This window comes from Brevibacterium sp. NPDC049920, from assembly GCF_040656435.1.
In the GTDB taxonomy this organism is placed as follows: Bacteria; Actinomycetota; Actinomycetes; order Actinomycetales; family Brevibacteriaceae; genus Brevibacterium; species Brevibacterium pityocampae.
In genome coordinates, this window is sequence record NZ_JBFAMF010000001.1 from 112044 (window position 1) to 169714 (window position 57671).

Annotated in this window: 49 protein-coding genes, 3 tRNA genes, 1 pseudogene and 1 riboswitch (2 of these 54 cut by a window edge); of the genes and pseudogenes, 15 read left to right on the plus strand and 38 right to left on the minus strand. The window is 71.3% G+C overall.

The genetic code is table 11. The features are described 5' to 3' along the window. Positions 1-197 carry the 3' portion of an AMP-binding protein gene (locus tag AB0I45_RS00565; protein WP_360315969.1) on the plus strand. Its footprint begins 1420 nt before the window's first position, so the window shows 197 of its 1617 coding nt (coding positions 1421-1617); its start codon lies off the left edge, out of view; its stop codon occupies positions 195-197. 10 nt (positions 198-207) lie between these two features. On the opposite strand, the gene AB0I45_RS00570 is transcribed toward AB0I45_RS00565, so the two are convergent. The 9 genes from AB0I45_RS00570 to AB0I45_RS00610 form a co-directional block, all read right to left on the minus strand. Continuing rightward, positions 208-1476 carry an acyl-CoA dehydrogenase family protein gene (locus tag AB0I45_RS00570; protein ID WP_360315972.1) on the minus strand — a complete coding sequence of 423 codons (1269 nt, stop codon included), beginning with the start codon at positions 1474-1476 and terminating at the stop codon, positions 208-210. Between the two features lies 1 nt (position 1477). After that, positions 1478-2980: a phosphotransferase gene (locus tag AB0I45_RS00575; RefSeq protein ID WP_360315975.1), complete on the minus strand. Its 1503-nt coding sequence runs from the start codon at positions 2978-2980 to the stop codon at positions 1478-1480. 166 nt (positions 2981-3146) lie between these two features. Continuing rightward, a tRNA-Met gene (locus AB0I45_RS00580) sits at positions 3147-3220 on the minus strand. 26 nt (positions 3221-3246) lie between these two features. After that, a tRNA-Thr gene (locus AB0I45_RS00585) sits at positions 3247-3319 on the minus strand. Positions 3320-3423: 104 nt separating this feature from the next. Then, positions 3424-4755 (minus strand): hypothetical protein, encoded by a 1332-nt coding sequence (locus tag AB0I45_RS00590; RefSeq protein WP_247618291.1) that lies wholly within the window; start codon positions 4753-4755, stop codon positions 3424-3426. A 7-nt stretch (positions 4756-4762) separates the two neighbouring features. After that, the gene (locus AB0I45_RS00595; protein WP_247618290.1) at positions 4763-7072 is read right to left on the minus strand and encodes a hypothetical protein; all 2310 of its coding nucleotides are present in this window, start codon (positions 7070-7072) and stop codon (positions 4763-4765) included. A 143-nt stretch (positions 7073-7215) separates the two neighbouring features. Beyond that, positions 7216-8013 carry a glycerophosphodiester phosphodiesterase family protein gene (locus tag AB0I45_RS00600; protein ID WP_137318006.1) on the minus strand — a complete coding sequence of 266 codons (798 nt, stop codon included), beginning with the start codon at positions 8011-8013 and terminating at the stop codon, positions 7216-7218. Beyond that, on the minus strand, positions 8010-9803 hold the full coding sequence (gene glsA, locus AB0I45_RS00605; protein ID WP_345029965.1) for a glutaminase A: 1794 nt from the start codon (positions 9801-9803) through the stop codon (positions 8010-8012). Before glsA ends, AB0I45_RS00600 begins: the two co-directional genes overlap by 4 nt. Positions 9804-9985: 182 nt before the next feature. Beyond that, a tRNA-Tyr gene (locus AB0I45_RS00610) sits at positions 9986-10067 on the minus strand. Positions 10068-10192: 125 nt separating this feature from the next. Between AB0I45_RS00610 and AB0I45_RS00615 the strand changes: the two genes are divergently transcribed. Continuing rightward, positions 10193-10684 (plus strand): YajQ family cyclic di-GMP-binding protein, encoded by a 492-nt coding sequence (locus tag AB0I45_RS00615; RefSeq protein ID WP_247618288.1) that lies wholly within the window; start codon positions 10193-10195, stop codon positions 10682-10684. 109 nt (positions 10685-10793) lie between these two features. On the opposite strand, the gene AB0I45_RS00620 is transcribed toward AB0I45_RS00615, so the two are convergent. Further along, a complete protein-coding gene (locus AB0I45_RS00620) occupies positions 10794-12200 on the minus strand; it encodes an FAD-dependent oxidoreductase (RefSeq protein ID WP_137318009.1) in 1407 nt (468 codons plus the stop codon). Positions 12201-12323: 123 nt separating this feature from the next. Between AB0I45_RS00620 and rarD the strand changes: the two genes are divergently transcribed. Continuing rightward, entirely contained in the window at positions 12324-13247 is a 924-nt protein-coding gene (rarD, locus tag AB0I45_RS00625; protein ID WP_254668840.1) for an EamA family transporter RarD, read from the plus strand. 278 nt (positions 13248-13525) lie between these two features. On the opposite strand, the gene AB0I45_RS00630 is transcribed toward rarD, so the two are convergent. From AB0I45_RS00630 to AB0I45_RS00640, 3 genes and pseudogenes are all read right to left on the minus strand, one after another. Continuing rightward, positions 13526-14587, minus strand: coding sequence for a polyprenyl synthetase family protein (locus AB0I45_RS00630; RefSeq protein ID WP_137320285.1), 1062 nt, complete (start codon positions 14585-14587; stop codon positions 13526-13528). 74 nt (positions 14588-14661) lie between these two features. Then, a complete protein-coding gene (locus AB0I45_RS00635) occupies positions 14662-15969 on the minus strand; it encodes a geranylgeranyl reductase family protein (protein ID WP_360315983.1) in 1308 nt (435 codons plus the stop codon). 197 nt (positions 15970-16166) lie between these two features. Then, positions 16167-16856, minus strand: a pseudogene (locus AB0I45_RS00640) (demethylmenaquinone methyltransferase); the annotation flags it as partial. Between the two features lie 81 nt (positions 16857-16937). On the opposite strand from AB0I45_RS00640, the gene AB0I45_RS00645 reads away from it, so the two are divergent. After that, a complete protein-coding gene (locus AB0I45_RS00645; RefSeq protein ID WP_360315986.1) occupies positions 16938-18395 on the plus strand; it encodes an isochorismate synthase in 1458 nt (485 codons plus the stop codon). A gap of 10 nt (positions 18396-18405) precedes the next feature. Here the strand turns inward: AB0I45_RS00645 and AB0I45_RS00650 are convergent, their stop codons facing one another. Then, positions 18406-20124, minus strand: a complete 1719-nt coding sequence (locus AB0I45_RS00650; protein ID WP_360315989.1) for a thiamine pyrophosphate-binding protein — start codon at positions 20122-20124, stop codon at positions 18406-18408. A 280-nt stretch (positions 20125-20404) separates the two neighbouring features. On the opposite strand from AB0I45_RS00650, the gene AB0I45_RS00655 reads away from it, so the two are divergent. Then, positions 20405-22054, plus strand: a complete 1650-nt coding sequence (locus tag AB0I45_RS00655; RefSeq protein ID WP_360315992.1) for an alpha/beta hydrolase family protein — start codon at positions 20405-20407, stop codon at positions 22052-22054. On the opposite strand, the gene AB0I45_RS00660 is transcribed toward AB0I45_RS00655, so the two are convergent. Then, positions 21963-23108, minus strand: coding sequence for an o-succinylbenzoate synthase (locus AB0I45_RS00660; RefSeq protein WP_360315995.1), 1146 nt, complete (start codon positions 23106-23108; stop codon positions 21963-21965). The two genes, AB0I45_RS00655 and AB0I45_RS00660, sit on opposite strands and share 92 nt — an antisense overlap. A gap of 70 nt (positions 23109-23178) precedes the next feature. On the opposite strand from AB0I45_RS00660, the gene AB0I45_RS00665 reads away from it, so the two are divergent. The 3 genes from AB0I45_RS00665 (at position 23179) to AB0I45_RS00675 (ending at position 26787) form a co-directional block, all read left to right on the plus strand. Then, the gene (locus tag AB0I45_RS00665; RefSeq protein WP_360315998.1) at positions 23179-24108 is read left to right on the plus strand and encodes a 1,4-dihydroxy-2-naphthoyl-CoA synthase; all 930 of its coding nucleotides are present in this window, start codon (positions 23179-23181) and stop codon (positions 24106-24108) included. 182 nt (positions 24109-24290) lie between these two features. Beyond that, on the plus strand, positions 24291-25619 hold the full coding sequence (locus AB0I45_RS00670) for an AMP-binding protein (RefSeq protein WP_360316001.1): 1329 nt from the start codon (positions 24291-24293) through the stop codon (positions 25617-25619). Between the two features lie 232 nt (positions 25620-25851). Continuing rightward, positions 25852-26787 (plus strand): 1,4-dihydroxy-2-naphthoate polyprenyltransferase, encoded by a 936-nt coding sequence (locus tag AB0I45_RS00675; RefSeq protein ID WP_137318015.1) that lies wholly within the window; start codon positions 25852-25854, stop codon positions 26785-26787. On the opposite strand, the gene AB0I45_RS00680 is transcribed toward AB0I45_RS00675, so the two are convergent. Next, positions 26755-27285, minus strand: coding sequence for a DUF4229 domain-containing protein (locus AB0I45_RS00680; RefSeq protein ID WP_360316006.1), 531 nt, complete (start codon positions 27283-27285; stop codon positions 26755-26757). The two genes, AB0I45_RS00675 and AB0I45_RS00680, sit on opposite strands and share 33 nt — an antisense overlap. 51 nt (positions 27286-27336) lie before the next feature. On the opposite strand from AB0I45_RS00680, the gene AB0I45_RS00685 reads away from it, so the two are divergent. After that, a complete protein-coding gene (locus tag AB0I45_RS00685) occupies positions 27337-27798 on the plus strand; it encodes a PLD nuclease N-terminal domain-containing protein (RefSeq protein ID WP_295688491.1) in 462 nt (153 codons plus the stop codon). 412 nt (positions 27799-28210) lie between these two features. Here AB0I45_RS00685 and ccsB read toward each other — a convergent pair whose 3' ends face one another. From ccsB to AB0I45_RS00755, 14 genes are all read right to left on the minus strand, one after another. Further along, positions 28211-29368 carry a c-type cytochrome biogenesis protein CcsB gene (gene ccsB / locus AB0I45_RS00690; RefSeq protein ID WP_137318017.1) on the minus strand — a complete coding sequence of 386 codons (1158 nt, stop codon included), beginning with the start codon at positions 29366-29368 and terminating at the stop codon, positions 28211-28213. A gap of 63 nt (positions 29369-29431) precedes the next feature. Then, complete coding sequence (locus AB0I45_RS00695) at positions 29432-31006, minus strand: cytochrome c biogenesis protein ResB (RefSeq protein ID WP_247618278.1); 1575 nt, start codon at positions 31004-31006, stop codon at positions 29432-29434. A gap of 34 nt (positions 31007-31040) precedes the next feature. Continuing rightward, entirely contained in the window at positions 31041-31817 is a 777-nt protein-coding gene (locus AB0I45_RS00700) for a cytochrome c biogenesis protein CcdA (RefSeq protein ID WP_137318018.1), read from the minus strand. Between the two features lie 3 nt (positions 31818-31820). Then, complete coding sequence (locus AB0I45_RS00705; RefSeq protein ID WP_137318019.1) at positions 31821-32405, minus strand: TlpA disulfide reductase family protein; 585 nt, start codon at positions 32403-32405, stop codon at positions 31821-31823. Further along, positions 32402-33061, minus strand: a complete 660-nt coding sequence (locus AB0I45_RS00710) for a histidine phosphatase family protein (RefSeq protein ID WP_360316012.1) — start codon at positions 33059-33061, stop codon at positions 32402-32404. Before AB0I45_RS00710 ends, AB0I45_RS00705 begins: the two co-directional genes overlap by 4 nt. Beyond that, complete coding sequence (hemL, locus tag AB0I45_RS00715) at positions 33058-34404, minus strand: glutamate-1-semialdehyde 2,1-aminomutase (protein WP_360316015.1); 1347 nt, start codon at positions 34402-34404, stop codon at positions 33058-33060. The genes AB0I45_RS00710 and hemL overlap by 4 nt, the downstream gene beginning before the upstream one ends. Positions 34405-34432: 28 nt before the next feature. Further along, the gene (locus AB0I45_RS00720) at positions 34433-34927 is read right to left on the minus strand and encodes a MarR family winged helix-turn-helix transcriptional regulator (RefSeq protein WP_254668844.1); all 495 of its coding nucleotides are present in this window, start codon (positions 34925-34927) and stop codon (positions 34433-34435) included. Continuing rightward, a complete protein-coding gene (gene hemB, locus AB0I45_RS00725) occupies positions 34924-35922 on the minus strand; it encodes a porphobilinogen synthase (RefSeq protein ID WP_345030007.1) in 999 nt (332 codons plus the stop codon). Before hemB ends, AB0I45_RS00720 begins: the two co-directional genes overlap by 4 nt. A gap of 1 nt (position 35923) precedes the next feature. After that, complete coding sequence (locus AB0I45_RS00730) at positions 35924-37582, minus strand: uroporphyrinogen-III synthase (RefSeq protein ID WP_265809119.1); 1659 nt, start codon at positions 37580-37582, stop codon at positions 35924-35926. Then, the gene (gene hemA, locus AB0I45_RS00735) at positions 37575-40073 is read right to left on the minus strand and encodes a glutamyl-tRNA reductase (RefSeq protein WP_360316020.1); all 2499 of its coding nucleotides are present in this window, start codon (positions 40071-40073) and stop codon (positions 37575-37577) included. Before hemA ends, AB0I45_RS00730 begins: the two co-directional genes overlap by 8 nt. Then, positions 40070-40786, minus strand: a complete 717-nt coding sequence (locus AB0I45_RS00740; protein WP_360316023.1) for a redox-sensing transcriptional repressor Rex — start codon at positions 40784-40786, stop codon at positions 40070-40072. Before AB0I45_RS00740 ends, hemA begins: the two co-directional genes overlap by 4 nt. 79 nt (positions 40787-40865) lie before the next feature. Next, positions 40866-41123: a glutaredoxin family protein gene (locus tag AB0I45_RS00745; protein ID WP_137318026.1), complete on the minus strand. Its 258-nt coding sequence runs from the start codon at positions 41121-41123 to the stop codon at positions 40866-40868. Between the two features lie 90 nt (positions 41124-41213). Continuing rightward, entirely contained in the window at positions 41214-41312 is a 99-nt protein-coding gene (locus AB0I45_RS00750; RefSeq protein ID WP_003792170.1) for an AURKAIP1/COX24 domain-containing protein, read from the minus strand. A 221-nt stretch (positions 41313-41533) separates the two neighbouring features. Continuing rightward, the gene (locus AB0I45_RS00755) at positions 41534-42736 is read right to left on the minus strand and encodes an acetoin utilization protein AcuC (protein WP_360316029.1); all 1203 of its coding nucleotides are present in this window, start codon (positions 42734-42736) and stop codon (positions 41534-41536) included. A 240-nt stretch (positions 42737-42976) separates the two neighbouring features. On the opposite strand from AB0I45_RS00755, the gene dctP reads away from it, so the two are divergent. The 4 genes from dctP to AB0I45_RS00775 all read left to right on the plus strand — a co-directional run bounded on the left by dctP (position 42977) and on the right by AB0I45_RS00775 (position 47762). Next, complete coding sequence (gene dctP / locus AB0I45_RS00760; RefSeq protein WP_360316032.1) at positions 42977-44251, plus strand: TRAP transporter substrate-binding protein DctP; 1275 nt, start codon at positions 42977-42979, stop codon at positions 44249-44251. 92 nt (positions 44252-44343) lie between these two features. Next, complete coding sequence (locus AB0I45_RS00765; protein ID WP_265809125.1) at positions 44344-45747, plus strand: potassium transporter TrkG; 1404 nt, start codon at positions 44344-44346, stop codon at positions 45745-45747. After that, a complete protein-coding gene (locus AB0I45_RS00770; RefSeq protein WP_265809126.1) occupies positions 45740-46435 on the plus strand; it encodes a TrkA family potassium uptake protein in 696 nt (231 codons plus the stop codon). The genes AB0I45_RS00765 and AB0I45_RS00770 overlap by 8 nt, the downstream gene beginning before the upstream one ends. A gap of 394 nt (positions 46436-46829) precedes the next feature. After that, complete coding sequence (locus AB0I45_RS00775) at positions 46830-47762, plus strand: hypothetical protein (protein ID WP_360316037.1); 933 nt, start codon at positions 46830-46832, stop codon at positions 47760-47762. Between the two features lie 175 nt (positions 47763-47937). Here the strand turns inward: AB0I45_RS00775 and proC are convergent, their stop codons facing one another. The 8 genes from proC to AB0I45_RS00815 form a co-directional block, all read right to left on the minus strand. Continuing rightward, positions 47938-48753 (minus strand): pyrroline-5-carboxylate reductase, encoded by an 816-nt coding sequence (proC, locus tag AB0I45_RS00780; RefSeq protein WP_137318030.1) that lies wholly within the window; start codon positions 48751-48753, stop codon positions 47938-47940. After that, positions 48750-49724 (minus strand): sugar phosphate isomerase/epimerase, encoded by a 975-nt coding sequence (locus AB0I45_RS00785; protein WP_137318031.1) that lies wholly within the window; start codon positions 49722-49724, stop codon positions 48750-48752. Before AB0I45_RS00785 ends, proC begins: the two co-directional genes overlap by 4 nt. A gap of 148 nt (positions 49725-49872) precedes the next feature. Beyond that, entirely contained in the window at positions 49873-50853 is a 981-nt protein-coding gene (locus AB0I45_RS00790) for a Ppx/GppA phosphatase family protein (RefSeq protein WP_137318032.1), read from the minus strand. A gap of 198 nt (positions 50854-51051) precedes the next feature. Further along, entirely contained in the window at positions 51052-51522 is a 471-nt protein-coding gene (locus tag AB0I45_RS00795; RefSeq protein WP_137318033.1) for a DUF3592 domain-containing protein, read from the minus strand. A 303-nt stretch (positions 51523-51825) separates the two neighbouring features. Then, the gene (locus tag AB0I45_RS00800; protein WP_360316044.1) at positions 51826-52596 is read right to left on the minus strand and encodes an enoyl-CoA hydratase/isomerase family protein; all 771 of its coding nucleotides are present in this window, start codon (positions 52594-52596) and stop codon (positions 51826-51828) included. A gap of 5 nt (positions 52597-52601) precedes the next feature. After that, positions 52602-53726, minus strand: a complete 1125-nt coding sequence (locus AB0I45_RS00805; protein WP_295689889.1) for a bifunctional 2-methylcitrate synthase/citrate synthase — start codon at positions 53724-53726, stop codon at positions 52602-52604. After that, positions 53723-54628: a methylisocitrate lyase gene (gene prpB / locus AB0I45_RS00810; RefSeq protein ID WP_247618264.1), complete on the minus strand. Its 906-nt coding sequence runs from the start codon at positions 54626-54628 to the stop codon at positions 53723-53725. The genes AB0I45_RS00805 and prpB overlap by 4 nt, the downstream gene beginning before the upstream one ends. Before the next feature lies 1 nt (position 54629). Further along, the gene (locus AB0I45_RS00815; RefSeq protein ID WP_247618263.1) at positions 54630-56126 is read right to left on the minus strand and encodes an MmgE/PrpD family protein; all 1497 of its coding nucleotides are present in this window, start codon (positions 56124-56126) and stop codon (positions 54630-54632) included. A 224-nt stretch (positions 56127-56350) separates the two neighbouring features. Here AB0I45_RS00815 and AB0I45_RS00820 point away from each other — a divergent pair, with 224 nt between their 5' ends. Together AB0I45_RS00820 and AB0I45_RS00825 are read left to right on the plus strand one after the other, a co-directional pair. Further along, positions 56351-56896 (plus strand): DUF4916 domain-containing protein, encoded by a 546-nt coding sequence (locus AB0I45_RS00820; RefSeq protein ID WP_137318037.1) that lies wholly within the window; start codon positions 56351-56353, stop codon positions 56894-56896. Between the two features lie 315 nt (positions 56897-57211). After that, positions 57212-57316: riboswitch (TPP riboswitch) on the plus strand. 28 nt (positions 57317-57344) lie between these two features. Next, positions 57345-57671 carry the beginning of an ECF transporter S component gene (locus tag AB0I45_RS00825; RefSeq protein ID WP_295689885.1) on the plus strand. The gene runs 420 nt beyond the window's last position, so only the first 327 of its 747 coding nucleotides appear in the window; its start codon is at positions 57345-57347; its stop codon lies off the right edge, out of view.

Below are 57671 nucleotides of genomic sequence, written 5' to 3' on the forward strand. Positions count from 1 at the left end.
TCCCCGACCCGTACCGCGGAGAGACCGTCAAGGCCTTCGTCACCCTGAAGGCCGGCCACTCCACGGATGCGGACGAGCTCATCGAGCACTGCAGGTCGAACATGGCGGCGTACAAGTACCCGCGCCAGGTGGAGATCAGGGAGGAGATGCCCAAGACGGCCACCGGCAAGATCCTGCGGCGACAGCTGCGCGAGTGACGAGCACCGTTCAGGCGTCGACGCCCTTGGGCGCCTTCGTCTTCATGAACCCGAACAGGTAGCCGGCGACCCGGCGGAGCTGGATCTCGTCGGAGCCTTCGGTGATGCGGTAGCGGCGGTGGTGGCGGTAGATGTGCTCGAAGGGCTTCTTCCGCGAGTACCCCATGCCGCCGTGCACCTGGATCGACCGGTCGGCGGCCTCGCAGCACAGCCGGTTGGCGAGGTAGTTCGCCATCGACACCCGGTCGGAGACCGAGAACGCGCCGTCGGTGTCCATGAGCCACGCGGTCTCGCGGATGAACGACCGCAGCGAGGACGCCCGGGCGTGGAGCTCGGCGATTGGGAACTGGATCGCCTGGTTCGAGGCCAGCGGCTTGCCGAACGGGGCCCGCTCCTGGGCATACTGCACCGACTCCTCGATGCAGTACGTCGCCGCGCCCAGGCTCGAGGCGGCCTGCCGGATCCGGTTCTCGTTGAAGAAGTGCTGCACGATCTGCAGCCCGCGGCCCTCCTCGCCGAGGATGTCGGCGTCGCCCACCTCGACATCGGTGAGACGGATGTGGGCGTGGTCGGAGGGCATGTTGAAGGTCCACACGTATTCGAGCACCTCGAAGCCGGGCGCGTCGGTGGGCACGAGGAACGCGGTGATGCCGCGGGCGTCGCCGGGCTCACCGCTCGTGCGGGCGAAGATGATGTCGCGCTCGGCGGTGTGGACGCCAGTGTTCCACATCTTCTCCCCGCTGATGCGCCAGCCGTCGGCGGTGCGGGTCGCAGTGGTCTCCATGTGGGTGGCGTCGGACCCGTGGTCGGGCTCGGTGATGCCGAAGGCCAGGTGGCGGCTGCCGTCGGCGAGGCCGGCGTTCCACTCCGCCTGCTGCTCCGGCGATCCGTAGGCGTGCATGAGGAGGAGCCCGACGTTGTTGCCGATGATGCAGTGCTCGTTCTGCAGGTCGCAGTGGAGCCCGAGGCCCTTGGCGGCGAGGAAGTCGCGGAGCACCGCCATGTCGTAGTTCGTGCCGCCGGAGCCGCCGGCGTCCTTCGGCAGGTGATAGCGGTAGAAGCCGGCCTCGTCGGCCAGTCGCCGCGCGGTGCCGAGGAGGTCCTCCCAGTCGGTGCGCGGGATGCCGCCCCGGTCCCAGTCGGTGCGCGCCCATTCCCGGCGGTGGTCGAAGAACCGGATGTTGTCGTCGGTCTGCTCGAGCGGGCGCAGCGTGGTCTCGATGAAGGTGTCGAGCTCTCCCATGAGCGTCGTCAGGTGGTCGGGCAGGCGGTAGTCCATGTCAGGTCTCCTGGAGGTGAGCGGGGTTGGAAGTGCGCAGGCGCCAGCGGGTGGCGGTGTCGAGGACGGGGATCAGGGCGGCGAGATCGGCAGGGTCCGCACACTCCCGGATCAGCTGGGCGAGTCCGTGCTCGCCGGCGACGCCGAGACGTGCCAGGCCGGCGGAGACCTCGGCCAGCGCCGCGGGCTCGAGGCTGCGCTGCCGGCGCACGAGGTCGACGACGTTGCGTGCCACCCGGCCGCGGAACGCGGTGACGGAGCCGTCGCCTGCGACGACGTCCCGGGTGAGCCAGCGGGACAGCGCGCCGAGGAGCTCGTCGGCGGTGGGCGCGGAGAACAGGTCATCGGCGGTGAGCGCCGGGCCGCTCGGTGCGGCGTGCGCCCCGTGAGCGGCGTCCGCAGTGACTGCCGGGGACGGGCCCCCGGATCCGGTCGGGAGGGAGTCCGCGTCCGGGTGCGCCTCGGGAGCGGGAGCGAGGTGATCGGCGAAGAGGAGGCGGAGGAGGTCGTGCTCCTGCTCGGCACAGCGCCGGCCGATCGCGAGCAGCTCGAGCTCGTTGGGGTGCTCCTCATGGGCGCGCTGCATCTGCCGCAGCGTGCCGATCGCCCACCACAGGGTGGCGCGGGCCTGCCACCAGCGGACCGCGGCGGTGTCGGGGCGGCGGCCGGATGCCTCGGCGTAGGCGTCGAGGAAGGCATCGAGGTCGCCGAGGCCGGCGACCTCTCCGAGTCCGCCGAACCGCCAGGCCCGCATGCAGAGGTAGCCGAGGTCCTCGTCCGGATCGCCGAGGTGGGCGAGCTCCCAGTCGAGGACCGCGGCGAGTCCGGACTCGTCGACCATGAGGTTCCCGAGCCGGAAGTCGCCGTGGACCAGGGATTCGCCCCCGGCCGGGGGCCGGGTCTCCGCGAGCCGGCGCAGCGAGACCTCGATGACGGGGCGGACGATGCCGATCTCCCGGTAGTCCGCGGCGAGCCGTTCGACGGGATCGCTCAGGCGGGTCAGCTCAGCCCGGGCGACTGCGGCCGGGGCGATCGCGTGGATCCGGGCGGCGGCGCGGGCGAGGTCGTCGGGCAGCGCGGTGCGGGCGGCGGCGAACCGCTCGTCGCGGAGGATCCGACGGGCGATCGCCTCCCCGGTGACGTGCTCGAGGAGGAGGGCCGGCGTGCCGATGAGCTCTCCGGCGGTGTCGTCGTGGATCAGGCGCGCGCAGGGCACCTCGGCGTGGCCGGCGGCGGCGAGCACGGCCGCCTCGGCGGCGTTCGCCTCCGGCGCCTCGTTCCCGCGGTGGTCCGCCCGGAGCACGCAGGTGCGGGTGCCGTCGGTGGTGCGCGCGTCGAACCGGAGGATCTCCCGGCTCGCTCCCCCGGCCAGTGTGCTCACCGCGACCTCGTGGACCGGGGTGCCGAGGATCCGGGATAGGGCGCAGGCGAGGTGCGCGCTGTCGGGCGGCCGGCTGCTGTCCGCCTGCGGCGGGTGGGCTGCGGTCGGGCCGTCGGCTCCCATCGCGTCTCCTCCTCGAGATCGATGCGCTGCGGTGCACCTCCGCGTCGGATTCAATCCACCGAGCGAACGTTCAGAATAGTGACTTTAGTCTGCCCGGACGACGGCGCGAGGTCAAGAGGGGACGACGAAGGCCCATCGGCATGATGCCGATGGGCCTTCTGTTCTGTAGCGGGAGCGGGACTCGATCCCGCGACCTCACGATTATGAGTCGTGCGCTCTAACCAGCTGAGCTACCCCGCCCCGGCACGAATCGTGATTCGTACGAGAGCCCCAAAAGGGAATCGAACCCTTGACCTTTTCCTTACCATGGAAACGCTCTGCCGACTGAGCTATTGGGGCAACGAGAAGATACTCTACACACCCGCTTCCGTGAACGCAAAATCGGCTGAACCGGGGTCTCGCACCGCGATCCGGAGGCCCGGATGCACCGTATTCGCACCGGCTCAGCGCATGGCGCGGGAGCGGATGACCTCCTCGACGAGGTCGGCCTCGGTCGCACCGTAGAGGGTGCGCGCCCACACCGTGTCGCGGTCCGGGTAGGGGGCGCCGTCCACGCGCAGCCACTGGAGCGGGTGGCCGCGGCGCTGCTCGAGCGCACACTTGGCGCACATCGGCACGGTGAGTCCGCGACCGCCGCCGGCGGTGACCTTCCCCACCTTGTGCGCCTCGCCGTGGCGCGGGTTCACCGTGCACGGCCCGCGCAGCGGCCGGCCGCCGGTGAGCCGCGCCGAGCGCTGGCGCTCGACCGATTCGAGAGACCGCTCTGCGATGTCGAACAGGACGAGCGAGCCCACGAGGTCGTCCTCGGCCGCGGATTCGTCCTCGGCGATGCGCCGTGCCAGGCCGAAGGCGTCGAGCCCGCGCTGCACGGTCGCCGACTGCTCGGCGCTGAGCCCCTCCGTCTGCAGCGCTTCGAGCTTCTCCGCGATCCGCAGCGCGTCCTGGCCGAGCACGCGACGCATCCTGCTGCGGTCGGAGTCCCTGGCCGCGGCCATGACGCTGTCGGGGATCCGGTACTTGCGGGTGCGCACCGGACGCCTCCGGGCGAGGAACCAGACCCCGCCCACGAGCCCGACGAGCACCACCCCGGCGATGACGGCGGAGCGCACCGGGTGGTAGGTGATCGCCTGGCGGATCCGGTCCGACAGCGGCGGCTCGTACTCCTCGTACTGCGGGTCAGCCAGCCGATCGAGCACATCGTTGAGCCATTCGACGCTCGACACCCGAGAGTCGGGATCGTGATGCCATCGGTCGAACTGCTGCTCGACGGCCAGATGCGCGTCGAGGTCCGCGAGTTCGACGGTGTGCCGGAGGATCCCGTCGGCGGGCACGACGATGAAGGCGCCCTCGCCGCCGTGCGCCTGCGCGATGAGCATGGGAAGGTCGCGGGAATCGGCGTAATCGGTCACCCCGAGCAGAACGAGATAGGTCGGGTGCTCGGTCGCGGCGACCTTCTCCTCGAACACGTCCAGGGTGGCCTGCGGATAGCGATCCGCCGCGGCCTCATCGACGTAGAGCGGGGATTCGTCGAGTTCCGCGGCGATCCGCACCGCGGCCTCGAGTGTCGTCTCGGTGCCCTCGAAGAGCTCTTCGACCCTCTCCGCATCGGTCGGCTCGGGGGCTCCGGAATCCTCGGCCGTGCCCTCCGCCGCTTCCGCGCTCCCCGCGGAAGCGACCACTGCGGCACGGTCCGGGGCCTCCACCGCCGCCGCGAGCACAGGGCCGCCTCCGAGCAGTGCTCCGGTCAGCACCGCGGCTGCAAGCAAGCGTCCCACCGGATCCTCACTTCCTTCTCGTGTTGTCGAGGTATGCGCGGCCGAACACCAGACCGCCGATGATGAGCAGGACGAGCGCGACGGCGCCGGAGCTGATCACCGAGGTCCGCACCCGGTCGAAGTACTCCGGGGTACCCGGGAACGGCCCCGGTTCGTATTCCTCGGCCTGATAGTCGTAGAAGTTCCGGTGCTCGGTCTCCGGGTCCCGCGTCTCCGACCACCCGATGCCGGGCAGCGCAGTGATGTACTCCTTCACCACGTCGCGCACCGGCAGGTCGGCGGTGCGTTCACGGAGCTCGGCCTCCCCGCCGTCGTAGCGCGGGATCGCCTCGTAGCGGCTGAGCTGCACGAAGCCGCTGCTCGCGATCACGAGGGTGGTGTCCTCCGGGATCCGGTCGTGCAGTGCGAGCTCGAAGCCTGTGGACCCGCCGCGGTACGCGTCGGTGCTCTCGAAGTCGATCACCACGACGGCGACCGGGTCCTCGGCTTCGGCGACGAGGCGGGCGAAGCGCTCTTCGTCCTCGGGAGCGTACCCGAGCCGCTGGGTGGGATCGATGTACACACCGTCCTCCTCGACGGCCCGGGCCGCGGCATCGACCCGTGTCGTGTCGACCTCGCCCTCGAGGGCGACGAGCGGCAGGTGGGCCGGCGAGGCGACGGAAGCGATGCCCGCACGCCGATTCTGCTCGTACAGGCACCCGAGCCCCGTGACGAGAACCGGGATGACGAGCGAGACGGCTGTGATGTGGATCCACGCAGGCAGCCAGGGACGCACCGGTGCGCTCCTCGGAGCCGTCTTGCGACCGCCTGTTCGATGACCCTTCCGGGCACGATCCTGTTCGTCGGCCGCGCTCAGCGCCGCCTCGAACTCGGACGGGCTCTCGAACAATCCCGGCGAGGGCTCCCAGCCCTCGGACGCCGAGGCGAGCGCCGTGCTCAGCGGACCGAACGCGCCGAAGCCGCTGAGCGCGAACGGCGAATCCTCGTCCTGCCAGTAGGGACGGCCCTGCGCGATTCCCCTGTCCGAGAGGAAGTCGGGCGCCTCCCCGGCCGCGAGCTCCTGGGCGATGACGGTCGAGACCGGCACCTCGATGTCGCCGCCGAAGCCGTCCCAGGTCCGCCGCTCCTGGGCCTCGAGGTGCGGGAGGAAGAAACACCGCTCACGACGGCGCCCGCGCGCCTCGTCGTCGAGGACCGTCCATGCGGTCCATACGAGCGGGTTCGTCGTGTCTCCCGGTGCGGGCAGCCGGTCGACGGCCGCGCCGAGATCGCCCGGCAGCGGCTCGCGCCGGCGCAAGCTCAGGCGTGCTCCGATGGCGCGGTCACGCATCCGATTGAGGTCGCGCAGCTGCTCGACGGAGTCCGCCGCCGCGCGGGCGCGCCGCTTCTCCCGGCGCCCGAACAGCAGGGAGCCGAGGACCTCGGCGCCGGAGCGGATCATCCCGCCGAGCACGAGGTAGCCGGCACCGAGGAGTCCGCCCACCCCGATGAGCACGATGGTGTGGAAGACGGGGAACAGCGGAACCCGATCGACGGCGGCGTGCTCGGGTCGCACATCCTGGGCCGCGGAGGTCAGCCTCTCGATGTCGTTCGCAGCGGGGTCCTCTGCGTGATCGAGCCCGGTGCGGATCGCGTAGTGGATCGCCGGGCCCGGAACCTCCGCATTGAGCTCGGGGACCCTCTCCTTCGTGAGAGAGCGGGTGAGGACCCCCTCGGAGAATCCCATCGTGTAGAGCTCAGCATCCGAGTTCCACAGGACGTAGTAGGCGGTCTCGATGGCACGCGCTTCGGCGTCGGCGAGGAGGATCTCCTCGAGCATCCGTTCCGACGTGTCCCCACTGAGTTGCTCTCCGGTGCGATCGCGGGACGGGAAGCGATTCATCAGCCCGATGTACACCGGGGGGACATCTGATTCGAGCTCGGCGAGCGCATCGTCGACGATCCCGCGCTGCCTCTCGTCCCAGAACGCAGCGGTGGCGCTGTCGGTGAAAACTTCGCCGTCGTCCCAGGCCTCCCCCATGCGCTCGACGTAGCCGTCGATGTACCACTGCCGGGCGGACTCAGCGAGCTCGGTCTCATCCGAGGCGCCGGCGGCCTGTTCGTCGGGTCCCTCGTCCGGGGCGGGTGTCCGGCTCGGGGCGGGCGCCTCGGCGGTGGGGGCCGGGGCTGCGACGGTCGGCGTCACGGGCACGGCGGAGATGACGGATCCGGCCCCGAGGACGGCGCACGCAGCCGTCACGAGGAGCCTCCGGAGCACCGGGGCACGGCGCGCGCCGCGGTGGGCGGGCTCCACGGAGGACAGCGGTCGGATGAGCATACTGAGCACTCTATGACGCGGGGCGGTCCATGGCCGGGCCGGGGTGTTCCGGTTCCGGCACAGCTGCGGCGAGAGCGTCACCGGGTCGGTGCGCCGACGTCACCGGTCCCGACCGCCGACGGCTCCGCGCGCTCGCCCCGCTGTCACACCGCGTCGTACTTGGCGGCGAGGTAGCCCTGGAGTCGTCCCGGGTGGTTGGTGATGATCGCGGAGATCCCCGAGCCCAGCAGCCGCTCCCACACCGCAGGCGCGTCGACGGTCCACACGAACATCCCGAAGCCGAGCTCCATGAACTCCTCGGCGAGCTGACGGCGGGCGAAGAAGCCGCGCTCGGAGGGGTTGTAGCCGATGACCTCGAGGGCGTGCGCGAGCTCGACGTCGCCGTCGCGCGGCATGAGGCGCAGCAGGCAGCGCGGGACCATGGGGATGAGGTCACGGGCGGCCTCGAGGGTGCGCACGGAGAAGCTCTGGATGATGATCCGGTCGGCCATCCCGGTCTCAATGATGTCCGCGGCGACCTGGGACACCGCCCCCGGGGACCAGTCGTCCTTGAATTCGAGGAGGAGCCTGCCGCCGTGCTCGGCGAGGTCGGCGAGCAGGGTCCGCAGCTTCGGCACCCGCTGGCCGGCGAAACCGGGCCCCAGCCAGGACCCGGCATCGGCGAGCGAGATCCGCTCGTCGCTCATCTGCGCGATCGTGCCGGTGGCGGTCGTCGTGCGGTTGAGGGTCGAGTCGTGGAGCACCATCGGGGTGCCGTCCCCGCTGATCCCGAGGTCGACCTCGATGAAGTCGCAGCCGATCGCCCGAGCCGCGTCGACCGCGGCCAGGGTGTTCTCCGGCGCGGCACCCGAGTAGCCGCGGTGGGCGATGACCCAGGGCCGGTCGTCCCGGCCCGGTGCCGCGGCCACCCGCTGTGCGCGGAGGTACTCGGCGAATCTCAACTGTGGCCCCGGAGCACCTGGCCGAGCCGCGCGTAGCCCTCCACCGCGATGGCCCGCCACAGGTGCGAGGCCGTGATCGGGTCGGTCTCCATCATCTTCTCGATCGCGTCCTTGGGCAGGAGCTTGATCTCCGTGTCGGTCACGGCCTTGACGGTGAAGGGCTGCTTGAAGTGGTCGTTGAGGGAGAGCTCCCCGAACGACATGCCCGCGGTGAGGATCGACACGACCTCCCGGCCGCGGTCGGCCGGGGAGAGGGTGTGGACCGTGCCCGAGGTGATGAAGCGGATCCCGTCGAACTTCTGCCCGATCCGGCGGATGACGTCGCCGGCGGCGTACTCCTCGTCGACGAGGTGCTCGGCGATCTTCTCCCGGAACTCGGGGTCGATCGAGCCGATGAGGGTGGGGCGGTCGGCCTCCTCGTCGGGGAAGCAGTCCGCGTCGCCGTACTCCTCGAGGATCCGGTTCTCCGCCCAGGTCAGCGCCTCGTTGCGGGAGCCGAAGATCTCGACGTCCATCTCCACCGGGACCATGAGCTCGCTGAGCCGGTCGTCGGGGTCGACGAGGCCGAGGGCGACCCCGACCTCGTCGAGCGCGCGCGCCATGCGCGACAGCTGGCGCACGGACACCTCGGCGATGTCGTCGGCGCGGCTGAGGTCGAGGACGATGCACTCGGTGTCGTCGCCGAACTTCGCGACCTCGCGGGAGAGCACCTCCGCACCGGAGAACAGCAGGTCACCCATGACCTCGACGACGTGCGCCTGGTGGCCGTGCTCGGCGAGCACCTTCTCAGCGGCCTCGGGGCGACGGGTGGTCGACGGGGTCTTGTCGATCGTCTCGTTCGAGCGGATGGTCGACAGCCCGGCCTTCGAGGTGCGGACGAAGTGGAGCTCGAGATCGCTCGAGATCTGCCGGTGCGCGGCGAGCCCGCGCACGCTCGAGCCGTGCTCGTCGAGCGGAGGGGAGAAGGAGGCGAGGCCCAGCTGGCCGGGGAGCACGGAGATGATGCCGCCGCCCACGCCGCTCTTGGCGGGCAGGCCGACGCTCGCCACCCAGTCGCCGGAGTCGTCGTACATGCCGCAGGTGAGCATGACGGAGAGCACCCGCTCCACGACACGGGTGTCGAACACCCGCTCCTGGGTCACCGGGTTGACGCCGAGATTGGCCAGCGTGGCGGCCATGACGGAGAGGTCCCGGGCGGTCACCGCGATCGCGCACTGCTTGGTGTAGTCGTCGTGCGCCGGGTTCGGATCGCCCTCGAGGATGCCCCAGGAGGAGAGGAACCAGGTGAGGCCGCGGTTGTGGGCGCTGCCCTGGCTGTCCTGCGAGTGGACGTCCTCGTCCATCTCGAGCTCGCGGCCGGCGCACGCGGACATCACGGTGAGGATCTTGTCGAACACGGTCCTGCCGCGCTCGGGGAGGATCTGGCCGGTCGCGGCGATCGCGCCGATGTTGATGAGCGCGTTCTTCGGCCGGCCGCTGCCGGACTCCGAGGACAGGTCCGCGAAGGACGAGCCGGAGGGCTCGACGTCGATCTTCGAGTCCATGTAGGCGAAGCCCCGGTCCTGCAGCGCGATCGCGTAGCAGAAGACCTTCGAGATCGACTGGATCGCGAAGGGCACCTCGGCATCGCCGGCCGTGTAGGTGAAGCCGTCGGACGTCGTCATCGCCAGCCCGCACAGGTTGGGGTCCTGGGAGGCGAGCACGGCGTTCGGCGATTTCGTGGACCCGCCGCGGATGTCGAGGAGGCTCTCGTGGACGGTGTCGAGGTATCTCTGGATGGGTGCGTGCATACGGCCACACTATCGGAATCGCGCGCGGGCGCGAGTCGGCGTCCGGCCGGGCGCGGACCGCACGCGAGCGGGGCGCTGCGGGCGTGGCCGTGCGGGCGGGTGAGGGGGCCGGGCCGCCCCTCGGCGGCGGACGACGACGGCCCCGGTCCGGTGTCTCCACCGGGCCGGGGCCGTCCGAGCTGTGGCAGGTATAGGATTCGAACCTATGAAGGCGAAGCCGTCTGATTTACAGTCAGATCCCTTTGGCCGCTCGGGCAACCTGCCAATGCTGCGCGCCCGCCGATTCCTCGCCGAGCACCTATGGAAGAATACTAGGCCCTCCCGGAAAACGCCAAACCGCGCCCACTAGACTGGCAGTCGACCGACATCCCCCATCGCGAGGAGCAGCAATGGCCAGTGATTCATCGTTCGACATCGTGTCCAAGGTGGACCGGCAGGAGGCCGACAACGCGCTCAACCAGGCGGCCAAGGAGATCGGTTCCCGCTACGACTTCAAGGGCACCGAGGCCTCGATCGAGTGGTCCGGCGAGAAGGTCCTCATGAAGGCGGTGAGCGAGGACCGCGTCAAGGCCGTCCTCGACGTCTTCCAGTCGAAGCTCGTCAAGCGCGGCATCTCGCTCAAGTCGCTCGACACCGGCGAGCCGTTCCCCTCCGGCAAGGAGTTCCGGATCGAGGGGAGCCTCAAGGAGGGCATCGACCAGGAGAACGCGAAGAAGATCTCCAAGACGATCCGCGACGAGGGGCCCAAGGGCGTCAAGGCCCAGATCCAGGGCGACGAGCTGCGCGTGAGCTCGAAGAAGCGCGACGACCTCCAGGCCGTCATCGCCCTCCTCAAGGGCAAGGACCTCGACGTCGATCTCCAGTTCACCAACTACCGCTGAGCCGGACCGCCGCCGAGGCGCGGGCTCGGACCCGTCGGGGCCGGGACGAGGATTCCTCGTCCCGGCCCTGTCATGTTCCGGTGCGGTGCCGTGCGGTGCTGAGTCCGACTCAGCCGACGGTCTCGTCGGCGGCGACGACGGCCCGGCGCGCCTCGGCGAGCATCGCCTCGCGCGTGGCGATCTTGATGCGCTCGCGCCCGTGGGGCTCGCCGAGCGCCTTCTCCGCCGCCTCGAGGAGGTGGTAGCCCTCCCAGTCGACGAAGTCGACAGACTTCGAGCGGAGCAGCTCGATGATCGCGTCCTCGGTGGGCGCCTCGGGCTCGGGCAGGCCGCCGGCGGCGCGGTCGGCGATGAGGTGGGTGATCGTCTCGAGCGCGTCGCCCTTGGTGTGGCCGATGAGGCCGACGGGCCCGCGCTTGATCCAGCCGGTGGCGTAGACGCCGGGCAGCACGGGGGCCTCGGCGGCGTCGGCCTGGCGCAGGGTGTCCGCGACCCGTCCCTCGTGGTTGGGGATGACGCCGCGCCGGTCGTCGAACGGCAGCTGGGGCAGGGCGGTGCCGAAGTAGCCGACCGCCCGGTAGACGGCGTCCATCGGCCAGTCGGTGAACTCGCCGGTGCCGGTCACGCCGCCGCTGCCGTCGAGCTCCTGGCGCTCGGTGCGCAGGCCGGTCACGCCCGTGTCGCCGAGCACCGCGACGGGCGCGTGGAGGAAGTGCAGGTGGAGACGGCGCGGGGCGCCGGTGGGTTCGCGCAGGGTGAAGTCGGTGAGCGTCTTCGTCACCTGCTTGACCTGATTGTTCGAATGGATCGTCGCCATCGAGGCCTCGTCGAACTCGAAGTCCTCCGGGTACACGATGATGTCGACGTCCTTGACGTGACCGAGCTCGCGGAGCTCGAGCGGCGTGAACTTCGCCTGCGCGGGACCGCGCCGGCCGAACACGTGGACATCGGTGACCCGCGACTGCTTGAGACCTTCGTACACGTGGTCCGGGATCTCGGTGCTGAGCATGTCGTCGGCCTGCTTGGCGAGCACGCGCGCGACGTCGAGGGCGACATTGCCGTTGCCGATCACCGCGACGCGCTCGGCGTCGAGCGGCCAGGTCTGCGGCACGTCGGGGTGCGCGTCGTACCAGTTGACGAAGTCCGCCGCCCCGTAGGACCGGTCGAGGTCGACGCCCGGGATGTCGAGCTTGGCGTCGATGAAGCACCCGGTCGAGAAGATCACCGCGTCGTAGTGGCGCTGGAGCTCCTCGCGCGTGATGTCCGTGCCGTACTCGACGTTCGCGAACAGCCGGATGTCGCCGCGGTCGAGGACCTTGATGAGTGCGTTGATGATGCCTTTGATGCGCGGGTGGTCGGGTGCCACGCCGTAGCGCACGAGTCCGAAGGGGGCCGGGAGCCGTTCGAAGAGATCGATGCTGACGTCGAAGTCCCGTTCGGCCTTGGTGAGGAGATCGGCCGCGTAGATCCCTGCTGGACCTGCGCCGATGATGGCCACCCGGAGGGGACGTGTCATTCTCACAACCTTTCGTTTCGGTCAGCCACCCAGTCTAGTGAGGGCGCGGAATCGGGGCGAACCGAAGTGTCCGAAATCACCGAAGTCACAGCACACTGTGCAGATAGTCACTAGACTGCCGATGTGAATGACCCAGAGATCCCGGACGACGAGTCCGCACGGCGCAGAGCGGGCCTCATCCTCGGACTCTCGGGGTACCTGTTCTGGGGCGGGATGCCGCTGATCTTCGCCGCCGCCCAGCCGGCCGGCCCGGTCGAGATCCTCGCCCACCGGATCGTGTGGTCGCTCGTCACCTGCGTCCTCCTCCTCACCGCCGCCCGCGGCTACGGCCGGGTCCTCACGGCGTTCCGGAACCGCGGCGTGTTCTGGACGCTGGCGCTGGCGAGCTTCGTCGTCGCGATCAACTGGTTCGGGTTCCTGCTCGGCGTGCAGCTCGAGCGCGTCATCGAGATCTCGCTCGGCTACTTCTTCAATCCGCTCGTCACCGTGTTCCTCGGTGTGGTGTTCCTCGGCGAGAAGCTCCGACCGCTCCAGTGGGTCGCGATGGCCGTGGGCACGATCGCCGTCGTCGTCATCGCGGTGGGCTACGGCCAGGTGCCATGGCTGGCGCTGCTCGTGTCGTTCTCCTTCGGCCTCTACGGACTCATCAAGAACAAGGTCGGTGGGCGGGTCGGCGCGCTCGAGGGGCTCACCGTCGAGTCCACCGTGCTCACCCCGTTCGCGCTCGCCGCCATCGCCTGGTTCGTGCTCAGCGGGAACTCGCACTTCGGCACCGAGGGGGTGGGCCACACGCTCATCATGCTCTCGCTCGGGCCGGTGACCGCGATCCCGCTCATCCTGTTCGGGGCGGCGACCCGCCGGGTGCCGCTGTCCTGGGTGGGGATGATGCAGTACATCACCCCGACGATGCAGTTCATCCTCGGCGTCACCGTGCTCGGGGAGGAGATGTCGACCGCCCGCTGGATCGGCTTCTTCATCATCTGGTCCGCGGTCGCGATCCTCACCGTGGACATGGTCCGCGCCTCCCGCCGCCGCCCCCGCCGCTGAAGCGCGGAGCCGGCCGAAGCGCGGAGCCGGCTGAGGCGCGGAGCCGGCTGAAGCGCAGGCCGGCTGAGGCGCAGAGCCGGCTGAAGCGCGGGCCGGGATCAGGCGCCGGGTCGGCGGACAGGCGCGACGGCAGGGGCCTCGGGCGTTCCGGGGACACTCCAGTGTGGTCGCGGGCGTTCCGCGGTCACCTCAGTGCGGATACCCGAGGGTAACCGCACTGGATCGACCTGGGAAAGCAGAGCCGAGTGAAGCGCAGGGCCGGGTGCACCCCTGCGGGATCAGGCGGCGCGGGTGACGGCGGAGCGGGCGAACTCGACGAGCCCGTCCTTGACCTCGCCGTCGGGCACCGGGGCGAGCGCGGCCACGGCATCCTCGGCCCACGCCTCGGCGGCGCGCCGGGCCCGGGCAGTGGCAGGGTGCGCGACGAGGGCCTGCCGGGCGCGCTCGAGCGCGGCGTCCGAGCCCAGGTCCTCCTCGAGCAGCGCGACGACCTCACGGGCGGCGGCGTCACCGGCCCGGGCGTCCTGCCGGACGTAGAGGACGGGCAGGGTCGCCACGCCCTCGCGCAGGTCGGTGCCCGGAGTCTTGCCGGACTTCGCACCGTCGGACACGAGGTCGATGAGGTCGTCGGCGAGCTGGAACGCCACCCCGACCTTCTCCCCGTACTCCCGCAGCGGGGCGATGAGCTCGCCCGGGGCGTCGGAGTAGCGCAGCCCGAACTCGCCGGCGGCCGCGATGAGGGACCCGGTCTTGTCGCCGAGCACCTCGAGGTAGTGGTCGATCGGGTCGATGCCGTCGGCGGGCCCGGTGAACTCGTGGAGCTGGCCGAGCACGAGGCGCTCGAAGGTCTCCGCCTGCAGCCGCACCGCGGCCGTCCCCATCTGCGAGGTCAGCAGGGAGGCACGGGCGAACAGCAGGTCGCCGGTGAGGATCGCGACGCTGTTGCCCCACACCGTGTGGGCGGCGGGCGCCCCGCGGCGCATCGGCGCATCGTCCATGACGTCGTCGTGGTAGAGGGTGGCGAGATGGATGAGCTCGACGGCGGCCGCGGCCCGGTCGACGTCGACCCGGTCGGACTCCCCGAACTCCGCGGCGAGCAGCACGAGCAGCGGGCGCACCCGCTTGCCGCCGGCGCGCAGCAGGTGGTGGCAGGCCTCGTCGGGCAGCGCGCTCGCCTGCTCGACGACCGCGTTGAGGAGCGATTCGATCCGCACCAGTCGGTCCGCCAGCCGCTCCGCGAGCGCGGAGTCGGCCTGCACGAACGCCGCCGGGGTCAGCGGCCGCGCCTCGCGCGTGCCGTGCTCCACCGGGGTGGGCGAGGTCTCGGCGGCGTTCGTCATGTCCTCTTCAATCGTCCTCAGGGGCTCGGGCGCCGCGCGCTGTGGGGCGCGGCGCTCAGTCATCGCTTCGCTGCTCAGTCATTGCTGGTCGCGGGGACCACGGTCGTCAGAGCGGTGATGAGGCGATCGTACAGATCGCGCTCGCGCACCGCCGAGTCCTGATACAGATTGGCCAAGAGCTTGACGACGAAACGCATCAGGGTGTCGACACTCATACCGTACTTGATCCCCAGCGCCATGATCTCGGGCCTGCCGATGAGCGCGGCGAACACCCGGCCGAGCGTGAAATAGCTCCCGAGGTGTCCGCGCACGAGCGCCGGGTACTCCGCGAGCTTCTCCCGCCGGATCCGCTCCGGGTACCGGGCGTAGGTGGCGACGACCTCGGCGGCGAGCCGGGAGCTGAGCATCGCGTAGTCGATGCCCTCCCCGTTGAACGGGTTGACCATCCCGGCGGCGTCCCCGACGAGCAGCACGCCCTGCTTGAGGTGCGGGGTGCGGTTGAAGGCCATCGGCAGGGCGGCGCTGCGCACGGGCTCGAGCCGCGTCTCCTCCCCGATCGACCACTCCTCGCCCATCGCGGCGATCCAGTCGCGGAGCACCGCCCGGTAGTCGACCTTCCCGAACTGGGGCGAGGTGTCGAGGATGCCGAGGCCCACGTTGACGGTGCCGTCGCCCATGGGGAACAGCCAGCCGTAGCCGGGCATCGGCTCGCCGAGCGCACCGGCATCGGTGCGGGCGCGCAGCTCGAGCCAGCTCTCGAGGTAGGCCTCGGAGTGCCGCGGGGAGGAGTGGTAGGTGCGCACGGCCACGCCGATCGGCCGGTCGTCGCGCTTCTCGATGCCGAGCGCGATCGCCATCCGCGCGGACACCCCGTCGGCGGCGATCACGGTGGGCGCCCGGAACAGCGCTTCGGGCCCGACCTTGCGACCGCGGTGGTCAGTCCCGGTCGCCTTGATCCCGCGCACCCAGCCGTCGGCGCCGAACACCGGCTCCGAGGCGTGGACCTGCTCGAACAGACGCGCGCCGCAGGCCTGGGCGTGGCGGGCGAGCTCCTCGTCGAGGCGGGAGCGGGCGCGGGTGAGCCCGTAGGACGGGACTCCCTGGACCTCGGGCCAGTCGATCTCGAGCCGGTGGCCGCCGCCGATGAGCCGCAGCCCCCGGTTGCGGTGCCAGCCGGACGCCTCCGGGGTCGCGAATCCCAGGTGATCGAGCTCCTGGACGGCGCGCGGGGTCAGGGCGTCGCCGCACACCTTGTCGCGCGGGAAGGACGACTTCTCGAGGATGACGACCTCGAGCCCGGCGCGGGCGAGGTGCGCCGCGGCCGTCGAGCCAGCCGGTCCGGCGCCGACGACGATGACGTCGGCGTCGATGGTGGTGGTCATGCACCCGGCTCCGGGCGGGCGTCCGCGGCCTCGACTGCGAGCCGGACCTCGACGTCGTGGTCGCCGTCGGAGGCGCTGTCGCGGGCAGGGGCGTCGTCGGAACCGCTCCGGGGGCCGGTATCGCCGGCGTCGGCGCGGGATCCGTCGGAGTCGCTGCGGGCAGCGGACGGTGCGGCGGGCGCCTCTGCCCCGGCCTGCGGCTTGAGCGCGTGGTGGACGGCGACGATCCCGCCGGTGAGGTTGCGGTACTTCACCTGGTCGAATCCGGCGTCGCGGATGAGATGGGCCAGCGTCACCTGGTCGGGCCACTCGCGGATGCTCTCGGCGAGGTAGACGTAGGCGTCGGGGTTCGAGCTCACGGCGCGGGCGATCGCCGGCAGCGCGGCCATGATGTATTCCGAGTACACGGTGTGCAGCGGCGCGGACTCGAGGGTGGAGAACTCGGCGATGACGAGGCGGCCGCCGGGCTTGAGGACGCGGAGCATCTCGTGGAGGGCGAGCTCCGGGTTCTGCACGTTGCGCAGGCCGTAGGTGATCGTCACGGCGTCGAAGGAATCGTCGTCGAACGGCAGGTCCGTGGCGTCGGCGTAGACGAACTCGATCTCCGGGTGCTTCTGCCGGCCGACGTCGAGCATCCCCTCCGAGATGTCCCCGGCGACCACCTGGGCGCCGGCGCGCTGGAGCGGCACCGAGGACACCCCGGTGCCGGCGGCGAGGTCGAGGATCCGGTCGCCGGGCCGCGGGTCCACGGACTTCGTGATCTCCCGGCGCCACAGTCGGGCGAGACCGAAGGTCATCGCATCGTTGGTGATGTCGTAGCGCCGAGCGACGCCGTCGAACATCGACGCCATATCGGTCTTCTTCTTGTCGAGCCGCGCGCGAGTCATGCGTCCCATGGTCTCAAGGGAGCGCACCCGCGCGCCAATCGGCGTCCCGGCCGATCGGCGTCCCGGTTAGGATCGAGGGCGATGAAGACCTTCGACGTCACCGCCGGCATGCCGGCCCCGGCACCCGGGTTCGCGGTGCGCTCGTGGTTCATCGACGGCGTGAGCCCGCAGGCTCCCCGACCGTTCGTGCAGGGCCTGCCGGCGAGCCCCCAGGAGTTCCTCGCCCAGCTCCCGCCATCGGGCTTCAGCTGCTGGGTGCGCGGCACCGCGGGTCTCGTGGGGATCGGCCGGGCGCTGCGCCTGCGCGCCGCCGGGCCGGACCGCTTCGATGCGCTGTCCGCGGCCTGGCAGGAGATCGCCGCCGCGGCCGAGGTCGACAACGAGGTCGGGCTGCCGGGCTCCGGGCTCATCGGGTTCGCCGCGCTCGCCTTCTCCGCACACTCGGCGACCGCCTCGGTCATCGACATCCCGCGCTTCGTCATGGGCCGCCGCGACGGCCGGGTGTGGCTGACCGCCGTGACCACGCCCGGGGATCCCGAGGACGCCGGCGGACTCGCGCTCTCCCACACGCCGCTCGCTCCCCCGCGCGCTCCGCGGACCCGGCCGGGCCATGTCACCCCGGAGGACTACGTCGAGATCGTCGCCCGGGCCGTCGAGCGCCTCCGCGCCGAGGCGGGCACGGGAGCCGGGGCCGAGGCGGGAGCGGCCGGCGCACCGGGCACACCGGCCGGGGCGGGCGCCTCGACCGGGGGCGGCACGTCCGCCGGGACCGGGCCCGCAGCCGGGGAGCCGCTCGGCAAGGTCGTGCTCGCGCGCGACGAGGTCGTCGAGACCGACGAGGAGATCGATGTGCGCGCCGTGCTCGGCCGCCTCAACTCCGCCTACCCGACCTGCTGGACGTTCGATGTCGCCGGGCTCGTGGGCGCCACGCCTGAGCTCCTCATCGGCGTCACCGACGGACAGGTGACCTCCCGGGTGCTCGCCGGCACCTACCAGGTGCAGGGCGATCCGGCCGAGGAGATCGCCGCCGCCCGCGCCCAGCTGGGCTCCGCGAAGGATTCGAGCGAGCACGCCTTCGCGATCGATTCGCTCGCCGCGAGCCTGTCGACGGTGAGCGAGGACCTCCACGTCGACGCCGAGCCTCATCTGCTCCAGCTCGCCACCGTCATCCACCTCGCCTCCGACGCCCACGGCACGCTGCGCCGGGGCGAGCACGGCTGCCCGACCGCGCTCGAGGTCGCCCGGGCGGTCCACCCGACCGCGGCGGTCGGCGGCTTCCCCAAGGACCGGGCGCTCGAGGTCATCGAAGAGCTCGAGGGCGCAGACCGGGGCCGCTTCGCCGGGCCCGTGGGCTGGGTCGACGAGCGCGGCAACGGCCAGTTCGGGATCGCGCTGCGCTGCGGTCAGCTCGAGGCGCCGAACCGGATCCGGCTGTTCGCCGGCGCCGGGATCATGCCCGATTCCGACCCGGCCTTCGAGCTCGCCGAGACCGAGGCGAAGCTCGCCCCGATGAAGCGCGCGCTCGGGGTCGAGCGCTGAGGGTACCGGCTCAGCCCAGCACCGGGACGATCGGGATCTCGTAGACCCCCGGCTCGCCGGTCGCCACAACCGCGCCGACCTCCGCGGTCGTCCGGCACACCGCGTAGGGCCACCCGTAGCCGCGGGCGAGCTCGGCGAAGGTCCGGCCGTGCGCGGTGGCGAAGAAGCGCGGGAAGTGCGCGGCGAGGTGCGGCCGGCCGTGCTCGAGGCCGGCGAAGATCGCGCCCCCGTCGTCGTTGAGGACGAAGATCTGCACCGGCGGCAGCGGCTCCTCGGCCTCGCGGAGCAGACCGCCGATGCCGTGGAGGAGCGACACGTCGCCGAGCAGCAGCCGCACCGGGCGTCCGCTGCCGGCGGCGAAGCCGATCGCGGTGGAGACGAGCCCGTCGATCCCCGCGAGCCCACGGGAGGCGAACACCTCCACCGGCGCTCCGGGGGCCAGCACCCGGTCGAGGTAGCGCACCGCGTTCGAGCTCCCGATGTACACCGTGCCCGGGGCACCTGCGACCGCCGCGGCGGCGGCCTCGCCGGTGAGCGGGGCCGAGCCGTCGAGGTGGGCAGGGTCGTCCAGGTGGGCGGGATCGTCCAGGTGGGCAGGGTCGTCGTCGAGGTCTGCGTGCGGTGTGCCGCCCCGGGTCGCCGGCGGGGCGGAATGCTCATCGGGCTGGACCGTGCGTGCCGCGTCGAGCCAGGCGGCGGTCCAGGCGTCGCGGCCGGCGGGCACCTCGGGCAGGGCCTGGGCGAGCGCGGCCTGCCATTCCTCTCCGGCCACCTGGTCGAGGTCGGGCTGCACGCGGTGCACCCGCAGCCCGGGACGGCTGAGGAGCCGCTGGTCCTGGCGCGACAGCGTCGGCTTGCCGAGCACGATGAGATCGGTGATGCGCTCGACGAGGTCGCCGCGGGCATCGAGGACGCGCGTGTGATCCGTGACGAGGTGCGGCGAGCGCAGGAGCGGGGAGGACGGTTCGGCGAGCACCGGCACCCGGAACTCCGCGAGGAGCCCGCCGAGGCGCTCCGCCGACAGCCCGAAGGCATCCCCGCCGAGCGCCGCGACCTCACCGGCGAGCGCGGGCAGGACCGTGCGGACGAAGGCGGAGTCGAGCGGCACCGGCTCGCGCTCGAGGCGCGCCTTCGATCCCCACCAGGCGTCCGGATCCGCGGCGTCCGGGACCAGCGGCACGTCGAACTGGACGTTGAGCTGGACGGGGCCGGGCGGGCGGCCCCCGGCGAATCCCTCGCCCATGCTCAGCCGCACTGCGGTGGCCGCGACGTCCGCGGCGAGCGCCGCGGCATCCGGGCCGGCGGTGAGGTCGAAGCGCTCGCGCACGTCGCTGAGTACGAGCGACTGGTCGTCGATCGTCTGGTTGGCGCCGGTGGCGCGGAGGCGGGCGGGCCGGTCGGCGGTGAGGGCGAGCAGCGGGAGGCAGCCGTAGGACGCCTCGAGCACGGCGGGGTGGAGGTTGGCGACGGCGCTGCCGGAGGTCGTCACCACGGCCACCGGCCGCTCGGTCCCGGCGGCCCGCCGGCCCTTGGCGATGCCGAGGGCGAGGAAGCCGGCCTCGCGCTCGTCGATGCGCACCCGGACGTCGAGGAGCCCGGCGGCGGTCGCCTCGGCGACGGCGTAGGTGAGCGGGGCGGACCGCGAACCCGGGGAGACGACGACGTCGCGCACCCCGGCGGCGAGCAGGGCTGAGACGAGGGCGCGGGCGGTCGCGGTGGAGGTGTTCATCGCCTCGATTCAATCATGGGGCGCAGCGATCATGCGGCGGATTCCGAGCGAGCTCTCCGGATTCTCCGGGTGGTCCGTTCACCTTCGGGAGGTATATTCGCAACCCCGCGTCCATCTCCGCCCTCCGATTCCCCCGATCTCCCGCGCGAAGCGCTGCGGACCGCGCGCTCGGTCGGCCGCGCACCTGCCGGCCGTGCGCCGCCCCGCACCCTCCGACCGGCAGAACTCAGAACCCAGAACCCAGAACCCAGAACCCCACGTTCCACCTCGAGGATCCTCCATGAACTCCCGCTCCCTCATGCTCTCCGTCGGCGCCCGCTTCGTGCGGGTACTCACCGCTGCCCGCACCCGCGCCGGGGAATTCCCCGGCCGCAACCAGACCCTGAGCTTCCTCGGACCCGAGCCCACGGGCGAGGCGACGGCGACCTTCCATGTGCGGGAGAAGCGCAAGCTGTCGGCCCGGCTGCGCGAGTTCTTCGTCTACTCCCCTGCACTCGGGCGCACCGTGGGCGTGCGCGTGCTCCTGCCCGGCCGGCCGAGCGAGGTCGCCGACGTCATCTACCTGTTCCACGGCGGCGGGGACGACTTCCGGTCGTGGACCGACCTCGGCGCCGCCGAGCAGCTCACGGCGGACAGCCCGTACCTCGTCGTCATGCCCGATGCCGGCGCCGCCTCGTACTCCCGCCACACGATCGGCGGCGGCGAGCGCACGGAGACCACCCTCGACTGGCCGACCTTCCACACCGCGGAGCTGCCCGCCTTCATCGCCGACCGCTACTCGGTGAACCCGGAGCGCTCGGGGGCGCTGCTCGCCGGCCTGTCGATGGGCGGGTACGGGGCGATGAAGTACGCCGCCCAGCACCCCGACCGCTACTGCGCGGCCGCCGCGTTCTCCTCCCCGCTCGACCCGCTCTCCGCGGTGCCGCTGTTCGACATCATCGCGCTGCGCGAAGGCGGGGCCGCGAAGTCGCTGTTCGGCGACCCCAAGCGGGATCTCGCCGAATGGCAGGCGAACTCGCCGATGAGCCTGGCGCCCAACCTCGCCGGCACCGACCTGTGGTTCACCGCCGGCTCCGGCACTCCGCATGCGGACGACGAGGACGAGGATCACGTCGACGTCCTCGAGGCGACGGTCAACCAGCACGGGCTGAAGTTCCACGAGCGCCTCACCGAGCTCGGGATCGACCACACCTGGTCGCCGCGCGCCACCGGCCTCCACAACTGGTTCGCCTGGCAGCGGGAGCTCGCCGAATGGCTCGCCGCGCTCGACGATCCCAGCCGGCGGGGCACCTCGGCGGCAGGCGCCGGGCGACCGGGTCTGCGCGACGAGCAACCGGTGGCTGCGGGCGCGCGAGGCGTGCACGACGGCGCGGCCTTCACCTACGTCACCGGGGAGCCGGTGTTCGCCGTGCACGGCTGGGATGTGGCGATCTCGCGGCGACGCGCCCAGCTCGTCACCTTCGCCGAGGTCACCCCGGCGTCCTTCACGCTCAACGGCGCGGGCACCTTCCGCGTGCGCACGCCGGCGCTCTACCACCCCGGACAGCGCTACCGGATCGCGATCTCCTCGCCGCTGGCGGAGAACGTCTACGATCTCGCCGCCGACGCGGACGGGCGCCTGGAGCTCACCGGCCGGATGGCCGGCGCGCTCCACGACCCGATCGTCCCCGGCAAGCGCACCCGCCACTTCCGCACCTGGGGCCAGGACGCACTCACCACGGTGAGCATCACCCCGCTGGACTCGCCCGAGGACGCGATGGGCGCCGATGCGGCAGCCGGTACGGGCTCCGGCATGGGCACGGGCTCGCGCTCCGGCGCGGAGGCGTTCTCGGGTCCGGTCAGTGCGGAGAGGTCCGCAGGTGGTCCCAGCAGCGCTGCAGCCGATCCGTCCACCAGCGCACCCGGTCCGGAGCCGCGGCGAGCGCGCTGAGCCGCTCCTCCGCGGGCGTCACCCGGCCGACCGGCAGCACCCCGCCCGCGGCGCGCAGCGCCGGGTCCGCGACGTCGGAGTGGAACAGGGCGCTCGTCCCCAGACCGCACGCGGGGATGCCCTCACCCAGCCGGGCGCTCGCGGGCAGGCTCGCGGCGAGCGCGATTCCGGCGCTCAGCCCCACCGAAGTGTCGAGCGCCGACGACACCACCGCCGGCAGCCCCGAAGCCCCGATGACGTTGAGCGCGGCGCGCACGCCGCCGAGCGGCTGGACCTTGACGATGATGACGTCGGCGGCGCCGAGCGCGGCGACCCGCAGCGGGTCCGAGGCCTTGCGGATCGATTCGTCCGCAGCGATCCGGATCCCCAGGCCCGCGCGGTCCACGTCCGCGCGGACCCGGGCCAGGTCCTCGACGTCCATCACCGGCTGCTCGATGTAGTCGAGCTCGAACCGGGAGAACGTTCGCAGCGCGGTGCGCGCCTCGGCCACGGTGTAGCGGCCGTTGGCGTCGAGGCGCACCTGCGCTCCGGGAGCCGCGGTGCGCAGCGCCTCGATCCGGGCGCAGTCCTCGGCGAGCGAGTCGAGGCCGTGCTCGGCGACCTTGATCTTGAAGGTGCAGACACCGGAGTAGCGAGCGGCGACCTCGGCGACGGATCCCGGCGGGCAGGCGGGGATCGTGCCGTTGACGGGCACCGCGTCGACCTGCGGGGGCGGCGGCTCGGTGCAGGCGTGTTCGAGGGCGGCGGCGAGCCAGCGGGACGCCTCGGGCACCGCGTACTCCACGAACGGGGAGAACTCCGCCCAGCCGGCCGGGCCCTCGACGAGCATCGCCTCACGGGTGGTGATGCCGCGGAAGCGGGTGACCATCGGCAGGGACACGACGGCGATCCGGGAGAACACCTCGCGCGGGTCGGCGGGCAGCGCGGCGAAGGCGATGTTCGCCCCCGGAGTGTGGGACTTTCGGCTTCGAGTGGTGGCAACAGCACCACCACCGATCGCCGAATCCCCCACACTTCGACCGGGGTGTCCAGCGCTGCCGTCGCGTGTGGTCATGCCCCCATGCTAGGGCGCACCGGTGGGACACTGTCTCACGGCCCGGCGAGCCGCCGATATGCTGGGGCCCATGACCGAGACCAGCACCGTGTCCGAGATCTTCGACCCGAGCGCCTGGCGGGAGGTGTCCAGATTCGACTTCACGGACATCACCTACCACCGCGCCCTCGACCCCGACGGCAGCGATCTGGGATGCGTCCGGATCGCCTTCGACCGGCCCGAGGTGCGCAACGCCTTCCGACCGCACACCGTCGACGAGCTCTACCGCGCGCTCGACCACGCGCGCCAGACCCCGGACGTCGGCTGCGTGCTCCTCACCGGCAACGGGCCCAGCCCCAAGGACGGCGGCTGGGCGTTCTGCTCCGGCGGGGACCAGCGGATCCGCGGCCGCTCCGGGTACCAGTACGCGAGCGGCGACACCGCGGAGACCGTCGACCCGGCGCGCGCCGGCCGCCTCCACATCCTCGAGGTGCAGCGGCTCATCCGGATGATGCCCAAGGTCGTCATCGCGGTCGTGCCCGGCTGGGCGGCCGGCGGCGGACACAGCCTCCACGTCGTGTGCGACATGACGATCGCCTCCCGCGAGCACGCACGCTTCAAGCAGACCGATGCGGACGTCGGATCCTACGACGCCGGCTACGGCTCCGCCTATCTCGCGAAGATGGTGGGGCAGAAGAAGGCGCGAGAGATCTTCTTCCTCGGCCGCACCTACTCCGCGCAGGACATGGCGGACATGGGGGCGGTCAACGAGGTCGTCGACCACGCCGAGCTCGAGACCGCGGCCCTGACCATGGCGCGCGAGATCCTCGGCAAGTCGCCCAATGCGCAGCGCATGCTCAAGTTCGCGTTCAACCTCGTCGACGACGGGCTCGTCGGCCAGCAGGTGTTCGCCGGCGAGGCGACCCGCCTGGGCTACATGACCGACGAGGCCGTCGAGGGCCGCGACGCCTTCCTCGAGAAGCGCGACCCCGACTGGTCGCCCTACCCCTGGTACTACTGAGCCCGGTGGGCGGGTTGAGCGGAGCCGAGGCCCCGGACGCAGCCGAGGCTCGGAGCACGGGAACATCGAGCGCGGTGCCGGCAGCGGACGCGGGGCCGGCCAGCACGGGGCCGGCCAGCACGGGGCCGGCGGCGGACGCATCTGGTGAGCGGAACGCACCCTCGCCGCAGGCCACCCTGGCCGTGCTCCGGCGTGCCCTCGCCGGCGAGGTCGCCGTCGTCCTCCCCCGTGACCGCGGCGGAGAGCTCCGCGTCGTCGACCCGGCGAGCTACGATCCCGCCGGCACCGGGCGCGAGCACCCCGCGCTCGTGCTCTTCACCTCCGGCTCCACAGGCGCTCCCAAGGCCGTGGCGCTCTCCGCGGCAGCGCTCACCGCCTCGGCCCGGGCGACCGAGCGGTTCCTCGCCGGGCCCGGTCGCTGGTACCTCACGCTGCCGGACAACCACATCGCCGGGGTGCAGGTGCTCCTGCGCTCGATCCTCGCCGGCACCGAGCCGGTGGTGGCGCAGGGGCGGTTCACCGCCGAGGGGTTCGCCGCCGATGTCGGCCGGATGACGGTGGGGGCCGAAGAGGCTGCGGGAAGCGAGGAATCCGGCGGGCGCAGGAGCCCCGCGGCGCGCACCCCGCTCTACACCTCGCTCGTCCCCACCCAGCTCGTGCGGATCATGGCCGACCCGCGCGCGCAGGACGCCGCCCGCGCCTTCGACGCGATCCTGCTCGGCGGCTCGGCGATCTCGCCGGCGCTCCTCACCGCCGCGCAGGCCGCCGGGCTGCGGATCGTGCGGACCTACGGGATGAGCGAGACCTGCGGTGGCTGCGTGTACGACGGGCACCACTTCGACGAGGTCGCCGTGACGATCGAGGACGGGCGGGTCGCGCTCGCCGGCCCCGTCGTCGCCGACGGATACCTGCGGGTCGAGGACTCCGACCACGGGCTGCGGCTCATCGCTCTGCCGGATTCGGGCACCGGGTTCGGGCACACCGCGACCGGCGCCCGGTCCTTCCTCACGAGCGATCTCGGCCGACTCGACGCGGGCGTCCTCGAGATCCTCGGCCGCGCCGACGACGTCATCATCACCGGCGGGGAGAACGTCTCCCCGCACGCGGTGGAGAACACCCTGCTCGCCCTGCTCGAGCCGCACGGCATCGCGGAGGTGCTCGTCACCTCCGTCCCGGACCCGGAGTGGGGCGAAGCGCTCGTCGCACTGCTGAGCCCGGCCGCCGGTGCCAGGAGCGGTGACCGCAGAACGGGAGGTGCAGGGACCGGGGTGGACGCCGGGACGGCTCCCGAGGCCACGCCGGGGCCCGGCACGGGAACCGTGTCCGGGGCGGGCGCCTCGGCGGCGGAACAGCTCACCGAGCAGGTGCGCGACCTCGCGGCGGGCACCCTCCCCCGTCATGCGCTGCCGCGCCACGTGTACGCGGTCGACAGTCTGCCGGTGCGTTCGATCGGCAAGCCGGATCGTGCCGCGGCCCGTCGCCTCGCCGGCGAGCTCCTCGGCCCCAACTGAGCGATCCACGGTCGACCGGCACCAGCGGTCACCTCCCGACCGTCGACCTGCCGCTCCTGCACGCGCGCCCGGCGTGTCGTCGATCGGAACCGGCAGGTCGACGGCGATCGGCCGGGGAGCACATGCGCGGGTCAATGGTTATCAACCTGAAACCCACCCGCCCGAGGTCCCTCACCTGCACGTCGGTACCATGAGGACGTCGGTTTTCGTCAGCTGTGAGGAAAGAGGTGCGATGGCCACCATCGCCCAGTGGGCGGAAGGCGCGCGGCTGCGCACCCTGCCGCTCGCGATCGCACCGGTGCTCATCGGCACCGGCGCCGCATTCGGGGCGATCGGCGGGTTCTCCTCGCTCATCATCGGCTCCGTGGATCCGGCCGACCGGCCCGAGCTCGGGATCGGCACCCTGCTGTTCCGGGCGCTGCTCGCCGTCATCGTCTCCCTCGGCCTGCAGATCGGCTCGAACTTCGCCAACGACTACTCCGACGGGATCCGCGGCACCGACGACGTCCGGGTGGGCCCGCAGCGGCTCACCGCCTCGGGCGCGGCCCCGCCCGGAGCCGTCAAGCGGGCGGCGTTCATCTCCTTCGGAGTCGCCGCGCTCGCCGGCATCGTGCTCGTCCTCGTGTCGCAGTCCTGGTGGTTCGTCCCGGTGGGGATCCTCGCGGTGCTCGCCGCGTGGTTCTACACCGGCGGCAGCCACCCCTATGGCTACTACGCGCTCGGAGAGGTGTTCGTCTTCATCTTCTTCGGGCTCGTCGCCACGCTCGGCACCACCTACGTCATGATCCAGCAGCTGCCCCCGGCAGCATGGGCGGGAGCGGTGGCGATCGGCCTGTTCTCGTGCGCCGTGCTCATGGTGAACAACCTCCGCGACATCCCCACCGACTCCGAGGCCGGCAAGACGACGCTCGCGGTGCTGCTCGGCGATCAGCGGGCGCGGGCGGCCTACACCCTGCTCGTCGCTGTCCCGTACCTGCTGCTCCTCGTGCCGATCCTGTCCGGCCACCCGGCGGCGGTCCTCGCCGCGCTCTCGCTCGTGCTCGCGATCGGCCCGCTGCAGACGGTGCTCAGCGGATCCCAGGGCACCGCGCTCATCCCGCCGATCAAGAACACCGGGCTCACGGCCCTGACGTACTCAGCGCTCCTCGCGCTCGGCCTCGCTCTCTGACGGGTCGGTTGCCGGGCGATCGGTGCCGGGCTGGCCGGAGACAGGCAGATCGGTGACCGGGCGGCCGGCAGCAGCAGGGTTTGTCTCCGGACGGTCGGCCGCGGGATAATCTGCGACGTGACCCTCGGCAGCGGAGCGATCCGATCCACCCTCCTCGACCTGCGCATCCTGCTCGGCGCGCGCCTCGGCCGCCTCGCTCGGTGCGCCCACGTGACCGGAGATGTCCTCGAGCGCGGCGTCCTCGACGGATTCGTCGGAATCCGGGGCGACGGCGCTGCGGCGGGCGGCCCGGCGCTGCTTCCGCTCGCCGTCCCAGCTCTCCATCGTCGACGTGGCCTTCCGCCGTGCTCCGCCGAGCAGCAGGATGCTCAGCAGGGTGGCGATGATGATCGCCGCGAGCGTGCTCAGCAGCGAGATCCCGGCGATCCACCACACGATGCCCACGGTGGCGGCGAGGAGGACGAGGCGGATGAGGGAGTACACGACGATGTTCTGCATGATGCCTCCGAGTTTAGTGGCTTCCCAGGTCGGTCGATTACGCTGGATGGCATGCCCAGAATCCTCGTCGGAGCGATCGTCCTGTTGACCGCCATCACCCTCTACGGGGTGTTCGACTGTCTGCTGCGCGACCGCGAGCACATCCGGATCATGCCCAAGTGGGCCTGGGCGCTCGTCATCCTGCTCGTGCCGGTGTTCGGCGTCGTCCTCTGGTACGTGTTCGGACGGTCCTCGTTCAAGCCGCGCGCGGAGTCCGGCCCGGTCGCCCCCGACGACGATCCCGAGTTCCTGCGCCGGATCGCCGACGATGTCGAGGCGGAGAAGCGTCGCCGCCGGCACCGCGCCGAGGCCGAGGAGCGCGCCCGTGCGGAGAAGCACGGCACCTCGGCCGCGGGCCGGAACGAGAAGCGGACCGAGGAGCAGAGCACGGACGCCGACCCGGACAACGGCCCGAGCAGCGGTGCCACCGGTCCCGCGCCCGGCGACGGTCAGGATCCCAAGCCCGGCAGCTGAGCTCCGGAGCAGCAAGCAGCACTTCACCCGACTGCGCGGTATCCCGAATCATGCGCGCAATTGCGCGCCTGGTTTCGGATACCGCGCAGTTCGTTGCGGGGACAGACACCATGACTGCGGCGCCCTATCGACCCGCGACTTCGCCCCGATCCCGACCACGCACTGGCAGGGCTTCGTCCAACCGCGGAGTATCCGGATTCACGCGCGCAATTGCGCGCCTGATTTCGGATACCGCGCAGTTCGCTGCGGTGGGGCCGGGCTCCGCCGGAGGGTTCGGACTCCGCTGCGGTGGGGCCGAACTCCGCCGGAGGGTCCGCCCTCCTCACCCGCCGTGAGATCGCAGAATCTTGCGGTTTCGCTCTCAGGAACCTTCGTGAATTGAGTGCTCAAGCTTCGTGAACTGAGTGCTGGGTCAGATGCCGGAGTAGGAGTGGAGGCCGTCGAAGTAGACGTTGACGATCGCGAAGTTGAACACGAGCGAGGCCATGCCGATGAGGTTGAGGACGGCGACCTTCGTCGGACCCCAACCGCGGGTCGCCCGGGCGTGGAGGTAGGCGGCGTAGATGACCCAGACGACGAAGGTCCAGATCTCCTTGGAGTCCCAGCCCCACGGCCGGCCCCAGGCGAGCTCGGCCCAGATCGCACCGGCGATGAGGGTGAAGGTCCAGGTGATGAAGCCGACCGCGGCGATCCGGTAGGACACCTGCTCGATGTCGCCGCTGCTCGGCACCCGGTCCATGAACGCCAGACGGCGCGACGAGCCGCGCGACTCCGACCAGGCCTTGCAGATCTGGAACAGCGCCAGTGCCGCAGAGACCGACAGCAGCGCGGTGGAGAGGATCGCGATCGGCACGTGGATGTAGATCCAGTAGTTCTGCAGCGCCGGCACGAGCTGGGCGGCCGGGGTGTAGAACACGGTGATGCACACACCCAGGGTGACGAGGATCGCGCCGGTGACGAAGGTGCCCAGGTAGCGCATGTCGCGGAACCGCAGCGCCACGAGGTAGACGATGCCGGCGATGGCCGCGGCGGTCATCGCGTACTCCATCATGTTGCCCCACGGCACCCGCATGACCGACAGCGCGCGCGTGAGCACCGCACCCACGTGGAGCACGAGTGCGAGCACGGTGAGCGAGGTCGCGATGCGCGCGAGCTTCCGCGAGCGCGGGCCGAGGTCGAGCGCCTCCGCCGCATCGCCGCCGCTCGCGCGCCCCTTCACGCCGCCGCGGCCACCGGAACCGGCGCCGCCCGCCGGGCCGCCGGAGGCCGGGGCCTCCGCGGTCGTCGTGTCGGCCTCGTCGAGGACGGCGACGGATGCCCCGCGCGAGGTGCGCCGCACCCCGCTGCGTGCGCTCGTCCGGGCATCCGCCCGCGCACCCGATCGATCTGCCGCCCCGGCCCCGCGCGCGCTCGCCGTCGCCTTCCGGTCGCCGGAGGCCGCCTCGGTGGAGCGGAGCCGCTGCCCGCCGAACAGGTCGAAGGCGTAGACGATGAACGCGATCGCGTACACCGCCATCGCCGAATAGGTCAGCAGGTTCGACCAGCTGGCGAGTTCGTAATCGACATCCATGGGTGCGTATCCCCTACGAGGTTGGCGGCGCTCCGCTGACGGAGCGCCCGGCGGTTCCGGCGGTCAGTCGTTCAATTCTACTGCGAGGTCCTCCACGGTCTGCTCCACCCTGGGGTCCTCGCCGCGGGCGAGCGCGGCGACCTCGACCTCGGCCCCGTTCACCCGCACCCACACGCGGCGGCGGGGGATGAAGAGCGAGAGCCCGAGGCCGGCGAGCAGCAGGGTGGAGAAGAGGAGCAGGAGCCCCTGCGTGGGGTCGTGGCGGATGTCGAGGGCGATGAAGGTCTGCACGCCCTCGAAGGTCACGCTCCCGTGGCCGCCGGGGAGATCGGTGGTCTCCCCCGGGGCGAGCTGGAGGGTGACCGGGACGCCCGCGGGGTCGATCACCTCGGCCATGTTCTCCGCCTCGAGCTCGTACACCGACTGCGGCACCCCGTCGTCGAGCCCGAGGTCGCCGGCGTAGGCGCTCATCACCAGGTACGGGTTCCGCAGCTCCGCGAACTCGGACACGAGCTCCCCGTCGTCGTTGAGCGCGGCGGTGGGGAGCAGGATGCCGACGAAGCCCAGCTGCTCCGGGGAAGCATCGGGCACTTTGAGCACCCCGCGCGAGGTGTACACGCCGTCCTGCGGGAGGAACACGACGGGCCCGGAGAAGGTCACGTCGCCGTCGGCGTCGCGGGTGGTCAGGACGGGGGCATAGCCGTTGCCGGTGAGGTAGATGCGGCTGCCGTCGATCCGGATCGGCTCGTTGACCCGCACCCGGTGCTGGGTCTCCGCGCCGTCGTGGAACGCGGTGATGTCCGCCTCGAAGCTGCGCGGCTGGCCGAACTGGTTGCCGATCGCCTCGTCGTCGAAGGTCGAGGTGAAGGAGTTGAGCCGCAGCCGGTAGTCGTCGAGCCGGTCGGCGTCGAAGTACGTGCCGCGCTCGAACGAGTCGTAGGACACGAGCGAGTTCGTGAAGGTGTCGCCCTCGACGAGCACCCGCTGGCCGGAGTAGCCGAGCAGCGCGCCGACCGCCATGGTGATGACGGTGCCGAGCACCGCGGCGTGGAAGACGAGGTTGCCGGTCTCCTTGAGATAGCCGCGCTCGGCGGCGATGTGGTCGGCGTTGCGGGCGGTCCGGTAGCCGTGCTTGCGCAGCCGCTCCTCGGCGAGGTCGAGGAGGTCCGCGGGGTCGTCGTCGCCGAGTGGGAAGGTCGCGTAGCCCGGCATCCGGGTCAGCCGGCGCGGGGCCTTGGGCGGCCGGGCGCGCATCGCCCTCCAGTGCTGCGCGGTGCGCGGCAGGATGCAGCCCACGAGCGAGATCATGAGCAGGATGTAGACGGCGGAGAACCAGAACGAGGAATAGACGTCGAAGACCTGGAGGCTGTCGAGGATCTCCCCCCAGCGGCCGTTCTCCTCGATGAAGCGCGTCACTCGGCCCGGATCCTGGATGCGCTGCGGGAACAGGGATCCGGGAATCGCGGCGAGCGCGAGGATGAGGAGGAGGATGAGCGCCACCCGCATGGTGGTGAGCTGGCGCCAGGCCCAGCGCAGCATCCCGATCGTGCCGATGTCCGCCGGCGCGGCCTTGGCGCCGGACTTCTTCGCAGCGGACCCGGATCCCTGCCGGTCGGCCGTCTCGTTCGTGCGCGTCACGGGCGCGTTCGTCTCCTCTCGCTTCATGGCGGTCTCAGATCACCATCTCGAACCCGGAGATGAGTCCCTGCAGGCTGTAGATCCAGCGCGTCCACAGGCCGGTGACGAGGAGGATGCCGAGCAGGATGAGCATGGCGCCGCCGACCTGCACGATGGTCCGCTGGTGCCGACGCAGCCAGGCGACCCGGCCCATCCCCTTGTGGAGGGCGACGGCGAGCAGGATGAAGGGGATGCCGAGACCCAGGCAGTAGACGAAGGTCAGGAGCGCGCCGCGCCACAGGCCGCCCTCGGCCCCGAAACCGGTCGACAGCGCGAGCACGGCGGCGAGCGTGGGGCCGATGCACGGCGCCCAGCCGAGCGCGAAGGTCGCCCCGAGCACGGGGGCGCCCCACAGGCCGGCGCGCGGCCGGGCGTGGATGCGGGCCTCGCGCTGGAAGATCCGCAGGCCGCCGAGGAACACGATGCCGGCGATGATGACGACGACACCCATGATCCGGGTGACGAGGTCGATCCACGGCGCGAGGATCATCCCGAGGCCGGAGAACAGGGTGCCGAGCGCGACGAACACGACGGCGAAGCCGAGGACGAACAGGCTGATCCCGAGCACCACCCGGCCGGTCCGCCGGTCGCTCAGCGCATCGCCGGACAGCCCGGTGACGTAGCCGACGTAGCCGGGCACGAGCGGGAGCACGCACGGCGAGGCGAAGGACACGGCCCCGGCGAGCGCGGCGACCGCGATCGCGGCGAGCAGCGGGCCGTCGAGCGCGGTCTGGGCGAAGGTCGATCCGATTCCGGCGAGGACGTCAGGCACGGATCATTCCGCCAGCACGTCTTCGATGAGACCGCGCAGCGTCGACTCCTCGACGGCGCCGACGACGCGGGCGGCGGCGCGGCCCTGCGCGTCGAGGATCACCGTCGAGGGGGTGGCCTGCGGCGGCAGGATCGTCGACAGCGCGGCGACCATGGTGCCGTCGGTGTCGAGCATGTTCGGGTACGGCACGGAGAAGGAGTCGACGAACGCCTGCGCGGCGGCGGCCTGGTCGCGGACGTTGACGCCGAGGAACATCGTCTCCTCGGAGAAGGCCTGCGCGGCGTTCGCGAGGTCCGGGGCCTCCTTGCGGCACGGCGGGCAGGCGGCGTACCAGAGGTTGATGACGACGGCCTTCGGCCGCCACTCCGCGAGCGAGGCGGTGGTCCCGTCGAGCAGCTCGAACTCGAGCTCGAGGGGCTCGCCGCGCTCCTCGGCCGGCACCTGGGTGATGACGCCGGTGCCGGACACGTAGCCCTGGTCGGAGCCGGCCTGCTCGGCGAGCGCATCGGACTCCGCGGAGCAGCCGACGGCGAGCACGCCGACGGCGGCGGTGGCGGCGAGGGACAGCAGCTGGCGTCGGCTCGTCATGCCCCGGGCACCGCCCGGTTCGGCTGGAGGTCTACGCACACGTCCTGGTATTCCACGGCCACCAGTGTGCCAGACTCGAATGTGAATGAGGTGACAGAGGCGAGCGCGCACTCCCGGTCCCGGGGGTCGTGCCACAGCGGCCGGCCCTCGGCTGCGCGGCGGGTGACCCAGATCGGCAGCTGGTGGGACACGATGACGCCCTCGGGCTCCCCGCCGTCGGCCCGGGCGCGGGCCTCGAGGCGCACCCGCAGGCTCGCCATCGCAGCGCGCATGCGCTTGACCTGGTCGGTGTAGGCCTCGCCCCAGGACGGGCGGAACGGGTTGTAGACCTTCGCGAGGTTCTCCGGGCGGGACAGGCTGCCGCGGTCGACGAGCATGCCCTCGAACGCGTTGCCCGCCTCGATCACCCGCTCATCGATGCGCGGCTCGAGCGCGAGCGCGGACGCGATCGGGGCGATGGTCTCCTGGGCGCGCTGGAGCGGGGAGCTCACGAGGAGCCGCACGTCCCGGCCGGCCTCCGCGTAGAACCCGCCGAGGCGCTCGGCCATCGCGCGGCCCCGCTCGGACAGGCCGTAGCCGGGGATCCGCCCGTAGAGGATGCCCTCGGGGTTGTGGACCTCGCCGTGCCGGGTGAGGTGGATCGTCACGCGGCTCATGCCGACCCCGTCCCACCGGTCTGGGCGCCGGCCGCGGCGCGGGCGGCCGCCGGGAGGGCGGACACGATCCGGTCGAGGACGTCCCCGGTGTGGGCGAGGGAGAGGAACCACACCTCGAAGGCGCTCGGCGGCAGGTGGATGCCCTGCTCGAGCATCGCGGTGAAGAATGCGGCGTAGGCCGCGCTGTCCTGGCTGCGGGCGCCGGCGTAGTCGACGACCTCGCGGTCGGTGAAGAACACCGAGAACATCGAGTTCGCGCTCTGGATGACGTGGGGCACCCCGGCGGCGGTCAGCGCGGCGGAGATCTCCGGGCGCAGGACGTCCGCGGCGGCCTCGAGGGTCGGGTACACGTCGAGCTCCTCGGTCAGGCGCAGCGTGGCGAGCCCGGCGGCGGTGGCGACGGGGTTCCCCGACAGCGTGCCGGCCTGGTAGACGGGTCCGGCCGGGGCGAGGTGGGACATGACCTCGCGGCGGCCGCCGAAGGCCGCGGCCGGGAAGCCGCCGCCCATGACCTTGCCGAAGGTGAAGAGGTCCGGGGGTCCGTCGGGGTAGCCGGCGCGCTCGTGCTCCCAGCCGTACCAGCCGGTGGCCGACACCCGGAAGCCGGTCATGACCTCGTCGGAGATCAGCAGTGCCCCGTGCTGGTGGGTGAGTTCTCGCATGAGCTGGGTGAAGCCGTCGCGCGGCGGCACGATGCCCATGTTGCCCGGGCAGGCCTCGGTGATGACGCAGGCGATCCGGTCGCCGTGCTCGGCGAAGGCCGCGCGCAGCGCGTCCTGGTCGTTGTAGGGCAGGACGATGGTGTCCGCCGCGCTCGCCCCGGTCACGCCTGGGGTGTCGGGCAGGGAGAAGGTCGCGAGCCCGGAGCCGGCCTCGGCGAGCAGCGCGTCGACGTGCCCGTGGTAGCAGCCGGCGAACTTCACGACGACGGGCCGGCCGGTGTAGCCGCGGGCCAGCCGGATCGCCGACATCGTCGCCTCGGTGCCCGAGGACACGAGGCGCACCTCGTCGACCGGGTCGATCCGGGCGGTGATCGCCTCGGCCAGCAGCACCTCGTTCTCGCTCGGGGTGCCGAAGGAGAATCCCCTGGCCGCGGCCTGCTGGACGGCGTCGAGCACCTGCGGGTGGGCGTGGCCGAGGATCATCGGACCCCAGGAGCCGATGAGATCGACGTACTCGTTGCCGTCGACGTCGGTGAGCAGCGCGCCCTCGGCGCGGTCGATGAAGCGCGGGGTGCCGCCCACGGCGCCGAACGCCCGCACCGGGGAGTTCACGCCTCCGGGGATGACGGCGGAGGCCCGCTCGAACAGGCTCCGGGACCGGTCGGTGGGCTGCGGGGTCATGTCGCTCCTCGGGATCGGGGTTCGGGTCTCAGCGCTGGGTGCGCATGTGGGCGTTGACGGTGCGGAAGGTGTCCCTCATCGTCTCGATCTCGTGCTCGTCCAGCAAGTCGATGAGATGCTCCCGGACACCGGCGGCGTGGATCGGGGCGGCCTCGACGAGCAGGGCGTGACCGTCCTCGGTCATCGTGCAGTTGACGCCGCGGCCGTCCTCCGGGATCGAGCAGCGGGACACGAGCCCGCGCTTCTCCATCCGGGTCACGATGTGGGTGAGCCGGGAGCGGGACATCCCGACCTCGTCGGCGAGCACCGCCATGCGCATCGTGTGCTCGGGCTGCTCGGAGAGGCGGACGAGGAGCTCGTACTCGTGCATGCCGATCGGGAAGTTCGCACGCAGGTCCTTGTCGAGCTGGCGCATGAGGAGCTCGAAGGCCTCGACGAGGTTCCGCCAGGCGTGCTGCTCGGTGGTGTCGAGCCAGCGGGGCTCGCCGCTCGCGTCCTGCCGGGTGCGCTTCTCCGAGCTCACCGGGCGGCTCCGAGCTCCACGGCGACCTCGGCGGCCCAGTAGGTGAGGATCGCGTCCGCCCCGGCCCGTTTGAACGACAGCAGGCTCTCGAGGATCGCGGGCATCCGGTCGATCGCCCCGGCGCGGGCGGCGAACTCGATCATCGCGTACTCCCCCGAGATCTGATAGCTCCACACCGGCACGGGGCTGGCGGCGGCGACGTCGGCGAGCACGTCGAGGTAGGGCAGACCGGGCTTGACCATGACGATGTCGGCGCCCTCGGCGAGGTCGAGGTCGAGCTCGCGCAGCGCTTCGCGGCCGTTGGCCGGATCCTGCTGGTAGGTGCGGCGGTCGCCCTGGAGCGGGGACTCGACGGCCTCGCGGAACGGGCCGTAGAACGCCGAGGAGTACTTCGCGGCGTAGGCGAGCACGATGACGTCGGTGCGACCGGCGGTGTCGAGGGCGTGGCGCACGGCGGCGACCTGGCCGTCCATCATGCCCGACAGGCCGAGCACCTCGGCCCCGGCCTCCGCCTGGGCGAGCGCCATCCGGGTGTAGGCGTCGAGTGTGGCGTCGTTGTCGACCGCGCCGACGGCGTCGAGCACGCCGCAGTGGCCGTGGGAGGTGAACTCGTCGAGGCACAGATCGGCCATGACGACGGTGCGCTCCCCCACTGCGGCGCGGACCGCGGCGATCGCCCGGTTGAGGATGCCGTCGGGCGCCCACCCCTGCGAGCCGATCTCGTCGCGCTCGGCGGGGATGCCGAACAGCATGAGCCCGCCGACCCCGGCGTCGGCGGCGGCGACCGCGGCCTCGACGAGCGAGTCGAGCGTGTGCTGGTGGACGCCGGGCATGCTCTGCAGCTCGGCGGGTTCGTGCAGGCTCTCCTTGACGAACATCGGCAGGACGAGGTCCGCGGGGTTGAGCCGGTGCTCCCGGACCAGCCGGCGCACGGCCGCCGAACGGCGCAGGCGGCGGGGTCGGGGGGCTCCGGGGGCCAGGGTGTAGTCGTTCATATCACTTCTTCTTCCGAGCGGTGCGGCGTCGCTGCGAGGGGCGCTGCGGGGTGCGGTTGGCGGCGCTGTCGGCGGCCCGCAGCGACCGGGCGTGGTCGACGAGTCCGGCGATGAGGGAGCCGAGGTGCGCCTCGGCGGCGATGACGTCGACCGTCAGCCCGTGGTCCTCCGCGGTCTGCGCGGTGGCCGGGCCGATGCACGCGACGACGGTCGAGGGATGCGGCTTGCCCGCGATCCCCACGAGGTTGCGCACGGTGGACGAGGAGGTGAAGAGGACGGCGTCGAAGTCGCCGCGCTTGATGCTCTCGCGGATGGGCGCCGGGGGCGGGGCGGCGCGCACGGTGCGGTAGGCGGTGACGTCGTCGACGTCCCAGCCGGCCTCGCGCAGTCCGTCGACGAGCACTTCGGTGGCGATGTCGGCGCGCGGCAGCAGCACCCGGTTGATGGGGTCGGCGGAGTCCTCGAACTCCGGCCAGTCCTCGAGCAGGCCGCGGGCCGACCACTCCTCGCTCGGCACGAGGTCCGGTGCCACGCCCCAGTCGAGCAGCGCCTGGGCGGTGGGTCCGCCGACCGCGGCGACCTTGACGCCGGCGAGGCAGCGGGTGTCGAGGCCGAACTGCTCGAGCCAGTCGCGCACCGCGCGCACGGCGTTGACCGAGGTGAAGCCCACCCACTGGTAGTCGCCGGTGACGAGGGCGCGGATCGCCTTCTCCATCTGGTTGGGGGTGCGCGGCGGCTGGATCGCGATCGTCGGCACGATCGTGCCGACGGCGCCGTGCTCGGTGAGCAGCTCCGCGGTCGAGGCGCCCTGCTCGCGGGTGCGCGGGATGAGCACCTGCCAGCCGAACAGCGGCTTCGACTCGAACCAGGACAGGTCTCTGCGCTGCTCGATGCCCTGGCCCATGAGCATGACGACCGGCTCGCTCGCGGCGGCCTCGTCGAGCAGCCGGGCGGCGGCCGTCGACATCGTCGCCTCGATCGTGACCTGGTGGACGGTGGAGATCTGGGTGGCGAGCAGCACCGGGGTGGACTCCGGCCAGCCATCGGACAGCAGCGCGGTCAGGGCCTCGATCATCTGCTCGACGGTGCCGCTGATGACGTGGCCGGTGTTGCGGTGCTTGGAGACGTCGGTGTGGGTCTGCGAGCCGGCCTCGACGAAGCGCACGGAGCGCACCCGGTTGGTGGTGATCGGGGTGCCGGTGTAGGCCGACATGGACGAGCTCGTGCCGACGCCGGGGACGATCTCGAACTCGACTTCGTTGCGGCGGCAGGCGGCGGCCTCGTCCGTGGTGGTGGAGAACAGGATGCCGTCGTGCGGGACGAGTCGCACCACGGTGCCGTGCTCGCGGGCGAGCTCGGCGAGCCGGCGGCCGCGGGTCGAGGCGGCCTGGCCGAGCTCCTCGGCGTCGACGAGCGGCACCTCGGTGTCGACGAAGGCCTCGACGATCTCGTCGAGCACGCCCGGGTCGCGGACGACGAGCGCGGCGCGCTCGAGCAGCTCCGCACCCTTGTAGGTCATGAGACCGGGGTCGCCGGGGCCCACGCCGAGGAAGTAGACGAGCGGGCGGGGCTCTCCGCCGTGCAGGGCGGAGAGCGCGGCGGCCGCGGCCGTCGGCGCATTCGTCTGTGCGTCCGTCTGGGCGTTCTTCGGCTCAGTCATCGGCACCGTCCTGGGTGTCTCCGGCGGCACCGACGCTCGCCGGGGTGCGCGGATCGACGTGCTCGGACGGCGCGTTTGTGCCGGCCGAGCCGCCGATCGTGATGCCGAGTGCGGAGAGCATCTCATCGGCGGTGTCGACGCCCAGCGAGCGGGCGGCGTGGCGCACCTCGGCGCGGGTGACCTCGGCGCTGCGGCGGGGCAGGCTCGCCATCCGGCTGACGCGCTGGAGGCGGCCGGCGTCGTCGGCCATGACCCCGGTGATGCTCAGCGAGTGGCCGTCGATCTGCGCGAGCGCGCCGATCGGGGCGGAGCAGCCGGCCTCGGCGCGGGACAGCACGGCGCGCTCGCACATCACCGCGAGCGCCGTCGCCTCGTCGTGGATCGAGTCGAGGGCGCGGCGCACCTCGGCGTCGAACTCGCCGAGGTCGGAGTCGACCGAGCGGCACTCGATCGCGAGCGCGCCCTGGCCGGGGGCCGGGAGCATGACGGAGGAATCGATGACGTCGGTGACCTCGGCGAGCCGGCCGAGCCGGCGGATGCCCGCGGCGGCGAGCACGACGCCGTCGATCCGGCCCTCGGTGACGTGGCGGATGCGGGTGTCGACGTTGCCGCGCACCCCGCGCACCTCGATGTCGGGGCGGGCGGCGCGCAGCTGGGCGGCCCGGCGCGGCGAGCCGGTGCCGACGATCGACCCGGCGGGCAGCTCGGACAGTGCGAGCCCGTCGCGGGCGATGAGGACGTCGGAGGGGTCGACGCGCGGCGGCACCGCGGCGAGCTCGATGCCCGGCGCCGGCGCTGTCGGCAGATCCTTGAGCGAGTGCACGGCGACGTCGATCTTGCCGGTGAGGAGCGCGGTGCGGACGGCGGACACGAACACCCCGGTGCCGCCCATCTGGGCGAGCGGGTTCATGTTGACGTCGCCCTCGGTCACGACCTCGACGATCTCCACCCGCCAGCCGGTCTGCGCGGCGATCTGCTGGGCGATCGCAGTGGACTGGGAGCGGGCGAGCATCGAGCGGCGGGTGCCGAGCCGCAGGGTGCGCCCGGTGGGCTTGGCCGGCTCGATGACGTCGAGCGTGTGGTCGGCGACCGGGCGCAGGCCGTCGGCGGGGATGTAGTGGTTGTTCCGCGCGGTCACCGGCGGCACGCCGGGGGCGCTGACGGCGACCTTGGAGCGGTCGATGCCGTCGGCCTTGGGCTTGGCGGAGAGGTCGAACAGGGTGGTGAGCGCCGCGGCGTAGTCGACCTCGGAGTCGCCGGCGGAGAGCTCCTTGACCTTGACGGTGGGCGTGTGGATGATCTTGTCCACCGCGCGGGCCATCGCCTTGCGGATCTCCGCGAGCGCCCTCTCGTCGACCTTCCCGGCGAGCTTCTTCTCCAGGCGCGCGTACTCGGAGTCGACGGTCGCCTCGGCCTGGGAGCGCAGCGCGCTCACCGTCGGAGCGATGCGGCGGGCCTCGCGGTGAGCGGCGAGGCTCTCCATCTCGGTGCGGATGATTCCGCGCACCTCGGTGATGACGGACACGACGTCGGAGTCGGTGCGGTGGCCGGTGTCGGCGAACATCGCGGACAGGTCCTCGAGGCCGAGCAGGCGGATGTGCGGGAGCTCCTCGACGTCCGGGGCGATGTCGTGCGGCAGCGCGAGGTCGATGAGGAACTTGTTCGGCTGGTCGTCGAGGTCCTGCTGCATGCCGGCGATGATCTGCTCCTGGCCGAGCACGGTGCCGCGGGAGCCGGTGACGGACACGACGAGGTCGGCATCGGCGATCTCGCGGGCGAGCGACTCCGCGTCGAGGGCGATCGCGCGGCCGCCGACGGGGGCGACGAGCCGTTCGGCGCGATCGAGGGTGCGGTTGATCACGGTGATGCGGGCGACCCCGGCGCGGTGGAGGGTGGCGACGGTGAGCCCGGACATCGCGCCGGCTCCGACGACGAGCGCCTCGGCCTGCTCGAGCGGGCCGATGTGGGGCACCGCCGCGGCGAGCGCGGTGTCGAGGAGCGACTGGGAGACGCTGTCGAGCGCGGTCTCGGAGTGGGCCCGCTTGCCGACGCGCAGCGCCTCCTGGAGGGCGCGGGAGAGGTCGCCGGTGAGCGCACCGGAGTCCTGCGCGGAGGTGAAGGACTGGCGGAGCTGGCCGAGGATCTGCGCCTCGCCGAGCGCCATCGAGTCGAGGCCGGCGGCAAGGGTGAGGAGGTGCTCCATCGCCTTGGCGTCGAAGTACACGTAGACGTGGTGGGCGAGCTCGTCCCAGGGCAGTCCGACCGCCTCGACGAGCGCGGAGCCGAGGTCGGCGAGGCCGCCGTGGAACGCCTCGACGTCGGCGATGAGCTCGAGCCGGTTGCAGGTGGCGAGCACGGTCGCCCCGCCCACGTACTTCCCCGCCCGGGCGCGGCCGAGGAGCGCGTCGACCCCCGTCGCATCGAGGGCCAGCGCGTCGAGGACCGACATGGGCGCTGACCGGTGGGAGATTCCCAGGACGAGAAGGGTCACTGCTGCTCCGTTGTGTCTGCTGGTGCGTCGGTGTCTGTGCGTGCTCCGGCCGGGTCGGTGCCCGGTGCGGCCGGGCGGGTGTCCGGGGACTCCACGGAGGTGTAGTAGGCCAGCACCTGGAGCTCGGTGGCGAGGTCGACGTGCCGGACGCGGACCTCGGAGGGGACGGTGAGGACGACGGGGGCGAAGCTCATGAGCCCGCGCACCCCGGCGTCCACCGCGGCATCCGCGGCGGCCTGGGCGGAGGAGGCGGGGACGGCGATGACGATGAGCTCGATGCGCTCGGCGGCGACGACGCGGTGGATCTCGGCGACCGGGGCGACGGCGACGCCGCCGACGGTCGTGCCGATGACCGCGGGGTCGATGTCGAAGACGCCGTGGAGGGCGAAGCCGCGGTCGGGGATACCGGCGTAGTCGGCGAGGGCGGAGCCCAGGCGGCCGGCGCCGATGATGCCGATCCGGCGCGTCCGGTCGACGCCGAGGAACTCGCGGATGGTGGCGGCGAGCGCCGCGCAGTCGTAGCCGACACCGCGCCGGCCGGCGGATTCGAGGTGGCTGAGGTCGCGGCGCAGGATCGCGGAGCGCACCCCGCACATCCCGGCGAGCTCCTCGCTCGACACGGTGGGGACGCGCTCCGAGATGAGCGCCTCGAGTGCCTGGAGGTAGCCGGGCAGCCGACCCACCACCGGGGCGGGGACAGCGCGCGCGGGCATGCCGGGCCGGGATGCCGACCGGGGCACCGTATCCACCACCGAGCTCACTCCTGTTCCATGTGGTCGCCGGCGGCCGTGGTCATGGCCGGCGGGCGATGAGCGCGTCGATCGCGCGGGCGAGCCGCTGCGGATCGACGCGGTAGAAGCTGTGCTGCCGGCCGTCGAGGAGGACCACCGGCACGTCCCAGCCGTACTTGTCGCGGAGATCGGCGTCGGTGTCGACGTCGACCTCGGTGAGCGTGACGTCGCGGGAGGCGATCGCGGTCTGCACGTTCTCCCGCGCGGTCTCGCACAGATGGCAGTCCCGGCGGGTGAGGAACGTCAGCTCGACGCTCATGCTCTGCTCCCTCGACGGCGCTGGGCCCGGACGGCAGTACGAAGCCCCGCCGGCGTCTCCGACGGGGGCCCGAAGCCGCGGACCAGCGGCTTACTTCTTGTTGCGGCGCTGGTGGCGGGTCTTGCGGAGAAGCTTGCGGTGCTTCTTCTTGGCCATACGCTTGCGACGCTTCTTGATGACAGAACCCACAGTGTTTCCTCACGGAGTCGAAATCCAGGTGAACACGCAGTGCGCACCTGCTGAACTGAACCGCTCGATTCTATCGCTTCCCGGCGTCGAACCCCAAGTTCCCCGTCCCGGTGAGACGCACCCCACGCGGCGGGCGGGGCGCTCGGTGCGCCCCGAGCGGTGGGACGGGGCGCCTCGGCGGCGGGGTGCGGCGGAGCAGCGGGGCGGCTCGGTGGCCGGCGTCAGTCGTAGTAGGCGTCGAGGCCGTAGAAGGGGAAGATGTTCTTCCGCGTCGACATCACCGTGCGGTCGAGGTCGGACTCGGGGTCGAATCCCTCGGCCCAGGAGGCGAACATCCCGTCGTGGCCGTCGGTCATGACCTCCGGCGGGGTGACCCCGGCGATCGCGGTGACGTAGTCCTTCCAGCGCTCGGGCAGGGCGGTCGAGGGGGCGATGTCGGCCCCGGCGGCGATCGCAACGAGGTTGACCCAGGCGCGCGGGACGACGTCGACGAGCGCGTACCCGCCGCCGCCGGTCGCGAGCCACCTGCCCTCGGCGTAGTCGTCGGCGAGGTCGCGTACCCATTCGGCGGCGCGGCGCATCGCATCGACGCTGAGCCGCAGGTGGGTGAGCGGGTCGAGGCGGTGACCGTCGCAGCCGTGCTGGGAGATCAGCACCTGCGGGCGGAACTCGCGGAGCACGGCGGGCACGACGGAGTCGATGGCGCGCAGCCAGTCGGCGTCGTCGGTGCGCGGGGGCAGGGCGACGTTGACCGCCGAGGCGGAGGCGGAGAGCCCGCCGATGTCGTTGGCGAAGCCGGTGCCCGGGAACAGGAAGCGGCCGTTCTCGTGGAGCGAGATCGTGAGCACGCGGGGGTCGTCCCAGTAGAAGTTCTCCACCCCGTCGCCGTGGTGGGCGTCGAGGTCGAGGTAGGCGATGCGCTCGTAGCCCTCGGCGAGGAAATGGTCGATCGCGCCGGCGAGGTCGTTGTAGACGCAGAAGCCGGCGGCGCGGCCCGGCATCGCATGGTGCATGCCGCCGCAGAAGTTCACTGCGCGCTCGTAGTTCCCGCCGGTGATCGCGCGAGCGGCTTCGACGCTGCCCTGGAAGATGCGGCCGGAGGCCTCGTGGATCTTCTCGAAGCGGGGCACGTCCTCGGTGCCGACGCCGTACTTCTGCGCGGCGGCGTCGTCGATCGCGCTCGAGCGCTCCGCATCCTTGACCGCGTCGACGAACTCCCGGGAGTGGAGGCGGAGCAGGGTGGGCTCGTCGACCTCGGGGACGCCGGAGATGTGGACGCGAGCGTTGTCGAAGAGCCCGAAATCGGTGGCGAGCTTGGCCGTGAGGTCGAGACGCAGCGGGTTCATCGGGTGCTCGGGCCCGAAATTGTACTCCGTGAAGGAGTCGTCCCAGATGACGAAAACGTCGGTCTCGCGCCTGCTCATTCCCCCACTGTAGCGCCGAACGCGAGCCGGGTCACTGTCGATCCGGAGGGGTGGGCGCGGGTGGTTCGGAGAAGCACGCCACGGTCCGCTCGGAGGGCCAGGAGCGGCAGGCGGAGTGGTGTTCCGTACGCCATCTCGATGATCCATCGATTGCCTATTCAGAACCGAGCGGTCGTTAGGTAGTCTTCAAATACCCCTGAACCACCCGTTCCGCATCCGACGACAAAGGTGTCCGACAGCATGAAGACCAGAACCCTTCCTCTCCTCGCCCTCGCTTCCTCCGGCACTCTCCTCCTCAGTGCCTGCGCGGGCTCCGCCGGCAGCGGTGGAGGAGGCGGAGCCGGTGGCGGTGAGGGATTCGAGTACGGCGCCTCGCAGGAGGACGTCGACGCCGCGCTCGCCGGCCTCGAACCGGTGACGCTCAAGTACCAGCCGCCGGCGGCATCTCAGAACTCGATCATGGCCCCGGCCGCGCTCGCGTACAAGGACTACATCGAGGAGCGCTCAGGCGGCCAGATCGAGATCGAGATCATCTGGGGGCAGGCCATTGCCGGCTACTCCGAGGTCGACGACGCGCTCGCCGACGGACGCCTCGACCTCGCGTACGATCTGCCGATCTACAATCCCAGCGACTATCCCTCGTTCGACGCCGCGGCGAAGTCGTTCTCCGGGGTGCCGATTTCACCGATGACCGGAGAGATGGTGATGACCGCAGTCTCGGCGGACATCGGCTGGAACTCCCAGTCGCTCCTCGACGAGTACGAGGCGCAGGGAGTCACTCCCCTGACCCCGATCGTCTCTTCGGGCGGCTACTACGCCGTGTGCGCAGAGCCGGGGTCGCAACCCGACGACTGGAAGGGCAGGCAGATCCGCGTCGCGAGCACCTCGCATCACGGCGTCGCCAACGCCCTGGGCGCCTCGCCGGTGTCGATGGAGTACGTCGAGGTGTTCGAGGCGCTCCAGCGCGGCACCGTCGACTGCACCTTCGCACAGCTCCTGCCCTCGGCGGAGTCGGGGATCCTCGAGGTCGCCCCGAACATCTCCTACAGCACGGACGAGGCGAGCATGTCCTCCCGTGCGGTCGGCGCCGAGCTCGCCGGCTCGAGCTTCGCGAACCTGCCGCTCGCCTACCAGCAGATCATCTTCGACGCCGCGGCCACCTCCTACTCCGGGTTCGTCGGGATCACCGCCGACGGCAACGCGGAGAGCGTGCGTCAGGCCAAGGAGGCCGGCGGCGAGATCGCGGTCTTCGACCCTGCGACGGAGGAGATCATCAAGGAGGAGAACGCCCGGCAGCGTCAGGAGGTCGTGGACGGGGGCATCCTCGGCGATGACATCGACACCCGCGTGAGCGAGTCGATCGAGACGTGGAGCAGCGCGGTCGAGGAGCTCGGCTTCGAGGACGGCGGCTCCTTCGAGGAGATGGATACCTGGTGGGAGAGCGGTGAGGCCGACTTCACCCCGATGGCCGAGCGGGTCTTCGAGGAGACCGCACTCCCCTACCGCCCGCAGTGATCGCGAGGTGACTGCCGACGCCCACCCGGAGCGCCATCGCTCCTGGTGGGCGTCGGCACTGTCTACACTGGCCCTGTGATTGGACTGTCCCTGTGAATGGTCGCCGGCCGGCGTCCCCGTTCCGCGACCGGGTGTTCGACCCCGGCCGGCGGTTCCGCGATTTCATCGACGATCTCGCCGACACCTCGCCCGCGCGCCTCGCCATGGTGTCCTTCCTCGGCGTCATCGGGATCGTCACTGCGCTCCTGAGCCTGCCGATTGCTCACCGGGACCCCTCCGAGTTCAGCTTCGCCACCAGCCTGTTCGTCGCGGTCTCCGCGGTCTGCGTGACCGGCCTGTCCCCGGTGGTGACGGAGGTCCACTGGTCGGACTTCGGGATCGGGGTCATCACCGCCGGCATCCAGGTCGGCGGCCTCGGCATCCTCACCCTCGCCTCGGTCCTGGGGATGGCGGTGTCGAAGAAGCTCGGGGTGCGGCAGCGCCTCATCGCCGCCCAGGCGACGAACACCTTCCAGATCGGGCAGGTGGGCACCCTGCTGCGGACCGTCGTCGGGACGATCGTCATCGCCGAGGTCATCGTCGCCGCGCTGCTCCTGCCCTCGCTCATCGCCAAGGGCGAATCGCTCGGCACCGCGATCTGGCACTCCGTGTTCTACGCGATCTCCTCATTCAACAACGCCGGGTTCACCGTCCACCCCGGCGGCATGGAGCACTTCACCGGAGACACGTGGTTCCTCTCGGTGATCATGGCCTCGGTCTTCGTCGGCTCGCTCGGATTCCCGGTCGTGCTCATGGTGACGATCGCGTGGAACCGCCCCCGCAGCTGGGACCTCCACACCAAGCTCACGCTCGCCACCTCGGCGATCCTCGTGTTCGTCGGCTTCATCATGCTCCTCTTCTTCGAGTCGTCGAACCCTCGCACCCTCGGCGCCTCCGGCCCGGGGAACACCGTGCTCGAGACGCTGTTCATGGCCGTCATGCCGCGCTCCGGCGGCTTCGCCACGATGGCCGTCGAGGACATGAACCAGACGAGCCTCCTGCTGCTCGACGTCCTCATGTTCATCGGCGGCGGCTCGTCGTCGACGGCCGGCGGGATCAAGGTCACCACGCTCGCGGTGCTCGCCCTCGCCGCGCTCGCCGAGGCCCGCGGCCTGCAGGAGGTCTCCGCGTTCCACCGCCGCATCGACCCACCGGTCATCAAGGTCGCGATCTCGGTGACGCTCGCCGGCGCCGCCCTGGTCTTCACCGGCACCCTCGCGCTGCTGCACTTCACCCGCATGCCGCTCGACCTCGTGCTGTTCGAGGTGATCTCCGCATTCGGCACGTGCGGGCTGAGCTCCGGAGTCTCCGCGGCATCCCCCGACGCCGGGCTGTACGTGCTCAGCGCGCTCATGTTCCTCGGCCGGCTCGGTACGATTACGCTTGCCGCAGCACTGTCCCAGCAGAACACGCGCCGGTTGTTCCGCTACCCGGAAGAGAGGCCGATCATTGGCTAAGAAGTCACGCGCCGACCGCGCCTCCGGACAGGGCCAGAGCTCCTCGATCCTCGTCATCGGGCTCGGCCGGTTCGGCGGGGCCACGGCGGAGAACCTCATGAAGCTCGGCCGCGAGGTCATGGCGATCGAGAAGAATGCCGAGGCGGTGCAGGAGTGGTCGGGCCGCCTCACCCACGTGGTCGAGGCCGATGCGACGAACATCGAGGCGCTGCGGCAGATCGGTGCCGGGGAGTTCAGCACCGCAGTGGTGGGAATCGGCACCTCGATCGAGGCGAGTGTGCTCACCACGGCGAACCTCGTCGACCTCGGGATCGATCAGGTGTGGGCGAAGGCGATGTCGAACTCCCACGGCAAGATCCTGCGGCGGATCGGTGCCGAGCACGTCCTCTACCCCGAGTCCGAGGCGGGTGCGCGCGTGGCGCACCTCGTGTCCTCCCGGATGCTCGACTTCATCGAGTTCGACGACGGCCACTTCGCCGTCGTCAAGATGCGCCCGCCCAAGGAGGTCCAGGGCTTCACCCTGGCCGAGGCGGGGATCCGCGACACGTACGGCGTCACGGTGGTGGGCATCAAGAGCCCCGGCCGGGATTTCACCTACGCCGAGCCCTCGAGCCGCGTCGGCAGCCAGGACGTGCTCATCGTCGCCGGCCACGTCGAGCTCCTCGGCCGCTTCGCCGGCCGCCCCTGAGAGGCGGTTCGCCGGGCGCCCCTGAGACGCGCCCTGGGAACCGAATCCCTCGAGCACAGTTCTCCACGTCCCCATCGACCTGCCGTTTGTGCTCGAACCATCCGTCGACCTGCCAGTTGTGCTCGAACCCCCCGTCGACCTGCCGGTTGTGCTCGACGAACGGCCCGGAGAACGGGCATAAGTGACAGGTCGATGACCGGATAGAGCAGAAACGGCAGGTCGATGGCGCACCGAATGGACTGAGTCCCGGGCCGCGGGTCGATCGGCTGGTGCGAGGGCCGGCTGTGGATGGCAGGGTGACCGGTGCGAGTGGCAGGCTGTGGATCGCCAGCCGTCGTCCACACCTCGGCCGCGCCCTGCGCGTCAGGGGCTGGTTCCGCACATCATTGTCGCCATGTCCGCCTCACCGAAGCGCATCGAACTGCCGGCGCTGTTCCGCTCCACCGACCGCGCCGAGCACGGTCTGTCCCGATATCAGCTGACGCATTCGCGCGGCGCCACGCGCATCCACCGCGGAGTCTACGAGGACGCAGGCCGCTCCAGCGTCGTCAATGCTCCCCGGTGGGCGGGCCCGACATGGGTTGAGGTGCGGCAGCGGCTGGCCGCGCTGCAGACCGTGCGACCCGATGCCATCGGATCCCACACGACCGCCGCCCTCCTCCTCGGTCTCCCGACCCCCTATGGATCCGAGGCGCTCCTCCACGTCACCGTCCCGCACGGCACCCGTCCTCTCCGCCGGCCCGGAGTCGTCGGACACGAGAGCCGGCACCTCGAACCGCGCGGGCATTGCGGCGTGCACATCAACCGCGGGGACCTGGTGGTGCACGAGCTCGCCGGTCACCTGCCCGCCGGTGACCTCGTCGCGGTCTTCGACGCGCTGCTCGGCACCTGGCAGGACACCCCGGATCTCACCGTGGATGAACTGCGTTCCCTGCTCACCGGTCGCCGCCGCTACCGGGGTCGGCGCACCGCGCTCGACGCCCTGGCGAGAGCGCGTGCCGGTGTCCGGTCCCCGGGAGAGACGCGGACACGGCTCGCAATCGTCGCCGCGGGGCTGCCCGAGCCCGAGGTGGCACCCGCAGTACGGCTGCCGAGCCTCCCCGCTGTGATCCACCCGGACATGGCGTACGTCGGGCCGCGGATCGCGATCGAGTACGAAGGCCCTCAGCACCGGCTCGACGAATCGCAGTGGGATCGCGACATCGAACGCTACGGCGCGCTCGTCCGGCACGGATGGATCGTCATCCGGATCACGCGGCGCACTTCGGCGGCACGGTTCTGCCGGGAGGTCCGGGAGGCTCTCGAACTGCGTGCAGTCCCGGTGTGAGGTGCCCTGGAACAGGTCATGCTCCGGTACGCCGACCAGCCACCTGTGCATCATCGACCTGGCACATGCGCTCGATGATCGAGCCCTCCGGCGAGCACACATGGCAGGTCGACGGAGGGTTCGAGCACACGCGTCAGGTGGATGGGTTACCGGCGCCGCGGCCGCAGCCGTGCGATCAGTCGCCGGATTCCATCTCCCGGGCCCGGGCGGAGGCAGCGCGGGCGGCGCGCTCGACGATCGCTGAGAAGTCGTCGGCGGCGAACGAGGTGATCGCGGCGTGCGTGGTGCCGCCCTTGCTCGTCACCGCGGTGCGCAGCTTCCGGGGATCCGGGGTGTCCTCGAGCAGGCGGCCGGCCCCGCTGGCGGTGCCGACGACGATCCGCCGCGCCATGTCCGGGCTCATCCCCTGGGCGATGCCGGCCGCGACGAGCTCCTCGGCGAGGAGGAAGAAGTACGCCACGCCGGAACCGGACAGCCCGATCATCGTCTGCAGCTCGTCCTCGGTCATCGGCACGACGTCACCGGCCCCGGCGAGCAGTTCCGACACCTCGGTCACGGCGTCCTCCGGGACGTCTGCGGTGGCGGCGAGCGCGATGACCCCGTGGCCGATCCCGCTCGGCGTGTTCGGCATGACCCGGATGACCGGCGCGCCGCCGGACCCCTCGGCGAGCTGCGCGAGCGACACCCCGGCGGCCATGGACACGAGGATCGTGCCCGGGCGCAGGGCGTCGGTGATCTCGGCGAGCGTGTCGGCCATGAGCCAGGGCTTGACCCCGAGGAACACGTAGTCGGCCTCGGCCGCCGCACCGCGGTTGGCCTCCGCGTCGTCCTCGACCGCGGTGGTCCGCACCCCGAGCTCGTCGTGGAGCCGCCGGGCGGACTCGCGGGACTGCGTGGTGGCGATGATCGATGCCGGATCGGTGTCCCCGCGGAGCACGCCGGCGAGCAGCGCCCCGCCCATGGATCCGGTGCCGATGAATGCGATGGTCATGCGTTCTCCTCGTCTGCGGTCACGGCCGATCCCCCCGACTCGGCTCGCGCCTGAGCGGCATCGAGTCCCAGGTGCTTGCGGGCGAACGCGAGGGATTCGGCGAGCATCTCCTCGCGCGTGGACTTCTTGCGGGCGAACCGGGTGTTGACCTCGACGATGACGTCGCCGGACCAGTTGTGCTTGGCGAGGTGCTGGAGGGTCTCCGCGACGGGCATCGTGCCGCGGCCGGGCACCAGGTGCTCGTCCTTGAGGGAGCCGGCGCCGTCGGTGAGGTGGACGTGGGCGAGGCGGTCGATGATGCCGGCGACGGTCTCGAGCGCGTTCATCCCGGCCGTCGCGGCGTGGGAGAAGTCGAAGGTCATCGCGTCGTAGTCCTCGTCGAGCGGATTCCAGTCCGGGTAGTAGACGAGCACCTCGCGCACGCCGGCGCGCCACGGGTACATGTTCTCCACCGCGAGGATCATCCCGGTCTCCTTCGACAGCTCCCGCACGCCGGGCACGAACCCCTTGGCGTACTCGCCCTGCCAGCGGAACGGCGGGTGGACGACGACGGAGCGCGCGCCCACCTCCTTCGCCATCTCGCAGGTCCGGCGCAGCTTGACCCAGTGGTCCTTGTCGAGGACGCGCGGCATGAAGAGCAGGGTGGGGGCGTGGAGCGACATCACCGGCAGCCCGGTCTGCGCGGTGAGGCCGCGCATGAGGTCGACGTCCTGGGTCTCGGCGTTGTTCGTGATCATCACCTCGACGCCGTCGTAGCCCAGGCGCTGGGCGGTGCCGAACACCTCGGTCACCGTCATCGGGTAGACGGAGGAGGTCGAGAGGCCCACCCGGATCGGGTGGTCGGAGACGTGGGTGCGGTCGTGCTCGTAGACCGGGTTCCGCGCGAGCTGCTCACGGTGCTGGCGCGAGTCGGCGCGCGCCGAGTTCTTCTTGGTCAGCACCTTGCGGGGGGATCGCTTCTTCGCACTCACGGCACCGAGTCTAGCCCCCGGACCGGCCGGCGCAGGGCTCGGGCGGAGCACGGGGGTGCAGGCAGTCGTCAGCGCCCGGTCCCGCCCGCCGGGGCACGCGGGCGACTCCGTGATGCGGACCGCGCCCGCGCCTCGGCGACGGTCGGGTTCAGTCGGTGAGGACCTCGGTCGCGGGGACGCCCGGGAGCGAGATCTCCTCCGAGGTGTCGAGCAGATCGAGCTTGCGCATGATGATGCCCTCGCGCAGCGCCCACGGCGAGATGTGCATCTCCTCGATCCCGAAGATCGTGAATGCCGCCTCGGCGACGATCGCCCCGGCGAGCACCTGGCCGCCGCGGGCCAGGGAGACGCCCGGCAGCTCGGCCCGCTCCTTGGGGCTGCGGCTCGCGAGCGCCTCGATGATGTCGGGCAGGTCCGCGCGGCGCAGCATCCGCGGCGCGTAGATGCCCTCGCTGCTCGCCGCCGCCCCGCCGATCCGGGCGAGCGAGCGGAACGTCTTCGAGGAGCCGACGACCTTCTCCGGCCGGCCCACCCGGTTGATCTCGCCGGCCACGCGGCCGATCGTGTGGCGGGCGTGCCGGCGCAGGGCGTCGATGTCGTCGGCGCTCGGAGTGTCTGCGGACAGGAAGCGCGAGTGCATGCGGCCGGCGCCCAGCGGCACGGACAGCGCTGCGTCGGGGTACTCGTCCATGCCGGCGGCGATCTCGAGGGAGCCGCCGCCGATGTCGAGGAGCTGGATGCTGCCGGCCGACCAGCCGAACCAGCGGCGGACGGCGAGGAAGGTGATGCGTGCCTCCTCCTCGCCGCTCATGACGTTGAGGGTGATCCCCGACTCCTCGCGGATCCGGGCGATCGTCTCCTCGCCGTTGGGGGCGCCGCGGATCGCCGAGGTGGCGAAGGCGAGGATCTGCTCGGAGCCCTGCTCCTCGGCGACGGTGATCGCCTCGCGGCAGAACTCGACGAGTCGGTTCTGGCCGTAGCCGGAGATCGAGCCGTCGTCCTTGAGGTGCTCGGCGAGGCGGAGGACCTCCTTGTGGGAGGTCGCGGGCAGGGGTGGGGCTCCCACCCGGGCGTCGACCACGAGGAGGTGGACGCTGTTGGATCCGATGTCGAGGACTGCGAGGCGCACGAGGTCAGTCTACTGGCAGGGTGCGGGGACGCGGACCGCGGACTGGCATGCGGTCGGGAGCGGGAGCGGGAGCGGGGGCGGGAGCGCGGGCGGGACGGGGGCATGGGCGCGCCTCGTGCTCGTACTGCGGAGTATCCGAATCGAGGCGCGCAATTGAGCGTCGGCTTTCGGATACCGCGCAGTTCGGAGCATCCGGGTTCAGCGGCTGCGCCGGAGGAGCTCCTTGAGGAGGTGGACAAGGCCGGCGATGACGAACCCGGCGGTGAAGAGGAGGATGATGAACGGGATTACGATCTCGTTGCGCTTGTCCGCATGCCATGCGTCGGCGGGATCGTCGGGGTGGTAGTGGACGATGGCAGGGTCCCCCACGGTCGCCGGCCGACCCTGGTCATCCCCGCGGATCGTGTGACGGGTGCCGGACTCGTCGGTGAACTCGATGGTCGGTCGATGCACGGTGCGCGGCGGGCCGACGCTGTCGTGCACCCGGCGCTCCTCGCTCGCGGTGATCGTGCCGGTGGTTTCGACGGCGCCCACTTCCCGCGCGCTGAGCGCGGCGAAGGTGATCGCGGCGGCAATGAGCGTGAGCGCGGCGGCGATGCCGTAGAACGCGAGGATAAGGCCGACGCTCGTCCCGCGGCGGCGGGCCTCGGTCGGAGGGCGTCGCATCATGGGCTCAGTCTACGGATGGTCAATGGGGAGCGGGACACCGAGGCACAGGTCGCCGAGGCGCGGGTCGCCAGACCGAAGCTGCGCCCGGCCGAAGCTGCGCCGAACTGCGGAGTATCCGATTCGCGGCGCGCAATTGCGCGTCGACTTTCGGATACCCCGCGGTACGGCGAGTCTGCAGCGATGCACTGCGGTACGCACCGCGCACGCGCCCCTCACGGCAATCTGACCTTGCGAACTCTGGCGGATCCGCTCTCAGAAACCTTCGAAAATTGAGGTCTGGAATGGTCTTGCGGGATCCCGGCTTCAGGAGCGCCAGTCGTGGCGGGTGAAGGTGAAATCGGGGGGCTGCTTGGCGAAGAAGCCCTCCTGTCCGCGGACGATCTCGCTCGCATACGCCTCGGCCAGCCATCCGCCGGCTGCGGGATCCGGGTCCTCGCCGCGCAGGATCCGCTTGGCCCCGGTCTGGCTCAGCGCGGAGCGGCCGGCGATCGTCGCCGCCATCTCCCGTGCCGTGTCGAGCGGGGTGTCGCTCACCCGATGGATGAACCCGAGGTTGAGCGCCTGGTCGAAATCGACGATCTCCGCCGTGAGCAGGAAGTACGTCGCCCAGGCATCCCCGATGATCCCGGCGAGCCGCCGAGTGGGTCCGGGCGGGTAGACGAGTCCGAGCTTCGCGGCGGTGACCCCGTAGATCGTTCCGGGTGCCGCGATCCGGACGTCGCAGGCCGCGGCGAGCTCGGTGCCGCCGCCCACGCAGTTGCCCTCGATCGCGGCGATCGTCGGGACATCCACGGCGGCGAGCGCCTCCTCGGCCTCGGCGTTCGCCGCCCAGAAGTCCGCCAGCGGCACATCGAGGTCCCCGATGTCGGACCCGGCGGAGAAGTGCCCGCCGGCCCCGGTGAGGATGAGCACCTCGATCCCGGGGTCGGCGTCGATCGCGGCCATGATGTCCGGCAGCGCCAGCCACATCTCGCGCGAGAGCGCATTGCGCTTGGCCGGGCGGGACAGGACGAGGGTCCCGACCCCACCGGAGACGGTGAGATCGAAACCCTCGACCAGTGCGTGATCGTTCACGCTGCTCAGTCCGACTTCGTCGGGACCGAGCGCTGCTCCTCGCCGTCGTAGGCCGACAGCGGGCGGATCAGCGCATTGGAGGCCTGCTGCTCCATGATGTGCGCCGTCCAGCCGGTGATGCGGGCCATGACGAAGATCGGCGTGAACTGCGGGGTGTCGAAGCCCATGAGGTGGTAGGCCGGGCCCGACGGGTAGTCGAGGTTCGGGTAGATCCCCTTGCGCCCGACGAAGTCCTCCTCGAAGGCGTTGTACAGGTCGAGGAGATCGGTCGCGCCCTTGGCCGCGACCATGTCCTCGAAGGCCTTGCGCATGGTAGGCACGCGCGAATCGCCGTTCTTGTAGACGCGGTGGCCGAAACCCATGATCTTCTCTTTGTTCTCGAGCGCCTTGTCGATCCACGCCGAGGCCTTGTCGGCGGTGCCGACCTCCTCGAGCATCGCCATGACGGCCTCGTTGGCACCGCCGTGCAGCGGTCCCTTGAGGGCGCCGATCGCACCGGCGACCGCGGAGTACATGTCCGAGGTCGTCGAGGTGATGACGCGGGCGGTGAACGTCGAGGCGTTGAAGGAGTGCTCGGCGTAGAGGATCATCGACACGTCGAAGCAGCGCACGACCTCCTCGGCCGGCACCTCGTCGAAGACCATCTTGAAGAAGTTGGCCGCGTAGCCGAGGTCCTCGGTCGGTGCGACCGGGTCGAGGCCGTGGCGACGGCGGTGGTCGACGGCGACGATCGTCGGCAGCTGGGCGTACATCCGCTCGGCCTTGGCGAGGTTCGCCTCCGGCCCCTCGACATCGGCCTCCGGGTCCACGGCGCCGAGGTAGGCCGCCGCGGTCTGCACGACGTGCATCGGGTGGCAGTCGGTGGGCAGGGAGAGGATGAGATCGATAAGCTTCTGGTCGATCGCGCGCTGGCCGCGCTCCCGGGCGGTGAACTCCGCGAGCTGCTCGGGCGTCGGCAGCTCGCCGTGCCAGATGAGGTAGGCGACCTCCTCGAACGAGCAGTTCGCGGCGAGCTCCTGCACGGGGTAGCCGCGGTAGGTCAGCGAGTTGGTCTCCTGCACGACCTTGGAGACCTTCGTCGTGTCGACGACGACGCCGGCGAGGCCCTTCTTGATGTCCTGATCGGTCACTGGTGACCCTCCTGAGAGAAGTTGAAGACGGCGGCGTCGAAGTCGTTGTACGCCGCGTAGTCGATGGTTTCGTAGAGGTCGGCCCGGGTCTGCATGCCGTCGAGCAGCGTCACCTGGGTGCCGGTGTCGCGGATCGTCTGCAGTCCGGACTTGATCGCGCCCATCGCCAGGCGCAGCGTGGTGACCGGGTAGATCACCAGGCGCACGCCGGCGTCGGCGAGCTGCTCGGTGGTGAACAGCTCGCTCTTGCCGAACTCGGTCATGTTCGCCAGGATCGGCACGTCGACGGCCTGCGCGAAGGTCTCGAACTCGCCGAGGTCGCGCATCGCCTCGGGGAAGATCATGTCCGCCCCGGCATCGATGTAGGCCTTGGCCCGGTCGATCGCGGCGTCGAGGCCCTCGCCGGCGCGGGAGTCGGTGCGGGCGCAGATGACGAAGTTCTCATCCCGCCGACCCTTGACGGCCGCGGAGATCCGCTTGACCATCTCCGCGGTGCCCACGACCTCCTTGCCGTCGAGGTGGCCGCACCGCTTGGGGTTGACCTGGTCCTCGAGGTGCATGCCGGCCAGGCCGGCGTCCTCGAACTCCTGCACGGTGCGCGCGACGTTCATCGCCTCGCCCCAGCCGGTGTCCGCGTCGATGAACGTCGGCAGGTTCGTCACCCGGGAGATCGCCCGGCCGTGGTCGGCGACCTCGGTGAGCGTGGTCAGGCCGATGTCGGGCAGCCCCTGCGCCGCGGAGAACGCGCCGCCGGAGATGTAGATGCCCTCGAAGCCGATCTGCTCGATGATCTGGGCGTTGATCGGGTTGATCGCACCCGGGAACTGGACGATCTCACTGCCGGCGAGCAGTTCGCGGAACCGCCTGCGCCGGTCGGCGGGTGTGGTGGTGGCTCCGAGCATCTCAGAAGATTCCCTTCGATCCGGTGTGCTCGAGGCCGTCGACCGCGAAGCTCAGCTGCGCGACGTCGTCGGCGCCGAGGTTCTCGAGGTTCTGGGCGAGGTCGAGGAACCGGTCCTGCTCGGCGTCGGACACGATGCCGTCGGCCAGGGTGCGGAACTTCTCGACGTAGTTCGCCCGGGCGAACGGACGCGCACCGTGCGGGTGGGCGTCGGCGACGGCGATCTGGTCCTCGATCACGGAGCCGTCCTCCATCTCGACGACCACACGACCACCGAAGGCGATCTCGTCCGGGTCGGTCGAGTGGTAGCGGCGGGTCCACTCGGGATCCTCGGTGGTGACGATCTTGCGCCACAGCTCGACGGTCTCCGGGCGGCCGGCGCGCTCGGGGGCGTAGGACTTCTCGTGGTGCCAGCCCTGGTCCTCCATCGCGACGGCGAAGATGTACATGATCGAGTGGTCGAGGGTCTCGCGCGAGGCCTTCGGGTCCATCTTCTGCGGGTCGTTCGCCCCGGTGCCGATGACGTTGTGGGTGTGGTGCGAGGTGTGGATGGTGATCTTGCGGATCTTCGACTTGTCCTCGATCTGCGCTCCCATCCGGCGGGCGAGGTCGATGAGCGCCTGCGCCTGGTACTCCGCGGAGTGCTCCTTGGTGTAGGTGTCGAGGATCGCGCGCTTGGCCTCGCCCTGGCCCGGCAGCGGCACGGTGTAGCGGGCCTCGGGACCGGACAGGATCCAGGCGATGAAGCCGTCCTCGCCCTCGTAGATCGGGCTCGGGGCGCCTTCGCCGCGCATCGCCCGGTCGACGGCCTCGACGGCCATCTTGCCGGCGAACGCCGGGGCGTGGGCCTTCCAGGTCGAGATCTCGCCCTTGCGGGACTGGCGGGTGGCGGTGGTGACGTGGAGCGCCTGCTGGATGGCCTGGAAGGTCACCTCGGTGGGCAGGTGGAGGAGCGCGCCGATGCCGGCCGCGGCGGACGGGCCGAGGTGCGCGACGTGGTCGATCTTGTGCTCGTGGAGGCAGATGCCCTTGGCGAGGTCGACCTGGATCTCGTAGCCGGTGGCGATGCCGTTGATGAGGTCCTTGCCGCCGATGCCCGCGTGCTGGGCGACGGCGAGGATCGGCGGGATGTTGTCGCCGGGGTGCGAGTACTCCTTGGCGAGGAAGGTGTCGTGGAAGTCGAGCTCGCGCACGGCCACGCCGTTGGCCCATGCGGCCCACTCCGGTGAAACGCGCTCGCTCAGCTGCAGGCCGAAGACCGGGGCACCGGGCTTCGTGGGGTGGGTCTGCGCCTGCTCGCGCGCGTGGGTGGGGGCACCGCGCCGAACCGAGGCGGCCGCGACGGAGGCGTTGTCGATGATGCGGTTGATGACCATGTCGGTGACGTCTGCGTCGACCGCGACCGGGTCGGAGGCGACCTCGGCGATCTTCCAGGCCAGCTGCTCTTCGCGCGGCAGGTCCTCGGAGCTCTTGTAGGTCCGGACTTCGTGATTGATCATGGAGATTCTCCTCGTGTCGACGTCGACCGCGGACAGGGCGGGCGCGGGTGTTCGGCGAGCGGCCGTCCCTTCCACTCTATGCCCTGGGTGCAGGCGGGTGTGCTCCGGGCAACAATGTATCTCGATATCAAGATACTTGGTGCGCGGGCGACTCGGCAACCCCGCCGGGGCCCAGGGGAACCGCCTTCCTTCCCCGCGGCGGTCGCGTGTGACAGCATGAAACCATGACGCGCACCGCACTCGACTACGACGACAACTGGCTCGAACCGGACGAGCTCGCGAGCATCCGCCGCCGCATGCCGATCACCTATGTCAACGCGGTGCCGGTGCAGCTCGGCGACCACGGTCAGGTGACGAAGGTGGGCCTGCTGCTGCGCACGCTCGAGGACGACGGCTCGCTCGGCCGGGAGATCGTCGGCGGCCGGGTGCGCTACCACGAGCCGCTCCGCTCGGCGCTCGTTCGCCATGTGGAGAAGGACCTCGGCCCGCTCGCGCTGCCGCAGATCCCCCCGGCGCTGACCCCGTTCCACGTCGCGGAGTACTTCCCCACGCAGATGGGGCCCTCGCCCTATCAGGACCCGCGCCAGCACGCGGTCGCCCTGTGCTACATCCTGCCGGTGCAGGGCGAGTGCTCCCCGCGCCGCGATGCGCTCAGCCTCGACTGGCTGACCCCGGCCGAGGCGATCCGCGAGGACGTCGTCGCAGAGATGTGCCACGGCCAGGAGCACATCGTGCGCGCCGCCCTGGCCCACCTCGGAATCCTTCCCTGAGGTTCTGAGGTTCTGAGAAGCCTGGGGTTCCGAGGCGCCTGGACCTGAAGGCTTGAAGGTTTGAACGCCTGAAGGTCTGGTGGTCTGGAGGCCTGAGCACTGAGGTCCCGGCGCCCTCGCGCGCAGCCCGCCCCTCGAACTGCGCGGTATCCGAGACCGAGCGCGCAATTGCGCGTCACGTTCCGGATACCGCGCAGTTCGTCCATGCGTCATCCCATACATAGGTCCTCCCGTCCATGGGCCTTCTCGTCCACGGGTCCCCCCGTCCACGAGTCCCCCACGGACTGCACGGACCCCACCTCTGCGCTATGCTCGTCCTCACGACAGGGGAGCGCCACCAGGGCGCTGAGAGTGCGAGCATCGCAGACCCTCGAACCTGACGCGGTTCATACCGCCGGAGGAAGTCGAGTCTCTTCATCCCCTCCTGCCATTCACAGGAGGATCCACCATGGCACCGTCATCGTCATTCCCCGAACCCGCGGACCGGGTTCCCGCAGACACTGCTCCCGCGGACTCCGTCTCCTCCGACCGAGTTCCCGCGGACACGGCTCCGTCCCCGGCCTCGGCCTCGGGCGCAGACGCGCATCCGCCCACCCCGGAACCGGACCCCGCGCCGCCGAGCCGTCTGCGCTGGCGGGTCGTCGACATCGTCGTCGCCTCGGTGCTCGGCGTCGCGGTGGGCGTCGTGTTCTGGGTGTGGTCGACGGCCTGGTCGACGCTCTCGCTGCCGTTCCTCGCCTTCCCGCCCGCCGCGGGCCTGCTCACCGGCGTGTGG

Coding starts and splice junctions, on each gene's coding strand:
- AB0I45_RS00570 (WP_360315972.1), bottom strand. CDS start 1,476: ATGGACTACCGCCTGCCCGACCACCTGACGACGCTCATGGGAGAGCTC.
- AB0I45_RS00575 (WP_360315975.1), bottom strand. CDS start 2,980: ATGGGAGCCGACGGCCCGACCGCAGCCCACCCGCCGCAGGCGGACAGC.
- AB0I45_RS00595 (WP_247618290.1), bottom strand. CDS start 7,072: ATGCTCATCCGACCGCTGTCCTCCGTGGAGCCCGCCCACCGCGGCGCG.
- glsA (WP_345029965.1), bottom strand. CDS start 9,803: ATGCACGCACCCATCCAGAGATACCTCGACACCGTCCACGAGAGCCTC.
- AB0I45_RS00615 (WP_247618288.1), top strand. CDS start 10,193: ATGGCCAGTGATTCATCGTTCGACATCGTGTCCAAGGTGGACCGGCAG.
- AB0I45_RS00620 (WP_137318009.1), bottom strand. CDS start 12,200: ATGACACGTCCCCTCCGGGTGGCCATCATCGGCGCAGGTCCAGCAGGG.
- AB0I45_RS00630 (WP_137320285.1), bottom strand. CDS start 14,587: ATGACGAACGCCGCCGAGACCTCGCCCACCCCGGTGGAGCACGGCACG.
- AB0I45_RS00635 (WP_360315983.1), bottom strand. CDS start 15,969: ATGACCACCACCATCGACGCCGACGTCATCGTCGTCGGCGCCGGACCG.
- AB0I45_RS00645 (WP_360315986.1), top strand. CDS start 16,938: ATGAAGACCTTCGACGTCACCGCCGGCATGCCGGCCCCGGCACCCGGG.
- AB0I45_RS00650 (WP_360315989.1), bottom strand. CDS start 20,124: ATGAACACCTCCACCGCGACCGCCCGCGCCCTCGTCTCAGCCCTGCTC.
- AB0I45_RS00655 (WP_360315992.1), top strand. CDS start 20,405: ATGAACTCCCGCTCCCTCATGCTCTCCGTCGGCGCCCGCTTCGTGCGG.
- AB0I45_RS00660 (WP_360315995.1), bottom strand. CDS start 23,108: ATGACCACACGCGACGGCAGCGCTGGACACCCCGGTCGAAGTGTGGGG.
- AB0I45_RS00665 (WP_360315998.1), top strand. CDS start 23,179: ATGACCGAGACCAGCACCGTGTCCGAGATCTTCGACCCGAGCGCCTGG.
- AB0I45_RS00675 (WP_137318015.1), top strand. CDS start 25,852: ATGGCCACCATCGCCCAGTGGGCGGAAGGCGCGCGGCTGCGCACCCTG.
- AB0I45_RS00680 (WP_360316006.1), bottom strand. CDS start 27,285: ATGCAGAACATCGTCGTGTACTCCCTCATCCGCCTCGTCCTCCTCGCC.
- AB0I45_RS00685 (WP_295688491.1), top strand. CDS start 27,337: ATGCCCAGAATCCTCGTCGGAGCGATCGTCCTGTTGACCGCCATCACC.
- ccsB (WP_137318017.1), bottom strand. CDS start 29,368: ATGGATGTCGATTACGAACTCGCCAGCTGGTCGAACCTGCTGACCTAT.
- AB0I45_RS00705 (WP_137318019.1), bottom strand. CDS start 32,405: ATGACGAGCCGACGCCAGCTGCTGTCCCTCGCCGCCACCGCCGCCGTC.
- AB0I45_RS00710 (WP_360316012.1), bottom strand. CDS start 33,061: ATGAGCCGCGTGACGATCCACCTCACCCGGCACGGCGAGGTCCACAAC.
- hemL (WP_360316015.1), bottom strand. CDS start 34,404: ATGACCCCGCAGCCCACCGACCGGTCCCGGAGCCTGTTCGAGCGGGCC.
- hemB (WP_345030007.1), bottom strand. CDS start 35,922: ATGAACGACTACACCCTGGCCCCCGGAGCCCCCCGACCCCGCCGCCTG.
- AB0I45_RS00730 (WP_265809119.1), bottom strand. CDS start 37,582: ATGACTGAGCCGAAGAACGCCCAGACGGACGCACAGACGAATGCGCCG.
- AB0I45_RS00740 (WP_360316023.1), bottom strand. CDS start 40,786: ATGCCCGCGCGCGCTGTCCCCGCCCCGGTGGTGGGTCGGCTGCCCGGC.
- AB0I45_RS00745 (WP_137318026.1), bottom strand. CDS start 41,123: ATGAGCGTCGAGCTGACGTTCCTCACCCGCCGGGACTGCCATCTGTGC.
- AB0I45_RS00755 (WP_360316029.1), bottom strand. CDS start 42,736: ATGAGCAGGCGCGAGACCGACGTTTTCGTCATCTGGGACGACTCCTTC.
- dctP (WP_360316032.1), top strand. CDS start 42,977: ATGAAGACCAGAACCCTTCCTCTCCTCGCCCTCGCTTCCTCCGGCACT.
- AB0I45_RS00775 (WP_360316037.1), top strand. CDS start 46,830: ATGTCCGCCTCACCGAAGCGCATCGAACTGCCGGCGCTGTTCCGCTCC.
- proC (WP_137318030.1), bottom strand. CDS start 48,753: ATGACCATCGCATTCATCGGCACCGGATCCATGGGCGGGGCGCTGCTC.
- AB0I45_RS00795 (WP_137318033.1), bottom strand. CDS start 51,522: ATGATGCGACGCCCTCCGACCGAGGCCCGCCGCCGCGGGACGAGCGTC.
- prpB (WP_247618264.1), bottom strand. CDS start 54,628: ATGCTCGGAGCCACCACCACACCCGCCGACCGGCGCAGGCGGTTCCGC.
- AB0I45_RS00815 (WP_247618263.1), bottom strand. CDS start 56,126: ATGATCAATCACGAAGTCCGGACCTACAAGAGCTCCGAGGACCTGCCG.
- AB0I45_RS00820 (WP_137318037.1), top strand. CDS start 56,351: ATGACGCGCACCGCACTCGACTACGACGACAACTGGCTCGAACCGGAC.